Consider the following 56,937-nt stretch of genomic DNA (forward strand, 5'->3'; position numbering starts at 1 on the left):
AGGGTGTTGTCTTTTGGGCGGGAAAAGATACGTAGGTTGAGCTGAGCTTGCGAAGCCCAACATGCTAGGGCTGCGGCCGCGGCGGGCTTTGGGATGGAGCCTGGATGCTGGGCTTCGCTGCGCTCAGCCCAACCTACCCAAATGAAGACATGAAAAAGCCTGGCATTGGCCGGGCTTTTTCATGGCTGCAAGAGGCTCGGGATTACTCCCGGTCGCGCTCCAGCAGCGGCTTGAGGAAGTGACCGGTATAGGACTTCTTGTTCACCGCGACCTCTTCGGGGGTACCCGTGGCGATGATCTGGCCACCCTTGGAGCCGCCTTCCGGACCCAGGTCCACGAGCCAGTCGGCGGTCTTGATGACGTCTAGGTTGTGCTCGATCACCACCACCGTATTGCCGTGATCCCTCAAGCGATGCAAGACGTCCAGCAGTTGCTGGATATCGGCGAAGTGCAGGCCGGTAGTGGGTTCGTCGAGGATATAGAGCGTCTTGCCGGTATCCCGCTTGGACAGCTCCCGCGCCAGCTTCACGCGTTGTGCCTCGCCACCCGACAGGGTCGTGGCACTCTGGCCCAGGCGGATATAGGAGAGGCCCACATCCATCAGCGTCTGCAGCTTGCGCGCCAGCGCCGGGATCGATTCGAAGAAGGCGTGGGCCTCCTCGATGGTCATGTCCAGGACCTCGGTGATGGTCTTGCCCTTGTACTTCACCTCCAGGGTCTCGCGGTTGTAGCGTTTACCCTTGCAGACGTCACAGGCGACGTAGACGTCCGGCAGGAAGTGCATCTCCACCTTGATCACGCCATCGCCCTGGCAGGCTTCACAGCGGCCGCCCTTGACGTTGAAGGAGAAGCGCCCCGGGGTGTAGCCACGCGAACGGGATTCCGGCACGCCGGAGAACAGCTCGCGAATCGGGGTGAAGAGGCCGGTATAGGTCGCCGGGTTGGAGCGCGGCGTACGGCCGATGGGGCTTTGGTCGATGTCCACAACCTTGTCCAGATGCTGCAGGCCATCGAAGCTGTCATGGGCGGCGACCTCCAGGGTCGTCGCGCCGTTGAGCGCCGTAGCGGTCAGCGGGAACAGGGTGTTGTTGATCAGGGTCGACTTGCCCGAGCCGGACACCCCCGTCACGCAGGTCAGCAGGCCAACCGGGATTTCCAAGTTGACGTTCTGCAGGTTGTTGCCGCGCGCACCCTTCAGCTTCAGCAGCTTCTTCTTGTCCCGTGGCGTCCGCTTGGCCGGCACCACGATCTTCTTGCGACCTGACAGGTACTGGCCGGTGACCGAGTCAGGGTGCTTCATGACCTGGTCCGGGGTACCTTCCGCGATGATCTGACCACCGTGCACACCCGCGCCAGGGCCGATGTCGATGACGTAGTCGGCCAGGCGAATGGCATCCTCGTCGTGTTCGACGACGATGACGGTGTTACCCAGGTCGCGCAGATGGGTCAGGGTACCCAGCAGGCGCTCGTTGTCGCGCTGATGCAGGCCAATGGAGGGCTCGTCGAGGATGTACATGACGCCTACCAAGCCTGCACCGATCTGGCTGGCCAGGCGGATACGCTGGGCTTCACCGCCGGACAGCGTATCGGCGCTGCGGTCCAGGGTCAGGTAATCCAGGCCCACGTTGACCAGGAACTGCAGGCGCTCGCGGATTTCTTTGAGAATCTTGTCGGCGATCTGTTGCCGCTGGCCCTTGAGGGTGAGGTCCTGGAAGTACTGGGTGGCATCGCCCACCGGCAGGCGGGTGACGGCCGGCAACGTCTTGTCGCCGACCCAGACATGCCGGGCCTCACGCCGCAGGCGGGTGCCGTTGCAGTCCGGGCAGTGCTGGGTGCTCAGGTACTTGGCCAGCTCCTCGCGCACGCTCTGGGATTCGGTCTCGCGGTAGCGGCGCTCCAGATTGGGCAGGATGCCTTCGAAGGGGTGGGCACGCTTGACGATATCGCCGCGGTCATTGAGGTAGCGGAAGTTGACGCTTTCCCGTCCCGAGCCGCTGAGCACGGCCTTGCGGTGCTTGTCATCGAGGCTCTTGAAGGGTTCGTCCAGGCTGAAGCCATAGTGACTGGCCAGGGAGCCCAGCATCTGGAAGTAGTAGACGTTGCGTCTGTCCCAGCCGCGAATGGCACCCTCGCTGAGGCTGAGTTCCTCGTTGACGACCCGCCGGGCATCGAAGAACTGCTTCACGCCCAGGCCATCGCAGGTCGGGCAGGCGCCGGCCGGGTTGTTGAAGGAGAACAGCTTGGGTTCCAGCTCGCCGATGGAGAAGCCGCAGACCGGGCAGGCGAAGCGTGCGGAAAAGACGATCTCCTCGCCACTGTCACCTTCCATGGGCGCGATGATGGCGATGTCGTCGGCCAGCTTGAGGGCCGTCTCGAAGGACTCCGCCAGGCGCTGCTGGAGGTCTTCGCGCACCTTGAAGCGATCCACCACCACTTCGATGGTGTGCTTCTTTTGCTTGTCGAGCTTGGGCAGCTCATCCATCTCGTGCAGGCGACCATTGACGCGCACGCGCACGAAGCCCTGGGCGCGCAGTTCCTCGAACACCGACAGGTGCTCACCCTTGCGCTCGCGCACGATGGGGGCGAGCAGCATCAGCCGCTGGCCTTCCGGCATGGCCAGCACCTGGTCGACCATCTGGCTGACGGTCTGGGCTTCCAGGGGGACGTCGTGCTCCGGGCAACGCGGCGTGCCGACCCGCGCATAGAGCAGGCGCAGGTAGTCGTAGATCTCGGTGATGGTGCCGACCGTGGAACGCGGGTTGTGCGAGGTGGACTTCTGCTCGATGGAGATCGCCGGGGACAGGCCTTCGATGGTGTCCACATCGGGCTTTTCCATCATCGAGAGGAACTGGCGGGCATAGGCCGACAGGGATTCCACGTAGCGGCGCTGGCCTTCGGCATAGAGGGTGTCGAAGGCCAGAGAGGATTTGCCGGAGCCGGACAGCCCGGTGATGACGATGAGCTTGTCCCGGGGGAGGGTAAGGTCGATGTTCTTCAGGTTATGGGTGCGGGCCCCACGGATGAGGATTTTATCCACGTAGACTTCTGCCTCGTTTTGGCGACGCTTCGATAGGAAAGAGGTCTCGTCTCAGGCTGCGGCTATCTGCCGCGCCTGTGAGAGAGGGGTCAAGACTGGTAAAATTGCTGGCCCGATTGCGGTGATCGGGCGTTCGTGATCCTGGCGGTCGGGAATGTTCGGACGAGCGCTCGGCTATCTTCACCGCTTCCTCCCTAAATGGTCATTGTCACGACTGTTTTAAAGCTGTGTGGCGACACAAAAGCCTGTCGCCGACGAGAGGATTATCAATGCTCGACAAGCGCAGCGAAGCCATGAGCGGCGTAGAACGCCGTGCCGCCCTGGGGCTGGCTATGGTCTTCGCCTTTCGTATGCTCGGTATGTTCATGGTGCTCCCGGTCCTGGCTACCTATGGTCAGGAGCTGGCGGATGCCACTCCGGCACTCATCGGCCTCGCCATCGGTGCCTATGGTTTGACCCAGGCGGTCTTGCAAATTCCCCTGGGGACGCTGTCCGATCGCATCGGCCGGCGCCCCATCATCATAGGTGGACTGCTGGTGTTCGCCCTTGGTGCCGCCATCGCCGCCAATGCCCACTCCATCTGGGGGGTCATCGCCGGTCGCATCGTGCAAGGTGGCGGGGCCATCTCCGCGGCCATCATGGCGCTGCTGTCGGACCTGACGCGTGAGCAGCACAGAACCAAGGCGATGGCGACCATCGGCATGAGCATCGGGGTATCCTTCGCCGTGGCGATGGTCGCCGGACCGCTGCTGACCCGTGCTTATGGTCTCTCCGGACTGTTCTGGGCCACCTGCGGCCTGGCCCTGGTCGGCCTGGTCATCGTGCTGTTCCTGGTTCCGCGCCACGCCTCGCCCTTCGCCCACCGGGAGTCGAACCTGGCACGCCAGGCACTCGGAGCGACGCTGCGCAACCGCGACCTGCTACGACTGGACTTCGGCATCCTGTCGCTGCACGCCGTGCTGATGGCCAGCTTCGTCGTCCTGCCGCTGGCCCTGGCCGGCCACGCCGGTTTGCCCAAGGAAGAACACTGGTGGGTCTACCTCACAGCGCTGGTGGTCGGCTTTTTCGCCATGGTCCCCTTCATCATCTATGGTGAAAAGAAGCGCCGCATGAAGCGCGTGCTGGTAGGCGCCATCAGCGTCCTGGTGCTGTGCGAGCTGTACTTCTTTTTCTTCAGCAACAGCCTGGTGGCGCTGGTCATCGGCATCGTGGTGTTCTTCACCGCCTTCAATCTGCTGGAGGCCTCGCTGCCTTCGCTGGTGAGCAAGGTGGCGCCTGCCGGTGGCAAGGGCACGGCGATGGGGATCTACTCCACCAGTCAGTTCCTAGGTTCCGCGTTGGGCGGTATCCTCGGTGGCTGGCTGTTCCAGCACGGTGGCCTGTCCACCGTCTTCCTGGGTTGTGCTGCGCTTTGCCTGGGGTGGGCGGTGATTGCTGGTACGATGCGGGAACCACCCTATGTCACCAGTCTGCGTTTGCCGGTTGCGTCCGCGCTAGTCAACGACCAGGGATTGGTCGAACGCCTGTTGGCCCTGGCCGGAGTGACCGATGCGGTAATGGTGGCGGAAGAACAAGCCGTCTACATCAAGATCGATACTAAAATCGTCGATCGAGCGAAATTGGAGCGACTGGTAAGCCAAACGCCAGTCGCCGCTTGATCGACAGGCTCATCAGGAGATCCATATGGCCCGTGGCGTCAACAAAGTCATCCTCGTCGGCAACGCCGGCGCCGATCCCGAAACCCGTTACATGCCCAATGGCAATGCCGTGACCAACGTCACCCTCGCCACCAGCGAGAGCTGGAAGGACAAGCAGACCGGCCAGCAGCAGGATCGTACCGAGTGGCACCGCGTGGTGTTCTTCGGTCGTCTTGCCGAGATCGCCGGCGAATACATCCGCAAGGGCTCCCAAGTTTATGTCGAGGGCACCCTGCGTACCCGCAAGTGGCAGGGGCAGGACGGTCAGGATCGCTACACCACCGAAATCGTGGTCGACATCAACGGCAACATGCAGTTGCTCGGCGGCCGCGGTGGCAATGCCGGCGGTAACGACGAATACAACCAGAGCGCGCCTGCACCCCAGCAGCAACGTGCTCCCCGTCCGCAGCAGGCGGCCCCCCAGGGCGGCGGTCAGCAGTACGACCAGCGTCCTCCGCAGCAGCCGCAGTCCCGTCCGCAGCAGCAGCCTGCCCAGCAGGACTACGACAGCTTCGACGACGACATCCCGTTCTAAATCGCGGGCAAAGAAAAAGGGCAGCCAGTGGCTGCCCTTTCTTTTTGGTGGAGGCGGGGGGATTTGAACCCCCGTCCGCCAGCTCTCCGCTATCGGTTCTACATGCTTAGCCCTGTCTACTGAGTTAACCCATTGCGGCCCGACGGGCAGGGTGCTTTGGGCGAGCTGTATAAGTTTTAGCCGTTACGTCTACAGCGAACTTGGCGGCGATCCTGTTCTATCTGACAGTCGTTTCGGGTTTACAGGCATCCCCTAGCGACTGCTAGCCGCATTAAGCAGCTAGAGCGTAGTTGTCGTCGTTGGCAACTATAAGTTTGCAGCAGCGAATTTACGAGTTCTGCTACCAGCTCGGCATGCCCCTCAAGTTTCGTTACCGGCGTCGAATCCTAATCGCCCCCAAAACTTGCTGGTCGTTCACTATAGGAATTCCGGCCGCTCTACGCAAGTCATTGTCGACGAAACGTTTTTCGGCCACTTGGCTACTTGGCGTCCTTGCGGATGGCGCGCTGGATCTCGCGATCGGAGTCACGCTCACGCTCGGTGGCGCGTTTGTCGAACTCCTTCTTGCCCTTGGCCAGCGCGATCTCGCACTTGACCAGATGCTTCTTCCAGTACAAAGACAAGGCGACGCAGGCATAGCCCTTCTGCTGCACGGCGCCGAACAGCTTGCCCAGCTCGCGCTTGTTCAGCAGCAGCTTGCGGGTGCGCGTCGGGTCGGCGATGACATGGGTGCTGGCGGTCTGCAGCGGGGTAATGTGGCTACCGAGCAGCCAGGCCTCGCCGTCCTTGAGCAGCACATAGCTGTCGGTCAGCTGTGCCTTGCCGGCTCTCAGGCTCTTCACCTCCCAACCTGCCAGGGAGACACCCGCTTCGAAACGGGTGTCGACGAAGTATTCGTGTAGCGCCTTTTTGTTTTGCGCGATGCTGCCGGGGGAGACTTTCTTTTGCTTGGCCATGATTCCAGGGTACAGCGAGTCAGGGGAAATGTCGCCACGCGCTTGAGCGGGTATGAGCAAACACGGACAATACCGCGGTTCTGGACCGCGGCAGGCTGGTGCGGGAGTAAAATGCGTGCGCCGCCCTCAAATTCAAGGTCCGACACCGAATTCGCTATTCTACGAGGTTCCGATGAGCACGCACATCCAACGTTCGGCGTTGCTGCCCTATCCCGCTTCGGCGCTCTATGCGCTGGTCAATGACGTGGATCGCTATCCAGAGTTCCTGCCCTGGTGCTCGTCCGCGCAGATCCTGGAGCAGGACGAAAGCCAGATGCGCGCCGGCCTCACCGTGGCCAAGGGCGGCCTCAGCCAGCAGTTCGTGACCCGCAATACCCTGGTGCCTGACGAGTCCATCACCATGGACCTGGAGAAGGGGCCATTCAAGCAGCTGCACGGCGTCTGGTCGTTCAAGGCGCTGGGCGACAAGGCCTGCAAGATCTCGCTGGACCTGTCCTTCGAATACGACAGCGCCATCGTCCGGGCGACCCTGGGGCCGCTGTTCAACCAGGCAGCCAACACCATGGTGGACGCCTTTTGCCAGCGGGCCCGGGCGCTGTATGGCTGAGCGTCTCGCCATCGAGGTGGCTCTGGCCTTGCCGGAGCGCCAGTGGCTGTTGAGTCTGCAACTGGAGGAGGGGGCTACCGTCGAGCAGGCGGTGCTGTCTTCAGGTCTGCTCGAGCAGCTGGAGCCGAGGCAGCGTGACCACTACCGTGTCGGTATCTTCGGCAAGCTGATCGCCAAGCCAGCGGAATGCCGGCTAGGGCAGGGGGATCGCGTGGAGATCTACCGGCCGCTGCTCGCGGACCCCAAGGAGAGTCGCAAGCGGCGCGCCGAAAAGGCCAGGGCTGGCCGCTAGCAGAGGATCACTGGCCGTCGGTACGGATGCGCTCGGGCGTCGGCACGGCGGCCGGGCGGGCGCTGTCGATCTCTTTCTGGATGTTGTCTTCGGTCGAGCCGGGAACCGCCGGGGTCTCGGGGGCTGCGGCAGGCACCGACGGCTGGACAGGCGCGGTGGTGTCCACGCTATTGCCGCTGTCGCTACCCATGATCTGCTGTTCGCGACTGGTGCCGGGCATGAAATCACCGGCCAGGCCGCTCAGCTGGTTGTTGCCGTTGAAGACCAGGCTGACGCGCTCTTGCTTCCGCTGGCCACCGGCAGCCTGCAGGCTGTACAGGTAGTCCCAGCGATCAGGATGGAAGGTGTCTTGGATCAGCGGCGTACCCATGATAAACCGGACTTGTTGCCGGGTCATTCCGGGGCGCAACTGGTCTATCATATCCTGGGTGACGACGTTGCCCTGCTGGATGTCGATCTTGTAAACCCCCGGCAGAGAGCAGCCGGCGAGCATGGCTAGGCCCATCAGAGAGAGCCCGGTCAGCGTTTGCTTGAGGTTTTGCATCGGTGGGAGACTTCCACTATCTTGCTGGGCAACGAAGCACCGATCATACCCGTATTCCCGAGGGCTGCGAAAGCACTCGGCACCGAGAAAGAGCATGGTAGAGAACAACGAACTCCGCAAAGCGGGTCTGAAAGTGACCCTGCCGCGCGTCAAGATATTGCAGATGCTGGACACCACCGAGCAGCGCCACATGAGCGCCGAAGACGTCTACAAGGCGTTGATGGAAGCGGGCGAAGACGTGGGCCTGGCGACGGTCTACCGGGTCCTCACCCAATTCGAGGCGGCTGGTCTGGTGGTGCGCCACAACTTCGATGGCGGCCATGCCGTGTTCGAGCTGGCTGATACCGGACACCACGATCACATGGTGGATGTGGATACCGGCGAAGTCATCGAGTTCACCGATGCCTCGATCGAAAAGCGCCAGCGCGAGATCGTCGAAGAGCACGGTTTCGAGCTGGTCGACCACAACCTGGTGCTGTACATCCGCCAGCGCAAGTGAAGAGCCAGACATGAAAAAGGCGACCTTTGAGTCGCCTTTTTCATGTCTGGCTGTAGCCCTAAGCTAGCGGCTCACCACCAGCTTGCGGGCATGGGCGAGGGATTCGCGGGTCAGGTCGACGCCGCCCAGCATGCGCGCCACCTCTTCCACACGGCGGGCGCGGTCCAGCTTGGCCACCGCGGTGCGGGTCTCGTCGGTGCCGCGTTCCTTATGCACGAACAGATGCTGGTGGCCCTGGGCGGCGACCTGGGGCAGGTGGGTGACCGTCAGTACCTGGCCGCGTTCGCCCAATTGCCGTAGCAGCTGGCCGACCACCTCGGCGGTCGGGCCGCCGATACCGACGTCCACCTCGTCGAAGACCAGCGTCGGTGTGCGCGAGGTCTGGGCTGTGATGACCTGGATGGCTAGGCTGATGCGCGACAGCTCGCCGCCGGACGCCACCTTGGCCAGCGGGCGCAGCGGCTGGCCGGGGTTGGCGCTGACGCGGAACTCGACGCCTTCGTTGCCCAGCGGCTGGGGTTCGCCAGTGCTGCCGGGCGTAAGCGTGATACTGAAGCGACCGCCCGGCATCCCCAGGCGCTGCATTTCCGTCTCCACCGCCGCAGCGAGTTCCGGTGCCCGCTGTTCACGCAGGCGACTCAGTTCGCCGGCCTTTTCCTGATAGTGGCGCTCGAAGGCAGCCAGCTCTTCCTGTAGGCGCTCCAGGGCGACGTCGTCGGCGTCCAGCGATTGCAGTTCGGTGCGTAGCTGCTCGTGCAGCTCCAGCAGCCCTTCCGGTTGCACCCGATGTTTGCGGGCGAGGCTGTAGACGCTGTCCAGGCGCTCCTGGACGGCTTGCTGGCGCGCGGGGTCGGCTTCGAAATGGTCGACGAAGCGATTGAGTTCATTCATCGCTTCCTCGATCTGGATCTGGGCGGAAGCGAGCAGGTTGCTGGCCTCCTCGATCTGTGCCGGCGGACGATCGAAGGCGGTCAGGCGGGCCACGCTGGCGTTGAGGGCCGACAGCGCATTGCCCTGCTCGTTTTCGGTGCAGAGGTCCATGGCCTGACGGCAGGCCAGCAGGATGTGCTCGGCGCTCGCCAGGTCGCTTTGCTCCTGTTCCAGCGCCTGCAATTCGCCCTCAGCCAGGGCGAGGTTGTCGAGTTCCTCGAGCTGGTAGCTGAGCAGCTGGTGGCGGGCACGTTGCTCGTCGCCGTTGCGGGTCAGGCGTTCCAGGGTCTGGCGCACCTGGCGCCAGCGCTGGGCGGCGAGCTGGACCTGGCGGACCAGCTCGCCCGCGCCGGCATACTCGTCCAGCAGCCGGCGATGGGTATCGAGCCCCAGCAGCGACTGGTGCTCGTGCTGACTGTGGATGTCGATCAGCAGGCCACCCAGGGTCTTGAGGTCGGCCAGCGGGCAGGGCGAGCCATTGATGTAGCCGCGCGAGCGACCTTCACGGGTGATGACTCGGCGCAGCAGGCAGGGACCGTCCTGCTCGAGGTCGCGCTCGGCGAGCCACTGGCGGGCCTCGGGGATATCGGTGGTGTCGAAGCTGGCCAGGACGTCGGCCTTGTCGGCGCCAGGCCTGACCGCGTCGCTGTCGGCGCGGTCACCCAGGGTAAGGCCGAGGGCGTCGAGCATGATGGACTTGCCGGCGCCGGTTTCGCCGGTGATCACGGTCATGCCGCGCTCGAGGTCGAGGTCGAGGTGTTCGACGATGGCGTAATTGCGGACGGACAGATGCACCAGCATGCGACGATCTCCGAAAGCGGTTTCTGGTTGTTTATACAGTGCCGTTCGGGCACTGGCAATCCATACAGCTCTTGAAGCGCCGGCCGGTGGCCCCATATAGGCGCCATCGAACAAGGCGTCGTCCATTAGAGGGCACGCCCACCGGCATTATCACAGGAGGACTCCATGGCCGACGAACAGAACTCCCAGACTCCCGAGCACGAGGCCGCGGCCCAGGGCGACGTCCAGCACGAGGACCTCGCTGCCCGCGTCGCCACGCTCGAAGAGCAGCTCGCCGCTGCCCAGGATCAGTCGCTGCGCAGCGTCGCCGAACTGCAGAACGTGCGTCGCCGCGCCGAGCAGGACGTGGAGAAGGCGCACAAGTTCGCCCTGGAAAAATTCGCCGGCGATCTGCTGCCGGTGCTCGACAGCCTGGAGCGTGGCCTGGAGCTGTCCAATGCCGCGGACGAGACCCTCAAGCCCATGCGCGAAGGCATGGAGCTGACCCTGAAGATGCTGCAGGACACCCTCAAGCGCTATCAGGTCGAGGCCGTCGATCCCCACGGCGCGCCCTTCAATCCTGAACACCACCAGGCCATGGCCATGGAGGAGAGCGCCACTGCCGAGCCGGGCAGCGTGCTCAAGGTGTTTCAGAAGGGCTATCTCCTCAATGGTCGCCTGCTGCGGCCGGCGATGGTGGTAGTCAGCAAGGCCCCTGCAGCGCAGCAGCCGAGCATCGACGAAAAGGCTTGAAATTCTTTCGCTCGGCCCCATCTGGTAGGCAAGCGAACATCAAAGGCCCCCTGAGCGGGCCGCGCGGAATCTGAGATTTCTGGAGAAGACTACATGGGCAAGATTATCGGTATCGACCTGGGGACGACCAACTCCTGCGTCGCGATCCTCGAAAACGGCAACGTCAAGGTACTGGAAAACGCCGAAGGCACCCGTACCACGCCGTCCATCATCGCCTACACCAACGATGGCGAGACCCTGGTCGGCCAGCCGGCCAAGCGCCAGGCGGTGACCAATCCGCAGAACACCCTGTACGCGGTTAAGCGCCTGATCGGTCGGCGTTACGAAGAAAACGTCGTACAGAAAGACATCCAGATGGTCCCCTACAAGATCGTCAAGGCGGACAACGGTGACGCCTGGGTCGAGGCCAAGGGCCAGAAGATGGCGCCGCCGCAGGTCTCTGCCGAAGTCCTGAAGAAGATGAAGAAGACCGCCGAGGACTACCTGGGCGAAGCCGTGACCGAAGCGGTCATCACCGTCCCGGCCTACTTCAACGACAGCCAGCGCCAGGCCACCAAGGATGCCGGTCGCATCGCCGGTCTGGACGTCAAGCGCATCATCAACGAGCCCACCGCGGCTGCCCTGGCCTATGGCCTGGACAAGGCCAAGGGCGACCACACCGTGATCGTCTATGACCTGGGCGGCGGCACCTTCGACGTCTCGGTCATCGAGATCGCCGAGGTCGACGGTGAGCATCAGTTCGAGGTGCTGGCCACCAACGGCGACACCTTCCTGGGCGGCGAAGACTTCGACATCCGCCTGATCGACTACCTCGTCGAGGAATTCAAGAAAGAAAGCGGCATGAACCTCAAGGGTGACCCGTTGGCCATGCAGCGCCTGAAGGAAGCTGCGGAAAAGGCCAAGATCGAGTTGTCCTCGGCTACCCAGACCGACGTCAACCTGCCGTACATCACTGCCGATGCCAGCGGTCCCAAGCACCTGAACGTCAAGGTCTCCCGCGCCAAGCTGGAGTCGCTGGTGGAAGAGCTGGTCGAGCGCACCATCGAGCCGTGCCGTACTGCGCTGAAGGACTCCGGCCTGGACGTCTCCGACATCCACGAAGTCATCCTGGTGGGCGGTCAGACCCGCATGCCGCTGGTGCAGAAGCGCGTGGCCGACTTCTTCGGCAAGGAAGCGCGCAAGGACGTCAACCCGGACGAAGCCGTTGCCATCGGTGCCGCCATCCAGGGCGCCGTGCTGGCCGGTGACGTCAAGGACGTGCTGCTGCTGGACGTCACCCCGCTGACCCTGGGCATCGAGACCATGGGTGGCGTGATGACCGCGCTGATCGAGAAGAACACCACCATCCCGACCAAGAAGTCGCAGGTGTTCTCCACCGCCGACGACAACCAGGGCGCCGTGACTATCCACGTGCTGCAGGGCGAGCGCAAGCAGGCCGCGCAGAACAAGTCGCTGGGCAAATTCGACCTGGCCGAGATCCCGCCGGCGCCGCGTGGCGTACCGCAGATCGAGGTGACCTTCGACATCGACGCCAACGGTATCCTCAACGTGTCCGCCAAGGACAAGGCCACCGGCAAGCAGCAGTCCATCGTCATCAAAGCGTCCTCCGGTCTGTCCGAGGAAGAGATTCAGCAGATGGTGCGTGACGCCGAGGCCAATGCCGACGAGGATCGCAAGTTCGAGGAGCTGGCCGCGGCCCGCAACCAGGGTGATGCCCTGGTGCACGGTACCCGCAAGATGCTGACCGAGGCGGGCGACAAGGCCACCGCGGAAGAGAAGAGCACCATCGAGAAGGCCATTGGCGAACTGGAAACCGCCGTCCGCGGTGACGACAAGGACGCCATCGAAGCCAAGATGAATGCCCTGTCCCAGGCCTCCGCGCCGCTGGCCCAGAAGCTCTATTCCGAGCAGGGTGCTGGCGCCGGTGCCGAAGGCGCCTCGGCCAAGGCGGACGGTGATGCCAAGAAGCCCGGCGACGACGTGGTCGATGCCGAGTTCGAGGAAGTGAAGGACAACAAGTAAGCCCCGTGCTTACCGCACCTGGCGGGCTTCGGCCCGTCGGATCCGCCACGCGGGAGCCTGCTCCCGCGTTGGCGTGTCTGGAGGGTGAGAAAATTTAAGGTGCAGAAAGTCTATGGCCAAACGTGATTACTATGAGGTGCTCGGGGTCGAGCGCGGCGCCAGCGAAGCCGAGCTCAAGAAGGCCTACCGACGCCTGGCGATGAAATACCACCCGGACCGCAATCCGGGTGACGCGGCTGCCGAAGAGCAGTTCAAGGAGGCCGCCGAGGCCTACGAAGTGCTGTCCGATGCGGGCAAGCGCTCGGCCTACGACCAGTACGGCCATGCTGGCGTCGATCCGAGCATGGGCGGCGGCGGCTTCGGTGGTGCGGCGGGTGGTGCGAGCTTCTCCGACATCTTCGGCGACGTCTTCAGCGACTTCTTCGGCGGGCGCGGCGGCGCCGGTGGTCGGGGCGGTCCGCAGCGCGGTGCCGACCTGCGCTACACCCTGGATCTTGATCTGGAAGAGGCCGTGCGCGGGACCACGGTCACCATTCGCGTGCCCACCCTGGTCGAGTGCAAGGTCTGCGACGGCAATGGCGCCAAGCCGGGTACCTCGGCGTCCACCTGCCCGACCTGCGGCGGCATCGGCCAGGTGCGCATGCAGCAGGGCTTCTTCTCGGTGCAGCAGACCTGCCCGCGCTGCCACGGCAGCGGCAAGATCATTCCCGAGCCCTGCACTGCCTGTCATGGTCAGGGGCGCGTGGAAGAACAGAAGACCCTGTCGGTCAAGGTGCCGGCAGGCGTCGACACTGGCGACCGCATCCGCCTGACCGGCGAGGGCGAGGCCGGGACACTGGGTGGCCCCAGCGGCGACCTCTATGTCGTGGTCAACGTGCGCGAGCACTCGATCTTCCAGCGCGACGGCAAGCATCTCTATTGCGAGGTGCCGATCAACTTCACCGATGCCGCCCTGGGTGGCGAGCTGGAAGTGCCGACCCTGGATGGCCGGGTCAAGCTGAAGATCCCCGAGGGTACCCAGACCGGCAAGATGTTCCGCCTGCGCGGCAAGGGCGTGACGCCCGTACGCGGTGGTGGTGCCGGTGACCTGATGTGCAAGGTGGTGGTAGAGACCCCGGTCAACCTGAGTCGCCGCCAGCGCGAGCTGCTCGAGGAATTCCGCAACACCCTGCAGAGCGACAGCTCCCATTCGCCCCGGGCCAGTGGCTGGTTCGACGGCATGAAGCGCTTCTTCGACGACCTCTAACCCGGCCTGGGCGCCGTCGCGCGGCGGCGCCCGGCCAGCAGCCTGGAGCTGATGATGCGACGTATAGCTGTAATGGGCGCCGCGGGGCGCATGGGCAAGACCCTGATCGAAGCGGTCCAGCAGACCCAGGGCGCCGCCGGCCTGACCGCCGCGGTGGATCGGCCGGAGAGCAGCCTGGTCGGTGCCGATGCCGGTGAGCTCGCTGGTATCGGTCGCAATGGCGTGATGCTGTCGGGCGATCTGGCGCGCGTGCTGGATGATTTCGACGTCCTGATCGACTTCACCCATCCCAGCGTCACCCTGCAAAACCTGGCGCTCTGCCGCAAGGCCAGGAAGGCCATGGTCATCGGCACCACCGGTTTCACCGCCGAGCAGAAGCTGACCCTGCTGGAGGCGAGCAAGGAAATCCCCATCGTCTTCGCCGCCAACTTCAGCGTCGGCGTCAATCTCTGCCTCAAGCTACTGGATACCGCCGCCCGGGTGCTGGGCGACGAGGTCGACATCGAGATCATCGAGGCCCATCACAGACACAAGGTCGATGCCCCATCCGGTACCGCCCTGCGCATGGGCGAGGTCGTCGCCCAGGCACTGGGTCGCGATCTGGAAGAGGTCGCCGTCTACGGGCGCGAAGGCCAGACCGGTGCCCGTGATCGCCAGACCATCGGCTTCGCCACCGTGCGAGCGGGTGACGTGGTGGGCGACCACACCGTGCTGTTCGCCAGCGAGGGGGAGCGGGTGGAGATCACCCACAAGGCCTCCAGTCGCATGACTTTCGCCAAGGGTGCGGTCCGTGCGGCCCTGTGGCTCAAGGACAAACAGCCGGCGCTATATGACATGCAGGACGTACTGGAGTTGCGCTGATTCGCTCGCGAGGGTGCAAGCAGCGCTCAATTCGTGTACAATGCAGCTTTAGTGTATCCACTAAAAGCTAGCGCAGAATGAAATCACAACATTAAAACGGGATGACTCTTCGAGATGTCATCCCGTTTTTTTGCACCCTGCGTTTGCCCGCCAAGGCTTGATTTTCGGAGGTCTTCTTGACTAAGCCAGCCATACTCGCACTTGCCGATGGCAGCATCTTTCGCGGTGAATCCATCGGTGCCGACGGCCACACGGTCGGCGAAGTGGTGTTCAACACCGCCATGACCGGCTACCAGGAAATCCTGACCGATCCTTCCTATGCGAAGCAGATCGTCACCCTGACCTATCCGCACATCGGCAACACCGGCACCACGCCGCAGGATGGCGAGGCCGCCCAGGTGTGGGCCGCCGGACTGATCATCCGTGACCTGCCGCTGCTGGCCAGCAACTGGCGCAACAAGCAGTCGCTGCCCGAGTACCTCGAGGAAAACGGCACCATCGCCATCGCCGGTATCGACACCCGTCGCCTGACCCGCATCCTCCGCGAGAAGGGCGCCCAGGATGGCTGCATCCTCACCGGTGCGGATGCCACCGAGGAGCGCGCCCTGGAACTGGCGCGCGCCTTCCCCGGCCTGAAGGGCATGGACCTGGCCAAGGAAGTCAGCGTCAAGGAGCGCTACGAGTGGCGTTCCAGCGTCTGGTCGCTGGAGACCGACAGCCACGCCGAGATCCCGGCCGAGCAGCTGCCCTACCACGTGGTGGCCTTCGACTACGGCGTCAAGCTGAACATCCTGCGCATGCTGGTGGCCCGTGGCTGCCGCATCACCGTGCTGCCGGCCCAGACCCCGGCCAGCGAAGCCCTGGCGCTGCAACCCGACGGCATCTTCCTGGCCAACGGCCCGGGCGATCCCGAGCCGTGCGACTACGCCATCAAGGCGATCCAGGACGTCCTGGAAACCGAGATTCCGGTGTTCGGCATCTGCCTGGGCCACCAGTTGCTGGCCCTGGCTTCCGGCGCCAAGACGGTGAAGATGCCCAACGGTCACCACGGCGCCAACCATCCGGTGCAGGATCTCGACAGCGGCGTGGTGATGATCACCAGCCAGAACCACGGTTTCGCCGTGGACGAAGCCAGTCTGCCGGCCAATGTGCGGGCCACCCACAAGTCGCTGTTCGACGGCACCCTGCAGGGCATCGAGCGCACCGACAAGGTCGCCTTCAGCTTCCAGGGTCACCCCGAGGCGAGCCCCGGTCCGCACGACGTGGCGCCGCTGTTCGACAAGTTCATCCAGGCCATGGCGGCGCGCCGCTAAGACGGGAGGAGGGTAAGGCTCATGCTGGCGAATCTGGGTGTCATCGACTTCTGGACCTATGTGGTCGGGACCCTGTTCGTCATCCTGCTGCCCGGTCCCAACTCCTTCTTCGTGCTCGCCACCAGTGCCCAGCGCGGCATCCGCAGCGGCTACCAGGCGGCCTCGGCCGTGTTCCTCGGTGATGCTGTGCTGATGCTGCTTTCGGCCCTGGGAGTGGCGTCGCTGCTCAAGGCGGAGCCGCTGTTCTTCCAGATCCTCAAGTATCTGGGCGCGGCCTACCTGTTCTACCTCGGCTGGAGCATGCTGCGTGGCGGACTCAAGTCCTGGCGCAGCCCGGCTCAGGGCCAGGCCGAGGCGACCCTGCGCGAAGACGTCCACCAGCCGTTCCGCAAGGCGCTGCTGCTGAGCCTGTCGAACCCGAAGGCGATCCTGTTCTTCGTCTCCTTCTTCATCCAGTTCGTGGACCCCGGTTATGCCCATCCGGCGCTGTCCTTCCTGGTGTTGGGCGCGGTACTGGAAGCGATCAGCTTCTGCTACCTGTCGTTCCTGATTTTCTGTGGTGTGCGCCTGGCGGCCTGGTTCCGCCAGCGGCGACGCCTCAGCGCAAGCGCCACCGGTGGCGTCGGCGCCCTGTTCGTGGGGTTCGGTGTGAAGTTGGCCACCGCGACCCTGACCTGATTACCTGCATTCGAGAAGCCCATGCCTAAGCGTACAGACATCAAGAGCATCCTGATCCTCGGGGCCGGCCCCATCGTCATCGGCCAAGCCTGCGAGTTCGACTATTCCGGCGCCCAGGCCTGCAAGGCCCTGCGCGAGGAAGGCTTCCGCGTCATCCTGGTGAACTCCAACCCGGCCACCATCATGACCGACCCGGCCATGGCCGACGCCACCTACATCGAGCCGATCAAGTGGGCCACCGTGGCCAAGATCATCGAGAAGGAGCGGCCCGACGCCCTGCTGCCGACCATGGGCGGCCAGACCGCGCTGAACTGCGCCCTGGATCTGGAGCGTCACGGTGTGCTGGAGAAATTCGGCGTCGAGATGATCGGTGCCAATGCCGATACCATCGACAAGGCCGAGGACCGCTCGCGCTTCGACAAGGCCATGAAGGACATCGGCCTGGCCTGCCCGGTCTCGGGTATCGCCCACACCATGGAAGAAGCCTACGGCGTGCTGGAGAAGGTCGGCTTCCCCTGCATCATCCGTCCGTCCTTCACCATGGGCGGCACCGGTGGCGGCATCGCCTACAACCGCGAAGAGTTCGAGGAAATCTGCACCCGCGGTCTGGACCTGTCGCCGACCAACGAGCTGCTGATCGACGAATCCCTGATCGGCTGGAAGGAATACGAGATGGAGGTGGTCCGCGACAAGAAGGACAACTGCATCATCGTCTGCTCCATCGAGAACTTCGACCCCATGGGCGTGCACACCGGTGACTCCATCACCGTGGCCCCGGCCCAGACGCTGACCGACAAGGAATACCAGATCATGCGCAACGCCTCCCTGGCGGTGCTGCGCGAGATCGGCGTCGAGACCGGCGGCTCCAACGTCCAGTTCGGCATCTGCCCGAACACCGGACGCATGGTGGTGATCGAGATGAACCCGCGGGTATCGCGTTCGTCGGCCCTGGCCTCCAAGGCCACCGGCTTCCCCATCGCCAAGATCGCCGCCAAGCTGGCCGTCGGCTACACCCTGGACGAGCTGCAGAACGACATCACCGGCGGTCGTACCCCGGCGTCCTTCGAGCCGGCCATCGACTACGTGGTCACCAAGATCCCGCGCTTCGCCTTCGAGAAATTCCCCAAGGCCGACGCCCGCCTGACCACCCAGATGAAGTCCGTGGGCGAGGTCATGTCCATCGGCCGGACCTTCCAGGAATCTCTGCAGAAAGCCCTGCGCGGCCTGGAAGTCGGCGTGGTCGGCTTCGATCCCAAGCTGGATCCGGCCGATCCGGAAGCCGATGGCACCCTCAAGCGCGAGCTGACCGTACCGGGCGCCGATCGCATCTGGTACATCGGCGACGCCTTCCGCCAGGGCTACAGCCTGGACAAGGTCTTCGAGCTGACCCGCATCGATCCCTGGTTCCTGGTGCAGATCGAGGACCTGATCAAGGACGAGGAGCGCATCAAGACCCTGGGTCTGGCCGACCTCGACTATGACCTGATGCGCAAGCTCAAGCGCAAGGGCTTCTCTGATGCGCGCCTGGCCAAGCTGCTCGGCGTCACTGAGAAGAACCTGCGTGCCCATCGCCACAAGCTCAAGGTGCTGCCGGTGTACAAGCGAGTGGACACCTGCGCCGCCGAATTCGCCACCGACACCGCCTACCTCTATTCCACCTACGAGGAAGAGTGCGAGGCCAAGCCCAGCGGTCGCGACAAGATCATGATCCTCGGCGGCGGTCCCAACCGCATCGGCCAGGGTATCGAGTTCGACTACTGCTGCGTGCACGCGGCCCTGGCCATGCGTGAAGACGGCTACGAGACCATCATGGTTAACTGCAACCCGGAAACCGTCTCCACCGACTACGACACCTCCGATCGCCTGTTCTTCGAGCCGGTGACCCTGGAAGACGTACTGGAAATCGTCCGCGTCGAGCAGCCCAAGGGCGTCATCGTCCAGTACGGCGGCCAGACCCCGCTCAAGCTCTGCCGCGCCCTGGAAGAGGCCGGTGTGCCCATCATCGGCACCAGCCCCGACGCCATCGACCGCGCCGAAGACCGCGAGCGCTTCCAGCAGATGGTGCAGCGCCTCAACCTGCGCCAGCCGGCCAACGCCACCGCGCGCAGCGAAGACGAAGCCCTGGCCCTGTCGAAGAACATCGGCTATCCGATGGTGGTCCGTCCCTCCTACGTGCTGGGCGGCCGGGCGATGGAGATCGTCTACCAGGAAGAAGAACTCAAGCGCTACATGCGCGAAGCGGTCAAGGTGTCCAACGACAGCCCGGTGCTGCTCGACCACTTCCTCAACTGCGCCATCGAGGTGGACGTGGATGCGGTGTGCGACGGCCAGACCGTGGTGATCGGCGCCATCATGCAGCACATCGAACAGGCCGGCGTGCACTCCGGTGACTCCGCCTGCTCGCTGCCGCCCTATTCGCTGCCCAAGCACATCCAGGACGAGATCCGCGAGCAGGTCAAGAAGATGGCCCTGGAGCTCGGCGTGGTCGGCCTGATGAACGTGCAGATGGCCGTGCAGGGCGAGGACATCTACGTCATCGAAGTCAACCCGCGCGCCTCCCGGACCGTGCCCTTCGTCTCCAAGTGCATCGGCGAGTCGCTGGCCAAGGTGGCCGCCCGCGTCATGGCCGGCAAGACCCTGGCCGAAGTGGGTTTCACCCAGGAAATCATCCCGCCGTTCTTCAGCGTCAAGGAAGCGGTGTTCCCCTTCAACAAGTTCCCCGGCGTCGACCCCATCCTCGGCCCGGAGATGAAGTCCACCGGTGAGGTGATGGGGGTCGGCGACAGCTTCGGCGAAGCCTTCGCCAAGGCTCAGCTGGGTGCCAACGAGATCCTGCCGAACTCCGGGTGCGCCTTCATCAGCGTGCGTGACGACGACAAGCCCGAAGCCGTACAGGTCGCCCGCGATCTGGTCGGCCTGGGCTTCGAGGTGGTCGCCACTGCCGGTACCGCCCGGGTGATCGAGGCCGCCGGTCTGCCGGTGCGGCGCGTGAACAAGGTGACCGAAGGCCGTCCCCATGTGGTCGACATGATCAAGAACGACGAAGTCACCCTGATCATCAACACCACCGAAGGCCGGCAGTCCATCGCCGATTCCTATTCGATCCGCCGTAATGCCCTGCAGCACAAGCTCTGCTGCACCACCACCATTGCCGGCGGCCAGGCCATTTGCGAAGCTTTGAAATTCGGCGCCGAGAAGACCGTGCGCCGGCTGCAAGATCTGCATGCAGGAGTTGAGGCATGACCAAGTACCCCATGACCGTCCAGGGCGCTCGCGCCCTGGAAGACGAACTCAAGCACCTCAAGACCGAGCTGCGCCCGCAGATCACCCAGGCCATCGCCGAAGCGCGTGAACTGGGTGACCTCAAGGAAAACGCCGAATACCATGCCGCCCGCGAACAGCAGGGCATGGTCGAGGCGCGTATCCGCGATATCGAGGGGCGTCTGCAGAATGCCCAGGTGATCGACGTGACCGCCTTGCCGCATACCGGCAAGGTGATCTTCGGCACCACCGTGGAAATCGCCAACACCGAGACCGATGAGGCCGTGACCTACCAGATCGTCGGTGACGACGAGGCGGACATCAAGCAGGGCAAGCTGTCGGTGGGTTCGCCCATCGCCCGCGCCCTGATCGGCAAGGAAGAGGGGGACGTGGTGCTGGTGAAGACCCCGGGTGGCAATGTCGAATACGAAATTGTCGCTGTCCGCCACGTCTGAGCGCCGCCCCTCGGGCTGGCTCGCCAGGCTGCTCGCCGCCGCCTGGCAACTGGCCCAGGTGTTCTGGGTCGGCCCCTTGGTCGCCCTGCACCTGTGCATCCCGGTGGCCCTCGCCCAGGCGGGCTGGGCGCCGCTGCTGATCCAGTCCGGGCGTGAGGAATTGCTGCGCATGATGCTCAGCGCCGCAGCCGGTGGCGTCTTCACCCAGGTCGTGGTGCTGGTGTGGTGGGCAGGGGTCACCGCCCTGTGGCGTGACCTGCGCGGCCAGCTGCTGCTGGCCAGTGCGCTGGCCGTGGTGCTGCAGAACGAGCTGGCGCGCTTCTGGACCGGGCCGACCGCCCTGGCCGGCTACCTGGTCCTGTTGCTGTGCGGTCTGATCCTGGTACTGCAGCCCGTCCCCGGGCGGGTACCGGGAAATCAGGCGGTATAGCGCACCACGTTGGACAGGTTGCGATTCTGCTCGCGCGCCTTGCGGTAGATCAAAGCCATCTTGCCGATCATCTGGACCAGCTCGGCCTTGCTCGAGGCGCACAGCTCATCGATCAGGGCGCGACGATCTTCACGTTCGGTGACGGCCAGCTTGATCTTGATCAGTTCGTGATCGTTCAGCGCGCGGTCGAGCTCGCCCAGTACGCCTTCGCTGAGGCCGTTCTCACTGATGGTGACCACCGGCTTGAGTTGATGACCGATCGCCTTGAACCGCTTTTTAAGCTCGTTATTGAGCGCCATAATTCACCCCGGATAAAAGCCGTACAGTTTATCCCAGCTGCCCGGTGTCGCCCAGCGATACGCGAAAACTTAGCGTCGTGCCCGGCGAGGGCTGTCGTCCCTGCTCAAGGAATACCTTGGAGTGGGCGAGGTCAAGGCGCCCTGGAAGGACGGCGAGATCCCGACGGCAATTTGCTGCCGCAATCCAGTAGGGCGGGTTACCGTAACGGTCCGCCTCGGCAATACACGGGTCGGCTGTAAAGGGCCTTGTTATTTCCCACTTGGCCCCCATATGAGCGAGCTGAGTACGCTGGAGTGATCCGGGGCGCTGCGGGGTGCAGGCGTTGCCATCTGCCTGCAGGTGGTATGCGTCCCGCGTGCGGGGCTCTGGCGCCGCTGTCCGCGTCGCGGGACCAGATCGCGCCAGCAATCTCTATTGGGTCGCGGTTTTAGGGGCAATTGAGAGAATTGATAGCCGCAACGTCTGCCTTGCCCTAGAGTCAAAGGCAGAAGACTCATATAGCGTTACAGACGATGTCTGCCGTGGGCCAGGCTTTGTGTAGTAACTTACCGGTCACTGCCGGTTTCGCTTCGAACGGTTTACCCACGAAACCGGCGCAGAGGGTAGTCAATTGAACGACATGGCAAAGAATCTGATCCTGTGGCTGATCATCGCCGCGGTGCTCGTCACCGTGATGAACAACTTCTCCAGCCCCAACGAACCCCAAACGCTCAACTACTCCGACTTCATCCAGCAGGTGAAGGACGGGCAGATCGAGAGCGTGACCGTGGATGGCTATGTCATCACCGGCAAGCATCGGGATGGCGATCCCTTCAAGACCATCCGGCCGGCGATCCAGGACAATGGCCTGATCGGCGACCTGGTCAACAACAGCGTCACCATCACCGGCAAGCAGCCCGAGCAGCAGAGCATCTGGACTCAGCTGCTGGTGGCCAGCTTCCCAATCCTGGTGATCATCGCGGTCTTCATGTTCTTCATGCGCCAGATGCAGGGTGGTGCCGGCGGTCGCGGCGGACCCATGAGCTTCGGCAAGAGCAAGGCGCGGCTGCTGTCGGAAGACCAGGTCAAGACCACCTTCGCCGACGTCGCCGGTTGCGACGAGGCCAAGGAAGAGGTCACCGAGCTGGTCGAGTTCCTCCGTGATCCAGGCAAGTTCCAGCGCCTGGGCGGCCGCATTCCCCGTGGCGTGCTGATGGTCGGCTCGCCCGGTACCGGTAAGACCCTGCTGGCCAAGGCCGTGGCGGGCGAGGCCAAGGTGCCGTTCTTCACCATCTCCGGTTCCGACTTCGTCGAGATGTTCGTCGGCGTGGGTGCCAGCCGCGTTCGCGACATGTTCGACCAGGCCAAGAAACACGCACCCTGCATCATCTTCATCGACGAGATCGATGCAGTCGGCCGCCATCGTGGCAATGGCATGGGCGGTGGTCACGACGAGCGTGAGCAGACCCTGAACCAGTTGCTGGTCGAGATGGACGGCTTCGAGATGAACGATGGCATCATCGTCATCGCCGCCACCAACCGGCCCGATGTCCTCGACCCTGCGCTGCTGCGCCCCGGTCGTTTCGACCGTCAGGTCGTGGTCGGCCTGCCGGACATCCGGGGCCGCGAGCAGATCCTCAAGGTGCACATGCGCAAGGTTCCCGTCGGCGAGCGTGTCGATGCCGGCGTCATCGCGAGGGGTACTCCGGGCTTCTCGGGTGCCGACCTGGCCAACCTGGTCAACGAGGCTTCGCTGTTCGCCGCCCGAGCCAACAAGCGCATTGTCGACATGCGCGAGTTCGAGCTGGCCAAGGACAAGATCATGATGGGCGCCGAGCGCAAGACCATGGTCATGTCCGAGAAGGAGAAGCGCAACACCGCCTACCACGAGGCAGGTCATGCCATCGTCGGTCGCCTGGTGCCCGAGCACGACCCGGTCTACAAGGTTTCCATCATTCCCCGTGGCCGCGCCCTGGGCGTGACCATGTTCCTCCCCGAGGAGGATCGCTACAGCCTGTCCAAGCGTGCCCTGGAAAGCCAGATCTGCTCGCTGTTCGGCGGCCGTATCGCCGAGGAGATGACGCTGGGCTTCGAGGGCGTGACCACCGGCGCTTCCAACGACATCATGCGCGCGACCTCCCTGGCCCGGAACATGGTCACCAAGTGGGGCCTGTCCGAGAAGCTCGGTCCGCTGCTCTATGGCGAGGAAGAGAACGAAGGCTACCTGGGTCGTTCCGGTGGTGGTGGCGCCGGCAACATGTCGGGCGAGACGGCCAAGCTGATCGATCTGGAAATCCGCCGGATCATCGATGACTGCTACAACACCGCCAAGCGACTGCTCGACGAGAATCGCGACAAGCTCGAACTCATGGCCGATGCGCTGATGAAGTACGAGACCATCGATTCCGACCAGATCGATGACATCATGGCGGGCAAGGTCCCGCGCGAACCGCGTGACTGGCATGATCGTGGCGGCCCGACCGGCGACGCCCCGGCGTCCCCGCAGAGCGGCAGCGATCGTCCGGAAACGCCCATCGGTGGTCCGGCTGGAGAACACTGAAACACCCATGTTCAATCCGTTTCCTTCGACCCGATTGCCCTGCGGCAATCGGGTTCTTGTTTTTGACACGCCCAAAGTCATGGGCATCCTCAACGTCACCCCCGATTCCTTCTCCGACGGCGGCCGCTACACGGCGGTTGAAAGCGCCTTGCGCCATGCGGAAGGCATGGTGGCGGCCGGTGCGGCCATCATCGATGTCGGCGGGGAATCCACCCGGCCAGGGGCGCCAGCGGTAGCCGAAGCGGAAGAGCTCGATCGCGTCGTGCCAGTGATCGAGGCGATCGCCCGGGAGCTGGATGTCGTCATCTCCATGGACACCTCCACGCCCGCGGTCATGCGCGAAGGCGCCCTGGCGGGCGCCGGCCTGATCAACGACGTCCGTTCCTTGCGCCGACCTGGCGCCCTGGAAGCCGCCGCCGCGACCGACCTGGCGGTGTGCCTGATGCACATGCGCGGCGAGCCGAGCACCATGCAGCAGGCACCCGTCTACACCGATGTCGCAGGCGAGGTCGGGGCCTTCCTCGCCGAACAGATCGCGCGCTGCGAGGCGGCCGGTATCTCCCGCGAGCGGCTGGTGCTGGATCCGGGCTACGGCTTCGCCAAGACCCTGGAGCACAACCTCGAGCTGTTCAAACGACAAACCGAGTTGCTCGCCTTTGGGCTACCCTTGCTGGTGGGTGTCTCGCGCAAGAGCATGATCGGCGCGGTCACCGGGCGGCCCGTCGAGGGGCGCCTGGCCGGTGGTCTGGCCCTGGCGGCCCTGGCACTGGCCAAGGGTGCCCAGATCCTCAGGGTTCATGACGTGGCGGAAACGGTGGACGTGGTGAAGATGATCACCGCGGTCGAGGGCTTCAGGCAGGAACACAACTGATGGCAAGAAAGTATTTCGGAACCGATGGCATTCGCGGCAAGGTCGGGACCTATCCCATTACGCCGGACTTCATGCTCAAGCTGGGCTGGGCGGCGGGTATCGCCTTCCGCAGCCGTGGCGGTTGCCGGGTGCTGGTTGGCAAGGACACCCGCAATTCGGGGTACATGTTCGAATCCGCGCTGGAGGCCGGGCTGTCCGCGGCCGGTGCGGACGTCATGCTGCTCGGGCCCATGCCCACGCCGGGGATCGCCTATCTGACGCGGACCTTCCAGGCCAGCGCGGGCATCGTGATCAGTGCCTCGCACAATCCCTACTACGACAATGGCATCAAGTTCTTTTCCGGCGCCGGTACCAAGCTGCCCGATGAGCTGGAAACCATGATCGAAGAACTGCTCGATACGCCCATGACCGTGGTCGATTCGGCGCGCATCGGCAAGGTCTCGCGCATCAACGATGCCGCCGGCCGCTACATCGAGTTCTGCAAGAGCAGCGTGCCCACCGGCACCAGCTTCGCCGGGATGAAGATCGTGCTGGATTGCGCCAATGGTGCCACCTACAAGATCGCCCCCAGTGTCTTCCGGGAGCTGGGCGCGGATGTCAGTGTACTGGGTGTGCAGCCCGACGGGCTCAACATCAACAAGAATTGCGGTTCCACACACCTGGAGGGGCTGCAGCAGGCGGTGCTGGATCAGCACGCCGACATCGGTATCGCCTTCGATGGCGACGGCGACCGGGTACTGATGGTGGATCACACCGGGGCGGCGGTGGACGGCGACGAGCTGCTCTACCTGATCGCCCGCGACCTCAAGCGCCGCGGCCGCCTCGAAGGCGGGGTGGTGGGTACCCTGATGAGCAATCTCGGTCTCGAGCTGGGTCTGGCCGAGCTGGATATTCCCTTCGTGCGAGCCAAGGTCGGCGATCGCTATGTGATGGCCGAACTGCTGGAGCGCAACTGGGTGCTGGGTGGCGAGAATTCCGGGCACGTGGTCTGCTGCCAGTACACCACCACCGGTGATGCGACCATCGCGGCGCTGCAGGTGCTCATCGCCCTGCGCAATGCCGGTCAGACCCTGGCCCAGGCGCGCATGGCGCTGCGCAAGTGCCCGCAGGTGCTGATCAACGTAAGATTCGGTGGCGGCCAGGATCCCCTGGAGAATCCACGGGTCAAGCAGGCCAGCGCCGAGGTCACCGAGAAGATGGCCGGCAAGGGGCGGGTGCTGCTGCGCAAGTCCGGTACCGAGCCGCTGCTGCGGGTCATGGTCGAGGGCGAGAACGAGCGCGAGGTGCGCGCTCACGCCGAAGCCCTCGCTCAACTGATAACCGAGGTATGTGCTTGATTTGCTTGCATGCCTGTTTTCGATTGAGTAACATCTGCGCCCACTTCGCTCCCTGAGGTAAAACGCATGCGTCGTTCCCTGGTTGCCGGTAACTGGAAAATGCATGGCTCGCTGCAGAGCGTGTCGGCGCTGGTCGCAGGCTTGAAAGGGTTGGACGGTGTGGCGGGCGTCGATGTCGTGGTGATTCCGACATTGGTGCATCTGCCTGGGGTGGCTGAAGGTCTGGCGGCAACGTCGCTGGCGGTGGGAGCGCAGACCTGTGCTTCCGTCGCGGGCGAGAAGGCCCTGACGGGTGAGGTATCCTCGACCCAGTTGGCGGAGTTCGGTTGTCGCTACGTACTGGTGGGGCACTCCGAGCGACGTGCCTTGCTGGGCGAGGATGACGCGGTGGTGGCGAAGAAATTCGCGGCCATCCAGGAGGGCGGGATGATTCCCGTACTCTGCGTCGGCGAGACCCGCGAGGAGCGGGAGGCCGAGCGCACGCTGGACGTCGTGGGTGGCCAGCTGAAGGCGGTCATCGAGGCGGTTGGCGTAGCGGCTTTCGCCAACGCCGTGGTGGCCTACGAGCCGGTCTGGGCGATAGGCACCGGGCTCACGGCGACGCCGGAGCAGGCGCAAGAGGTTCATGCGGCGATTCGCGCCCTGGTGCGCGAAGCCGATGCTGGAATCGCTGAAGGCCTCCAGCTGTTGTATGGCGGCAGTGTCAAGGCCGCCAATGCTGCCGAGTTGTTCGGCATGCCGGATATCGATGGGGGGCTGGTGGGTGGAGCCTCCCTGAATGCTGAAGAGTTCAGTGCGATTTGCCGCGCTGCAGGACGTGGATAATGTTGGAAACTGCAGTTGTCGTGGTCCACTTGCTGATGGCGCTTGGCCTGATCGCGTTGGTATTGATGCAGCAGGGCAAGGGTGCCGAGGCCGGTGCGTCCTTTGGTGCGGGCGCCTCGGGTACCGTGTTCGGTAGTCAAGGTTCTGCTACCTTTCTGAGTCGTTTTACTGCTATACTAGCCGCGGTTTTTTTCGCGACTAGCCTGGGTCTGGGGTATTTCGCCAAAGACCGTGCGCTGGGTCTGCGTGAGGGGGGTCTCCCCACTCAGCCGGTCCAGCAGGCTCCTCAGCCGAAGCAGGATGGTAACGATGTTCCTCTGACGCAGCCGCGTGCTGCCCAGGGCGGTACTTCCGGGGACGTGCCCCAGGAGTCCAAGTAAGTTTCAAAGGTTTCATGCCGAAGTGGTGGAATTGGTAGACACGCTATCTTGAGGGGGTAGTGGCCACAGGCTGTATGGGTTCGAGTCCCATCTTCGGCACCAATTTGCAAATAGCAAAGACGTCCAGCAGGACGCGGCGAGAGAGTAGGTTGACTCCTAGAGTTCAGTTGAATATAATCTCGCTCCAGCTTTGACGCGGGGTGGAGCAGTCTGGTAGCTCGTCGGGCTCATAACCCGAAGGTCGTTGGTTCAAATCCAGCCCCCGCAACCAGTTTTTTAAAGCCCCTTTATAGGGGCTTTTTGTTGGCTGGACAGTTCGGGTCGCGCTTTCTTGCGCAGACCTCTTAGGGATGGGCGTAATGCCCATTTTTTATTCTCAAAAAACGCGAGGCAACCAGGTGTCGAGCAAGCTAGAACAGTTGCAGGCCTTGCTGGCCCCCGTCGTCGAGGCGCTTGGCTATGTCTGCTGGGGTGTCGAGTACATCTCCCAAGGGCGGCATTCGCTACTGCGTGTCTACATCGATCATCCCAATGGCATCCTCGTGGAAGACTGCGAGAAGGTCAGCCGCCAAGTCAGCGGCGTACTCGATGTGGAAGATCCCATCACCAATGAATACACCCTCGAGGTGTCTTCCCCCGGTATGGATAGACCGCTGTTCACGCTGGAGCAATTCGCTGCCCATGCCGGTGAACAGGTCAAGGTCAAACTTCGGTCGCCCTTCGAAGGGCGACGTAATTTCCAGGGTTTGCTGCGCGGTGTGGAAGACCAGGACGTCGTGGTGCAGGTGGACGAGCATGAGTATCTGCTGCCCATCGAGATGATCGACAAGGCCAACGTCGTTCCCCGTTTCGAGTGATTTGAGCGCGAGACCGCGGATCCCAAGGATTGCGAATACGAGGCGTAAGATGAGCAAAGAAGTTCTGCTGGTAGTGGAATCTGTTTCGAACGAGAAGGGTGTTCCACCCGGCGTCATCTTCGAGGCACTGGAGTTGGCTCTCGCCACGGCTACCAAGAAACGCTATGAAGAAGATGTGGATCTGCGGGTGTCGATCAACAGACACAACGGCAGCTACGAAACCTTCCGCCGCTGGACCGTGGTGGAAGACCAGGACTATCAGTTGCCCGATTCGCATCTGACGGTGGAAGACGCCCAGGAAGAGCATCCTGGCGTCAAGGCCGGTGAGGTGATCGAGGAGAAGATCGAGTCCATCGAGTTCGGTCGGATCGCTGCTCAGACCGCCAAGCAGGTGATCGTGCAGAAGGTGCGCGAGGCCGAGCGGGCCCAGGTGGTGGATGCCTACCGCGAAAAGGTCGGCGAGATCATCTCGGGTACCGTCAAGAAGGTCACCCGTGACAGCGTCATCGTCGACCTGGGCAACAATGCCGAGGCCCTGTTGCCGCGTGAGCACATCATTCCCCGCGAGACCTTCCGCATGGGCGTGCGTCTGCGCGCCCTGCTCAAGGAGATCCGCACGGAGAACCGCGGTCCGCAGCTGATGCTGTCGCGGACCGATCCGCAGATGCTGATCGAGCTGTTCCGCATCGAGGTGCCGGAGATCTCCGAGCAGCTGATTGATGTCATGGCCGCTGCCCGCGATCCGGGTTCCCGCGCCAAGATCGCGGTCCGCTCCAAGGACAAGCGCATCGATCCCCAGGGTGCCTGCATCGGCATGCGCGGTTCGCGCGTCCAGGCGGTATCCGGTGAGCTGGGTGGCGAGCGCGTCGACATCGTCCTCTGGGACGACAACCCGGCGCAGTTCGTCATCAACGCCATGGCCCCGGCTGAAGTCGCCTCGATCATTGTCGACGAAGACAGCCACACCATGGACATCGCGGTCGCCGAGGACAACCTGGCCCAGGCCATCGGCCGCGGCGGCCAGAACGTGCGCCTGGCCAGCCAGTTGACCGGTTGGACGCTGAACGTGATGACCGAAGCGGACATCAACGCCAAGCAGCAGGCCGAGACCGGCGACATCATCCAGCGCTTCATCGACGAGCTGGATGTCGACGAGGAACTGGCGCAGGTGCTGGTGGAAGAAGGTTTCACCTCCCTTGAGGAAGTGGCCTACGTCCCCATGGAAGAGATGCTCAACATCGATGGCTTCGACGAAGACATCGTCAACGAGCTGCGAACCCGGGCCAAGGATCGCCTGCTGACCCGGGCCATCGCGACCGAAGAACAGAAGAGCCCCAGCGAAGATCTGCTGACCCTCGACGGCATGGACCCCCAGCTCGCCAGCGCGCTGGCCCAGCGTGGCGTGGTGAATCGCGAAGAGCTCGCCGAGCAGTCGATCGACGACCTGCTCGACATCAACGGCATGACCGAAGAGCGTGCCGGCAAGCTGATCATGGCTGCCCGTGCCCATTGGTTCGAGTAAGCGGCGCAGTCTGAGGAGAGAAGTGCATGACGCAAGTCACGGTGAAAGAACTGGCCCAAACGGTCAATACGCCGGTGGAACGTCTGCTACAGCAGATGCGCGAGGCGGGCCTGACGCATAACAGCGCCGAGCAGCTGGTGAGCGATGCGGAAAAGCAGGCGCTGCTGACGCACCTGAAGGGGACTGCGCAGCTCGACGAGCCGAGCAAGATCACCCTGCAGCGCAAGACCCAGACCACGCTGAAAGTGGCGGGTAGCAAGACGGTGAGTGTGGAAGTGCGCAAGAAGAAGACCTTCGTCAAGCGCAGCACCGCCGAGCTCGAGGCCGAACAGCGCCGCGAGCAGGAAGCCCTGCGCGCGGCCGAAGAAGCCGCTGCCCAGGCACGGGCCGAGGAAGAAGCCCAGCGCGCCGCCGAAGCGGCTGCGCAGCAGCAGGCCGAAGCCGCCGCCCAGGCCGCGCAGCAGGCGGTCGCCGCCGAAGCTGCCGCGCCGGTCGCGGCGGAAGCCCCGGCGGTGGTGGCCGAGCAGCAGCCCGCTGCCGAGCCGGTCGCCGAGGTCAAGAAAGCCGACCCCGCTGCCGAGCGCAAGCGCGAAGAGCCGCGCCGTCCCGTGCACCCTGCACCGAGCAGCAAGCGCGACGAAGACGAGCGCCGTGAGCGCAAGAACGCCCAGCATCGCCCGTCGATCAAGGACAAGGTCGCCGCTCCCCGTACCGTGCGCAGTGGCGACGACGAGGAAGAAGGCTTTGGCCGGCGTGGCGGTCGCGGTGGCAAGTCGCGACTCAAGAAGCGAAACCAACACGGGTTCCAGAGCCCGACAGGACCTGTAGTGCGCGAAGTCAATCTAGGCGAGACCATCACCGTCTCTGAGCTTGCTCAGCAGATGTCGGTGAAGGCCGCCGAAGTCATCAAGTTCATGTTCAAGATGGGGTCTCCCGCCACCATCAACCAGGTGCTCGACCGCGAGACGGCGCAGCTGGTGGCCGAAGAGCTGGGCCACAAGGTCAAGCTGGTCAACGAGAACGCCCTGGAAGATCAACTGGCGGAATCCCTCAAGTTCGAGGGCGGCAAGGCCATGCACCGCGCGCCGGTGGTGACCGTCATGGGTCACGTCGACCACGGCAAGACCTCGCTGCTGGACTATATCCGCCGCGCCAAGGTCGCCTCGGGCGAAGCCGGTGGCATCACCCAGCACATCGGTGCCTACCACGTGGAAACCGAGCGTGGCATGGTGACCTTCCTGGATACCCCCGGCCACGCCGCGTTCACCGCGATGCGTGCCCGGGGTGCCCAGGCCACCGACATCGTCATCCTGGTGGTGGCGGCCGATGACGGCGTCATGCCGCAGACCGAGGAAGCCATCCAGCACGCCAAGGCGGCCGGTGTACCCATCGTCGTCGCAGTCAACAAGATCGACAAGCCCGATGCCGATCCGGATCGCGTCAAGCACGATCTGGCCGGTCGTCAGGTCATCCCGGAAGAGTGGGGCGGCGATACCCAGTTCGTGCACGTCTCGGCGAAGGCCGGTACCGGCGTCGACGAGCTGCTCGAAGCCATCCTGCTGCAGGCCGAGGTGCTCGAACTGACCGCCACGCCGGAAGCACCCGGTCGCGGTGTGGTCATCGAATCGCGCCTGGACAAGGGTCGTGGTCCGGTCGCCACCGTGCTGGTGCAGAACGGTACCCTGCGTCAGGGCGACATGGCGCTGGTCGGCGTCAACTTCGGCCGTATCCGCGCCATGCTCGACGAGAACGGCAAGCCGATCAAGGAAGCCGGCCCGTCCATCCCGGTTGAGATCCTCGGCCTGGACGGCACCCCGGACGCCGGTGACGAACTCACCGTGCTGACCGACGAGAAGAAGGCCCGTGAAGTGGCCCTGTTCCGTCAGGGCAAGTTCCGCGAGATCAAGCTGGCCCGCGCTCACGCCGGCAAGCTCGAGAACATCTTCGAGAACATGGGCCAGGACGAGAAGAAGACCCTCAACATCGTGCTCAAGTCCGATGTCCGTGGCTCCCTCGAGGCGCTGCAGGGTTCGCTGTCCGGTCTAGGCAACGACGAAGTCCAGGTCCGGGTGGTCGGTGGTGGCGTCGGTGGCATCACCGAGAGCGATGCCAACCTGGCGCTGGCGTCCAATGCCGTGCTGTTCGGCTTCAACGTCCGGGCCGATGCCGGGGCGCGGAAGATCGTCGAGCAGGAAGGCCTCGACATGCGCTACTACAACGTCATCTACGACATCATCGAAGACGTGAAGAAGGCGCTGACCGGCATGCTGGGCAGTGACGTCCGGGAGAACATCCTGGGTATCGCCGAAGTCCGCGATGTCTTCCGTTCGCCCAAGTTCGGCGCCGTCGCCGGCTGCATGGTCACCGAGGGCATGGTGCACCGCAACCGTCCGATCCGTGTGCTGCGCGAAGACGTGGTCATCTTCGAAGGCGAGCTGGAATCCCTGCGTCGCTTCAAGGATGACGTCGCCGAAGTCCGTGCCGGCATGGAATGCGGTATCGGCGTGAAGAGCTACAACGACGTGCGCGTCGGCGACAAGATCGAAGTGTTCGAGAAGGTGCAGGTCGCCCGTTCGCTGTAACGACGACCCCGCACCCGGACGGCAGGTCACGGACCTGGCAGACCCCTGCCAGGTGCGGACTTGCCGTTCGCGTTTCCAAGGTTCATGGCTGGCAGGCCGAGCGTCTGCGGCCTTTCGTACGAGAGTTTCGACATGGCCAAAGAATTCAGCCGTACCCAGCGCATCGGTGATCAGATGCAGCGTGAACTGGCACTGCTGATCCAGCGCGAGATCAAGGATCCGCGGCTGGGCATGGTGACCATCACCGGTGTGGACGTCGCCCGCGACCTGTCCCATGCCAAGGTGCATATCACGGTCCTCGGCAAGGACGACGACGCCGACGCCATCAAGCAGAACATCGGCATCCTCAAGGACGCCGCCGGCTTCCTGCGCCAGCAACTGGGCCGGGCGATGAAGCTGCGTACCGTTCCGCAACTGAGCTTCCAGTACGACGAGAGCATCCGTCGGGGGGCCCAGCTGTCGGCCCTGATCGAGCGGGCGGTCGCCGAAGACCGTCGCCACGAAGGGGAGGAGTAGGGGTGGCGCAGGTCAAGCGTATTCGCCGTCAGGTGCACGGCGTGCTGGTACTGGACAAGCCCCGCGGCTTCTCCTCCAATGCCGCGTTGCAGAAGGTCCGCTGGTTGCTCAACGCCGAGAAGGCGGGGCACACCGGCAGCCTGGATCCCCTGGCCACCGGCGTGCTGCCGCTGTGCTTCGGCGAGGCGACCAAGTTTTCCCAGTACCTGCTGGATGCCGACAAGGGCTACAGCACCGTGGCCCAGCTGGGCATCACCACCACCACCGGCGACGCCGAGGGTGAAGTACTGGAGCGACGGGCGGTCGCTGTCGACGAGGCTGCCATCCAGGCGGCGCTGCCGGCCTTCCGGGGCCAGATAGAGCAGATCCCGCCGATGTATTCGGCGCTGAAACGCGACGGCCAGCCGCTCTACAAGCTGGCGCGTGCCGGCGAAGTAGTGGAGCGCGAGGCGCGTTCTGTTACTATTGCTCGTCTGGAACTGCTGGCGTTGCAGGAAGATCGCGCGACGCTGGAAGTGGCCTGCAGCAAGGGGACCTATGTGCGCACCCTGGTCGAAGACCTCGGCGCCCGTCTCGGTTGCGGCGCCCATGTGGCCGAGTTGCGTCGTACCCAGGCTGGTCCCTTCGGATTGGCCCAGGCGATCAGCCTCGAAGAACTGGAGGCGGCTCACGCCGAAGGCGGTTCCGCGGCGCTGGATCGCTTCCTGCTGCCGGTCGACAGTGGCCTGGAACACTGGCCGCTGGTGCAGTTGACGCAGCACAGCGCCTACTACTGGTTGCACGGTCAGCCCGTTCGGGCGGCCAATGCACCGAAATTCGGCTTGATGCGGGTGCAGGACGACCAGGGTCGTTTCATCGGCATCGGCGAGATTGATGACGAGGGGCAGGTTGCTCCCCGTAGACTGATTCGGTCCTAGACCGATACCGAGGGTGGCTGTCAGCAGGCACGGTCACACCTCTTTCCTTAAGCACGGGATCCATCCCGGCCTGTTCCTCAGAGGAGCCCTATCATGGCACTGAGCGTTGAAGACAAAGCCCAGATCGTAAACGAGTTCAAGCAGAGCGAAGGCGACACCGGTTCCCCGGAAGTGCAGGTTGCACTGCTGTCCGCCAACATCGACAAGCTGCAAGGTCACTTCAAGGCCAACGGCAAAGATCACCACAGCCGTCGTGGTCTGATCCGCATGGTCAACCAGCGTCGTAAGCTGCTGGACTACCTGAAGTCCAAGGACACCTCTCGTTACAGCGCCCTGATCGCTCGCCTGGGCCTGCGTCGTTAATACGATGCAGACCTGCTGCAAGCAGTCTGAAGCTGGAGGTCGGCTCGCGCCGGCCTCCGGCTTTTTTGCTTGAGAGGCCGACAGAATCGGCCTGCGTCACCCGGAGATCAGCGAGGGTCCGAATCCCTCTGGTCGCCCCCGTTTCCCCCAAGGCAATAAAGAGAAGGAAAGACTGTGAATCCAGTAATCAAGCAATTCAAGTTCGGTGAGCAGAACTTCACCCTGGAAACCGGCCGCATCGCGCGCCAGGCGACCGGTGCCGTGCTGGTCTCCACCGATGACGTCAGCGTGCTGGTCACCGTGGTCGGTGCCAAGCAGCCCGCCGTCGGCAAGGACTTCTTCCCGCTGTCCGTGCACTACCAGGAGAAGACCTACGCCGCTGGCCGTATCCCCGGTGGCTACTTCAAGCGTGAAGGCCGTCCTTCCGAGAAGGAAACCCTGACCTCGCGTCTGATCGATCGCCCGATCCGTCCGCTGTTCCCCGAGGGCTTCCTCAACGAAGTCCAGGTGGTCTGCACCGTGGTCAGCACCAACAAGAAGTCCGATCCGGACATCGCCGCCATGATCGGCACCTCCGCCGCCCTGGCCATCTCTGGCATCCCCTTCGCCGGCCCCATCGGTGCTGCGCGCGTGGGCTACCACAGCGAACTGGGCTACCTGCTGAACCCCAGCTACGAGCAGCTGCAGAGCTCCAGCCTGGACATGGTCGTGGCCGGTACCCGTGACGCCGTGCTGATGGTGGAATCCGAAGCCGACGAGCTGACCGAAGACCAGATGCTGGGTGGCGTGCTGTTCGCCCACGAAGAATTCCAGGTGGCCATCGAGGCCATCAGCCAGTTCGCCGCCGAAGCCGGCAAGCCGAGCTGGAACTGGCAGGCACCCGCCGAGAACACCGCCCTGATCGAGGCCGTCAAGGCCGAAGTTGGCGAGGCCGTGTCCCGCGCCTACACCATCACCATCAAGCAGGATCGCTACGCGGCCCTGGGTGCCCTGCGCGACCAGGCCATCGCCAAGCTGACCGGTGAGAACGGCCAGTACAGCGAAGCCGAGGTCAAGGAGACCTTCGGTCTGCTGGAATACCGCACCGTGCGCCAGAACATCGTCGACGGCAAGCCGCGTATCGACGGCCGCGACACCCGCACCGTACGTCCGCTGCAGATCGAAGTCGGTCCGCTGAAGAAGACCCACGGTTCGGCGCTGTTCACCCGTGGCGAGACCCAGGCCCTGGTCACCGCGACCCTGGGTACCGCCCGTGATGCCCAGCTGCTGGACACCCTGGAAGGCGAGCGCCGCGACAGCTTCATGCTGCACTACAACTTCCCGCCCTTCTCGGTCGGCGAATGCGGCCGCATGGGCAGCCCGGGCCGTCGCGAGATCGGTCACGGCCGTCTGGCCCGCCGTGGCATCCAGGCCATGCTGCCGACCCAGGAAGCCTTCCCCTACAGCATCCGCGTGGTCTCCGAGATCACCGAGTCCAACGGCTCCAGCTCCATGGCGTCGGTGTGCGGTGCCTCCCTGGCGCTGATGGACGCTGGTGTACCGGTCAAGGCGCCGGTTGCCGGTATCGCCATGGGCCTGGTCAAGGAAGGCGAGAAGTTCGCCGTCCTGACCGACATCCTGGGTGACGAAGACCACCTGGGCGACATGGACTTCAAGGTGGCCGGTACCGCCAAGGGCGTCACCGCCCTGCAGATGGACATCAAGATCAACGGCATCACCGAAGAGATCATGGAAATCGCCCTGGAGCAGGCGCTGGAAGCGCGTCTGAACATCCTCGGCCAGATGAACCAGGTGATCTCCGAGTCGCGTGCCGAGCTGTCGGAAAACGCCCCGACCATGCTGGCGATGAAGATCGACCAGGACAAGATCCGCGACGTGATCGGCAAGGGTGGCGCCACCATCCGCGGTATCTGCGAAGAGACCAAGGCCTCGATCGACATCGAGGACGACGGCACCATCAAGATCTACGGCGAGACCCGCGAAGCGGCTGAAGCGGCCAAGCAGCGCGTCCTGGGCATCACCGCCGAGGCCGAGATCGGCAAGATCTACGTCGGCAAGGTGGAGCGCATCGTCGACTTCGGCGCCTTCGTCAACATCCTGCCCGGCAAGGATGGCCTGGTGCACATCTCGCAGATCAGCGATCAGCGCATCGAGAAGGTCACCGACGTGCTGAAGGAAGGTCAGGAAGTGAAGGTACTGGTACTGGACGTGGACAACCGCGGCCGTATCAAGCTGTCGATCAAGGACGTGGCGGCGGCGGAAGCCTCCGGCGTCTGAGTCGACCTCGTGTAAGAAGAAACCCGGCCTCGGCCGGGTTTTTTCGTTTTGGGTGGCGGTGCCGGAGACCTTGTATGGCTGTCATGCCCGTGCGCCGTAGCGACCGCTTCTCCTGGGGTGATGCAACTGTCTTATCGCTATAGGAGTACATCCGTAGTGTGGAAAACGGCGCAGCCTTTTCCACTTCAGACGTCGTAGCAAGGGCGCGCCCTCACCCCAACCCTCTCCCGAAGGGAGAGGGGGCTATCCGAGCCGGCATTAGCCCCGGCAAGATCGCGATAAACCGGCGTGCCTCCCGCTGTAGGAGCGACCCATGGCCGCGACTGGCCAAAGCCTTACGTCTTCTCGCGAATCCATTCGATGAAGCTGCGCACCTTGGGCACCTCGGCCATCTGTTCCGGATAGGCCAGCCAATAGGCATGGGGGCTGGCCAACCGGTGCGGCCAGGCGAGCACCAGGCGGCCAGAGGCCAATTCCTCGGCGACCAGAAATTCCGGCAGCAGCGCCACGCCGCAGCCTTCCTGGGCAGCGCGGGCGCAGAGGGTAAAGGTGTCGAAGCGCGGCCCGTGATGGCTGTGCACCTCCTCGCGCCCCTGGCTGGCGTACCAGTCGTGCCAGGATTCGGGGCGGGTGGTGTTCTGCAGCAGGACGAAGTCCACCAGTTGCTCCGGCCCGGCGATACCCTCGGCGGGCAGCAGGTCCGGCGCGCAGACCGCGACCATGTGCTCGTGCAGCAGCAGCTCGCACTCGGCACCCGGCCAGCTGCCATGGCCATAGAACAGCGCCACGTCATGGCGGGGATCGCGGAAGTCCACCGGTTCCAGGGCGCTGGAAACATCCAGGTGGATATTGGGATGTTTCCAGCGCCAGCCTTTCAGGCGGGGTACCAGCCAGCGTTCACCGAAGGTCGGTGGGGTGGCCACGCGCAGCACCTCGGTCTCGCCGCCGTAGGACCTCAGGTAGCGCGCCGACATCTCCAGCTGGTTGAGGATCTTGTCCACCTCGGCCAGGTAGAGGGCGCCCGCCGGGGTCAGTTGCAGGCGGCGGCGGACCCGGCGGAACAGGCTGTGCTGCAGCAGATCCTCGAGCTGGGCGACCTGCTTGCTGACCGCGCTCTGGGTCAGCGCCAGTTCATCGGCCGCACGGGTAAAGCTCAGGTGGCGCGCGACCGCCTCGAAGCATTGCATGGCGGTGATGGACGGCAGGTGGCGACGTTGCATGAGCGCGCTCGCGGCATGAAAAAAGGGAATGATATGCCGAGCAAAGGTCGGTTGTCCGGCGTCGCGGCCCTGACCATACTCAGGGACGATTCCCAGACTGCGGAGACCTCAGCATGAGCAAGGCCCTGTTGGAACGCCTCGGCGTACCTGCCCAGCACTACACCCAAGGCGAGCACCGGGTGCATTCCCCCATCGACGGTAGCCAACTGGGCAGCGTCGCCCTGGAAAGCGCCGCCGAGGTGGAGCAGAAGATCTCCCGCGCCGAGCGGGCCTTCCAGGACTGGCGCGCGGTGCCGGCGCCGCGTCGCGGGGAGCTGGTACGGCTGCTGGGCGAGGAGCTGCGGGCGCACAAGGCCGATCTCGGCGAGCTGGTGTCCTGGGAAGCCGGCAAGATCACCCAGGAGGGCCTGGGCGAAGTCCAGGAGATGATCGACATCTGCGATTTCGCCGTGGGCCTGTCGCGGCAGCTCTATGGCCTGACCATTGCCTCCGAGCGTCCCGGCCACCATATGCGCGAGAGCTGGCAGCCGCTGGGCGTGGTGGGCATCATCAGTGCCTTCAACTTCCCGGTGGCGGTCTGGTCCTGGAACGCCGCCCTGGCCCTGGTCTGCGGCAATCCGGTGATCTGGAAGCCCTCGGAAAAGACCCCGCTGACCGCCCTGGCCTGCCAGGCGCTGTTCGAGAAGGCCCTGGCACGCTTTGGTGATGCACCGGTCGATCTGAGCCAGGTGATCGTCGGCGATCGCGCGGCGGGTGAAGCCCTGGTGGACGATCCGCGGGTGGCACTGGTGAGCGCCACGGGTAGCACCCGCATGGGCCGCGAGGTAGGACCGCGGGTTGCGGCGCGCTTCGGGCGCAGCATCCTCGAACTGGGCGGCAACAATGCCATGATCCTCGCGCCGAGCGCCGATCTGGACATGGCGGTGCGTGCCATCCTGTTCAGCGCCGTGGGTACCGCCGGCCAGCGCTGCACCACCCTGCGCCGCCTGATCGCCCATCGTTCGGTCAAGGACGAGATCGTCGCCCGACTCAAGACCGCCTATGCCAAAGTCCGCATCGGTCATCCGCTGGAGGGCAATCTGATCGGTCCGCTGATCGACGCGGCCAGTTTCCAGGCCATGCAGGGCGCGCTGGAGCAGGCGCGGGGCGAGGGTGGGGTGGTCCATGGCGGTGAGCGCCAGTTGGCCGACCAGTATCCGGACGCCTACTACGTGGCGCCGGCCATCGTCGAGATGCCCGAGCAGAGCGAGGCGGTGCGCCACGAGACCTTCGCGCCCATCCTCTATGTGCTGACCTATGACGATTTCGACGAGGCGGTAGCGCTGAACAACGCCGTGCCCCAGGGCCTGTCGTCCTGCATCTTCACCACCGACGTACGCGAGGCCGAGGCCTTCATGTCGGCCACCGGCAGCGACTGCGGCATCGCCAACGTCAATATCGGTCCGAGTGGCGCCGAGATCGGCGGGGCCTTCGGCGGCGAGAAGGAAACCGGTGGCGGTCGCGAATCCGGCTCGGATGCCTGGAAGGCCTACATGCGCCGCCAGACCAACACCGTCAACTACTCGCGCGAACTGCCGCTGGCCCAGGGCATCGTCTTCGACTGAGTCGCCCACCAAGGAGCGCAGGGAACATGCAGTTGCGTCAGGAGTGCCTGTGGGAGCGGCTGTATCCGGCGGTGCCAGGGGCGCCGCTGCAGGGTGAGTTGGATACCGAGGTCTGCGTCATCGGCGCCGGCTTCACCGGGCTCTCCACCGGCCTGCACCTGGCGCAGGCGGGGCGGCGGGTGGTGGTGCTGGAGGCCCATGGCGTCGGCCATGGCGGCTCCGGGCGCAATGTCGGCCTGGTCAATGCCGGCATGTGGATCCCGCCGGACGAGGCGGTCGCCACCCTGGGACCGGAGGTCGGCGAACGTCTGCTGGGGGTGATGGGCGATGCGCCGAGTCAGGTGTTCGCCCTGATCGAACGCTATGGCATCGACTGCCAGGCGCGCCGCGCCGGTACCCTGCACATGGCCCACAGCGCCAAAGGCCTGGCCGATCTCGGTCAGCGTGCCGAGCAGTGGCAGCGACGCGGCGCGCGGGTCGAGCTGCTGGAAGGCGAGGCCTGCTACAGCGCCTGCGGGACGCGCGACATCAGTGGCGCGCTGCTCGATCATCGTGCCGGCACCCTGGTGCCCATGGGCTACGCCCAGGGCCTGGCCAAGGCGCTGCGCCAGGAAGGCGGCGAGCTGTTCGAGCAGACCGCGGTGCGGCGCCTGCAGCGGGTCGGCGAGCGCTGGCTGGTGGAAACCCCCCAGGGGCGGGTCACCGCCGATCAGGTGGTGATCGCCTCCAATGCCTACACCGAGGGCGAATGGACCAGCCTGCGCAAGCAGTTCTTCCCCGGCTACTACTACCAGGTGGCCTCGCGGCCCCTGGGCGCGGAAGCGGACTTCATCCTGCCGCAGGGACGTGGTTCCTGGGACACCCGAACGGTGCTCAGCAGCATCCGGCGGGACGCCGACGGCCGGCTGCTGCTGGGTAGCCTCGGCAACATGGCGGGGCGGCCGGCGGGCTTCATCCGGGCCTGGGCCGATCGGATCCAGCGGCACTACTTCCCCGCCCTCGGTCGCGTGGAGTGGGAATGCACCTGGACGGGGCAGATCGCCTTCACCCCCGATCACCTGATGCGGCTGTTCGAGCCGGCACCGGGGCTGCTCGCGGTGACGGGTTACAACGGTCGCGGCGTCACCACCGGCACGGTCGTGGGGCAGGCCTTCGCCCGCTATCTGTGCAGTGGCGATCGCCAGGACCTGCCCATGCCGCTGGCCTCCTTGGATGCCAACCCGGTCGGGCAGTGGCGCAGCCTGATGTACGAGGCCGGCTTTACCCTCTATCACGCCGGGCAATGCCTGCGCGTCGTCCTCTAGCGACGCTCCCACACCAGGCGGCAACCGGGCCTCGCCCTTGGTTGCGGCCCTCTCAAGCGGCCGATTTGCGCATCCCAGGGAGGGCAAATCGGCCGCTTTTTCCTGCTCTCTCGCCGCTCGGCAGGACCGGCCGACAGGTGCCTGCCCGAGTCGTCGGCCCCCATGCCCGCCATGGTTACTTTGGTGGCACAGTGTGCGCACGATGTTACGTTTTGGTGCGAAACAGGTGCAACCGGGTTGCTACCTGGTAACAAACCGCTGCGTTTTCTGCCGGCCATTGCTACGCCGCGCCACCTTTAGCCAGAGGTATGATCTGACCTAGACCAAGGTCCAAGCCGCCGCCGGGTCCACTGGTGGCGGCCCTTGCACTGGCTGCCGGCGGGTTTTCGCTTCTCGCGGCAGCGGCAAATGGCCTTTGCACCAGGAACACAGCTGGGTGATGGCACAGGCTTTGCTCAAGCCGAAGAGCCAACCACCCTCTGGAGCAAACCTCCCATGTCGAAGATTTACAGAAAAGGCATTCTGGCTCTCGCTATCGGTTCTGCGTTCACCCTCTCGTCCCTGGCGCATGCCGACATCGTGATCGGGATCGCGGGTCCCTTCACCGGTGCCAGCGCAGCCTATGGCGAGCAGTTCTGGAAGGGGGCGAGCCAGGCCGCGGAAGACATCAACGCCGCCGGCGGCATCAATGGCGAGAAGATCAAGCTGGTCCAGGGCGACGACGCCTGCGAGCCCAAGCAGGCCGTGGCCGTGGCCAACCGCCTGGTGGACTCCGAGAAGGTCAAGGCCGTGATCGGCCACTTCTGCTCCTCCAACACCATGCCCGCCTCGGAGATCTACGACGAAGCCGGCATCATCTCCATCACCCCGGCCTCCACCAACCCGAAGATCACCGAGCGTGGCCTGGCGGGCGTGTTCCGCATGTGCGGCCGTGACGACCAGCAGGGCATCGTCGCCGGCGACTACATCGTCGACGTGCTCAAGGCCAAGAAGGTCGCCATCATCCACGACAAGGACACCTACGGTCAGGGCCTGGCCGACGCCACCAAGGCGCAGCTCAACAAGCGCGGCGTGAAAGAGGTGCTCTACGAGGGCCTGACCCGCGGCGAGAAGGACTTCAACTCCCTGGTCACCAAGATCCGTGCCTCGGGCGCCGACGTGGTCTACTTCGGCGGCCTGCACCCCGAAGCCGGTCCGCTGGTCCGCCAGATGCGCGAGCAGGGCGTGACCGCCAAGTTCGTCTCCGGCGACGGCATCGTCTCCGCCGACCTGGTCACCACCGCCGGTGGCGCCCAGTACACCAAGGGCGTGCTGATGACCTTCGGCGCCGATCCGCTGCAGAACCCGGCCGGCAAGACCGTGGTGGAAACCCTGCGCAAGTCCGGCTACGAGCCCGAGGGCTACACCCTCTACTCCTACGCCTCGCTGCAGGCCGTGGCCGCTGCCTTCAACGGCATCAAGGGCACCGACGGCGCCAAGGCCGCCGAGTGGCTGAAGTCCCACAGCGTCAACACCGTGCTGGGCGAGAAGAGCTGGGACAGCAAGGGCGACCTCAAGGTCTCCGACTACGTGATGTACGAATGGGACGACAAGGGCAAGTACCACCAGCTGCCCTGATCCTCGCGTGAATCCGCCGGCCGCCACCTCGTCTCCGCCCCAGGACGAGGCGGCGGCTGGCGGCCCTCGTCATCCTTCCAGCGCGAGACTGCAAACGTGGACGGTATCTTCCTGCAACAACTGGTCAACGGCCTGACCCTGGGCTCGGTCTACGGACTCATCGCCATCGGCTACACCATGGTCTACGGCATCATCGGCATGATCAACTTCGCCCATGGCGACGTGTACATGGTCTCGGCCTATCTCGCCGCCATCGGTATCGCCGTGCTGAGCGTGTTCGGCCTGCATTCCTTTCCCGTGCTGATCCTCGGCACCCTGATCTTCACCGTGGTGGTCACCTCCGTGTACGGCTGGGCCATCGAACGCATCGCCTACAAGCCGCTGCGCAATTCCACGCGCCTCGCGCCGCTGATCTCCGCCATCGGCATGTCGCTGATCCTGCAGAACTACGTGCAGCTCGCCCAGGGCGCGCGCCAGCAGGGGGTGCCGACGCTGCTCGACGGCGCACTGCGCCTGCATATCGGCGAAGGCTTCGTGATCATCACCTACACCAAGATCTTCATCATCCTGGCCTCCATCATCGGCATGGGCCTGCTGACCTACGTCATCCAGAAGACCACCCTCGGCCGCATGTGCCGGGCCACCCAACAGGATCGCAAGATGGCGCAGATCCTCGGCATCAATACCGACCGGGTGATCTCCTACGTCTTCATCATCGGCGCGGCCATGGCGGCGCTGGCGGGGGTACTCATCACCCTCAACTACGGCACCTTCGACTTTTACGCCGGCTTCATCATCGGCATCAAGGCCTTCACCGCGGCGGTACTCGGCGGCATCGGCTCGCTACCCGGCGCCATGCTTGGCGGCATCATCCTCGGCATCTCCGAAGCCCAGTTCGCCAGCCTGGTGAACTCGGACTACAAGGACGTCTTCAGCTTCTCGCTGCTGGTGGCGATCCTGATCTTTAGGCCCCAGGGTCTGCTCGGCAAACCCCAGGTCACGAAGGTGTAATCCATGAGTCAGACGTCTTCCTCCTTCGACCTCAAGGTCGTGCTGCGCGACACCCTCATGGTCGGCCTGGTCTCGCTGATCCTGTTCGGCCCCATCGTCGGCATCGTGCTCGACGGCTATGGCTACAACCTCCAGCCCGGTCGCGTCGGCATCATGGTCGCCGTGGTCATGGCCGGCCGCTTCCTGCTCAGCCTGTTCGGCCAGACCGCCAAGGGGCGCAACTGGATCGAATCCTTCAAGCGCAACGACGGCGGCGTCCATGTGCTGCCGCCGGGGCACAAGTCCAACCTCAGGTTCATCCTGCCCATCGTCATCCTGGTGGCCATCGCCTTTCCCTTCCTGGCCACCAAGTACTGGCTGACGGTGATCATCCTCTGCCTGATCTATGTGCTGCTGGGCCTCGGCCTGAACATCGTGGTCGGCCTGGCCGGCCTGCTCGACCTCGGCTACGTCGGCTTCTATGCCATCGGCGCCTACGGTCTGGCGCTGGGTTACCAGTACCTCGGGCTGGGCTTCTGGACCATGCTGCCGCTCGCGGCGGTCATGGCGGCGGTGGCGGGAGCGATACTGGGCTTCCCGGTCTTGCGCATGCACGGGGACTACCTGGCCATCGTTACCCTCGGCTTCGGCGAGATCATCCGCCTGGTGCTGAACAACTGGCTGGAAGTGACCAAGGGTCCCAACGGCATCGCCGCGCCTTCGCCGACCTTCTTCGGCATCGAATTCGGCCGCCGGGCGAAGGAGGGCGGGGTGCCCATCCATGAGCTGCTGGGCATCAGCTACAACCCCAACGCGACCATGATCTTCATCTACACCGTGCTGTTCTTGGTGGTGCTGCTGGTGCTCTACATCAAGCACCGCCTGACCCGCATGCCGGTCGGTCGCGCCTGGGAAGCCCTGCGCGAAGACGAGATCGCCTGCCGCGCCATGGGCCTGAACCACGTGCTGGTCAAGCTCTCGGCCTTCATGATCGGTGCCTCCACCGCGGGCCTGGCCGGGGTGTTCTTCGCCACCTACCAGGGCTTCATCAACCCGGCCTCGTTCAACTTCTTCGAGTCGGTGCTGGTGCTGGCCATCGTCGTCCTGGGCGGCCTGGGCTCCACCGTCGGGGTGGTGGTCTCGGCCTTCGTCATGACCCTGCTGTTCGAGCTGCTGCGCGAATTCGGCGACATCCGCATGCTGGTGTTCGGCGTGCTGATGGTGGTGATGATGATGTGGCGGCCGCGTGGCCTGATCCGTATCGCCCGCAGTGGCTTCGCGATTCGCAAGGGAGTGGCGCCGTGAGCGACAACATTCTGACCGTCAGCGGTCTGGGCATGAGATTCGGTGGCATCAAGGCCCTCTCGGACGTGTCCTTCGATATCAAGCGGCATTCCATCACCGCACTGATCGGCCCCAACGGCGCCGGCAAGACCACGGTGTTCAACTGCCTGACCGGCTTCTACAAGGCCACCGATGGCGAGATTCGCCTGAACACCGCCGATGGTCGTTCGACCCGCGTCGGCAAGATCATGGGTGAGCGCTTCCAGGCCACCGACTTCGTCAACCCGGTGCAGTTCGGCAGCCGGCTCTGGTACAAGATGTTCGGCGGTACCCACCTGGTGAACCGCGCAGGGCTCGCCCGCACCTTCCAGAACATCCGCCTGTTCAAGGAGATGTCGGTAGTGGAGAACCTGCTGGTGGCGCAGCACATGCAGTGCAACCGCAACCTCATCACCGGCATCCTCAACACCCCCGGCTATCGCCGCGCCGAGGAAAAGGCGCTGGACACGGCCTTCTACTGGCTGGAGGTGGTGGACCTGGTGGATCACGCCAACCGCCTGGCCGGCGAACTCTCCTATGGCCAGCAGCGTCGCCTGGAAATCGCCCGCGCCATGTGCACCCGCCCGGAGATCGTCTGCCTGGACGAACCCGCCGCCGGCCTCAACCCGGCCGAGACCGAGGCCCTGGCCGGGATGATCCGGCTGCTGCGTGACCAGCACCGCATCACCGTGGTGCTGATCGAGCACGACATGGGCATGGTGATGAACATCTCCGACCACATCGTGGTGCTGGACCATGGCCAGGTCATCGCCCGCGGCCTGCCGGCCGATATCCGCAACGATCCCAAGGTCATCGCCGCCTACCTCGGCGCCGAAGAAGAGGAGGTGGCATGACCACGCCGATCCTGGAGTTTCGCAACGTCGACGTCTTCTACGGGCCGATCCAGGCGCTGAAGAGCGTCTCCCTGACCATCAACGAAGGCGAGACGGTGAGCCTGATCGGCTCCAACGGCGCCGGCAAGTCCACCCTGCTGATGTCCATCTTCAGCCAGCCCCAGGCGCGCAACGGGCAGATCCTCTACCGCGGGGAGGACATCACCCGCAAGAACGCCCACTACGTGGCGTCCAACGGCATCGCCCAGTCGCCGGAGGGGCGCCACGTGTTCCCCGACATGACGGTCGAGGAAAACCTGCTGATGGGTACCATCCCCATCGGTACCCGCTGGGTGGACGAGGACATGCAGCGCATGTTCGAACTCTTCCCGCGGCTGAAGGAGCGCCGCAACCAGCGCGCCATGACCATGTCCGGCGGCGAACAGCAGATGCTGGCCATCGCCCGGGCGCTGATGAGCCGACCCAAGCTGCTGTTGCTCGACGAGCCCAGCCTGGGCCTGGCGCCCATCGTGGTGAAGCAGATCTTCCAGATCCTGCGCGAGCTGGCCAAGAGCGGCATGACCATCTTCCTGGTGGAGCAGAACGCCAACCATGCGCTGCGCCTGTCCGATCGCGCCTACGTGATGGTCACCGGCGAGATCCGCATGACCGGCAGCGGCCAGGAATTGCTGGCCAATCCCCAGGTGCGCGAAGCCTACCTCGGCGGCCATTAGCGATGGACCCGGTCCGCGGTCGCCCTCTGGTCGCGGGCCATGCCCAGGGCCGCCTGGCCTGGGCGCCCATTGGGCTGAGCTTCTGGGGTGGCGTCGATCCGGTCAGTGGCCGGGTGATCGACCGCCACCATCCGCTGCATGGCCTGGAACTGGCCGGACGCGTCTTGGCCATTCCCAGTGGTCGTGGCTCCTGTACCGGCAGCGCCGTGCTGCTGGAGCTGTTGCTCGCCGGGCGCGGACCGGCGGCACTGCTGCTGGCCGAACCGGACGAGATCCTCAGCCTGGGTGCCATCGTCGCCGAGGAATTGTTCGGCCTGTCCCTGCCGGTGGTCAGCCTCGGTGCCGAGGCCTTCGCCGCCCTGGCCGAGATCGACGAAATCCGGGTGAGCGATGGTTGGATCGGCTCGCCGGGCGGCCACTTTCCCGCCGCTGCGCCAGAGGACACCGCCGAGCTGCGGCTCAGCGCGACCGACCAGGCTATCCTCGATGGTGCCCAGGGCCGCGCTGCCCAGGCGGCCATGAAGATCCTGGTACGCATGGCGCGCCTGCAGGGTGCTGGCGAGCTGCTCGATATCAGCCAGGCCCATATCGATGGCTGCATCTACACCGGTCCGGCCAGCCTGGCCTTCGCCCAGCGGCTGGTGGAGTGGGGCGGCAAGGTACGGGTGCCCACCAGTCTCAATGCGGTCTCCGTGGACCAGCGTCGCTGGCGCGAACAGGGGGTGGCCGCGGCGCTTGGCGAGCCGGCCAGTGCCCTGGCCGAGGCCTATGTGGCGCTGGGCTGCAGCCCCACCTTCACCTGCGCCCCCTATCTGCTGGACAGTGCTCCGGCACTGGGCGAGCAGGTGGTCTGGGCCGAATCCAATGCCGTGGTCTTCGCCAACAGCGTGCTGGGCGCGCGGACCCAGAAATACGCCGACTTCCTCGACATCTGCACCGCCCTGATCGGTCGGGCGCCCCTGGCCGGCTGCCATCTGGACAGCGGCAGGCAGGCGGCCAAGGTCTTCCGGGTCACCATACCCGAGGGCCATGACGACGCCTTCTATCCGTTGCTCGGCTATTGGATCGGCCTGCGCTCGCCTACCCGGATTCCGGCGGTGCTGGGGCTGGAAAACAGCCAGCCCAGTCGCGACGACCTCAAGGCCTTCGGCGCCGCCTTCGCCACCACCTCGGCGGCGCCGCTGTTCCATCTGGTCGGGGTGACGCCCGAGGCGCCGACCCTGGCCGCGGTGGCCGCGCCGGCGCTGGAGATCGAGGACATCGGCCTGGCCGACCTGCGCCAGGCCTGGGCCGAGCTGGACAGCGCCACCGCGCGCGAGGTGCAACTGGTAGCCCTGGGCAATCCGCATTTCTCCGCCGAGGAATGCCAGCGCCTGGCCGAGCTGTGCCAGGGCCGGCGCAAGCATCCTGCGGTGGCCCTGGTGATCACCCTGGGACGGGCCGTGCGGATGGCTGCGGAACGCAGCGGCGCCCTGGCCGAGCTGGAGGCCTTCGGCGCCCAGCTGGTGGGCGATACCTGCTGGTGCATGCTGGGCGAGCCGCTGATCCCGCCCAACGCCCGAACCCTGCTGACCAATTCCGGCAAGTTCGCCCACTACGGCCCTGGGCTCACGGGACGCGAGCTGCGCTTCGCCGGGCTGGCCGCCTGCGTCGAGGCGGCGTGCACCGGCCTGGCGCCGGCCGGACTTCCTGCCTGGCTCACCGCGGCGGACTTATCCACCGGATGACGGGTCCGAGTTCTGTACAGGAATTCCGTGGATCGTCCTGTGGATAAGCTTGGCATAGCCAGGCGTGAGGCCCAGGGCGCCTGGCCTGGCAGAAGGTGTTCAGAAAATAGCCAGCGGGCGGAAAACCGTGCAATACCAAGGCGTTATAACTGATCCGCTGGATTCCCGGCGATCTGGGTATTCGCCTGACGAATGCCCCTGAGCTATCGTGGGCCTCGGCCAAACTCCCTCGCAGAAGGAATCTTTCATGTCTTCGATCTTCATCACCGGCGCCACCTCCGGTTTCGGCGCCGCCACTGCTCGCCGCTTCGCCAAGGACGGCTGGTCGATCGTCATCACCGGCCGCCGCGAGGACCGCCTGCACGCCCTGGCGGAAGAACTGTCCGGCCAGGCCAAGGTGCTGCCGCTGGTGCTGGATGTCCAGGATCGCGCGGCCGTGGAAGCTGCGGTCGCCGGCCTGCCGGAAGAATTCAACCAGCTGCGCGCCCTGGTCAACAATGCCGGCCTGGCGCTGGGCAACACCCCGGCGCAGAGCTGCGACCTGGACGATTGGGACACCATGGTCGATACCAACATCAAGGGCATGCTCTATTGCACCCGCCTGCTGTTGCCGCGCCTGATCGCCCATGGCGCCGGGGCCGGCATCGTCAACCTGGGCTCGGTGGCGGGTGACTATCCCTATCCGGGCAGCCACGTCTACGGCGCCACCAAGGCCTTCCTCAAGCAATTCAGCTTGAGCCTGAGATCCGACCTGCTGGGTACCGGAGTGCGGGTGACCAACATCGAGCCGGGCCTGTCGGAAAGCGAGTTCTCGGTGGTGCGCTTCGGTGGCGACCAGGCCAAGGCCGACGCCGTCTATGCCGGTACCGAACCCCTGACCCCGGACGACATCGCCGAATCCATCCATTGGGCGCTGAACCAGCCCAAGCACGTCAACATCAACCGCATCCAGCTGATGGCGACCTGCCAGGCGTTCAGCAACTTCAATATCCACCGCAAGAGCTAAGGGCGCTTGCCTAGAGCACCTTCACCGCCCGGCCGATGAACTGGATCGGCCCGGTGGGTCGGCCGGTCGGCGAGCCGCCCTGGTTTTCCAGGGTGAGCTCGAACAGCTGGTTGGCTTCCAGCGGCGGCAGTTGGTCCAGCGGTACCTGCAGGGTCCGTCCAGGTTCGACCAGGCCTAGCGAGACCGGACCCTGCCAGGCATCGGCCTTGGTCCAGAACTGCAACGCCTTGCCGCTCGGCACGGCGTCGCGGCCCAGGGGGATCAGCTGCAGGTCGTGGGTGTTGGCGGTCTGGACCACCCAGCCCGGGGTGCGGTCACCCGGTGCGGCCAGGACCACGAGATAGGTCGGGGTGGGCACCGGGCGCAGGAACAGCAATACCGCGAGCACCAGGCTGGCCGCCAGGCCCACCGCGCTCAGGCCACGCCAGACGGCCAGGCGTTGCCAGGGGCGTGGTCGTTGCGGCAGGGTAGCGGCCGCGGCGTCCTGCAGGCTGCGCTCGATGCGCGGCCACAGGTTCGCCCCCGGTTCGACCGGCGTGACCCGCTCGGCCAGCGGCTGCAGCCGCGCCTCCCAACGCGCCACCGCAGCGCGCAGCGGGGCATCGGTCAGCAGCCGGCGTTCCACCTGGCGGCGTTCGGCGGCTTCCAGGGTGCCCAGTACATATTCGCCAGCCAGGCGCTCGGTTTCGTCATCCGCGGGCAGGGTGCCGTCGCTCGTCATGTCATGCACTCCCTCAGCGCCTTGAGGCCGCGGGTGATCCAGCTCTTCACCGTGCCCAGCGGCGCCTGCAGGCGCTGGGCGATCTCGCCATGGGAGCAGCCATCCAGGTAGGCGGCCAGGATGGCCTCCCGCCGCGGCGCTTCCAGGTTCTGCAGACAGCCCTCCAGCCGACGGCCGTCGGCCTCTCGCGCCGGATCGGCCGACTCGGCCAGGGGTTCCCACCCGTCCGCCAGGGGCACCAGGCGCTGGCGATCGCGCAGGGCGTTGAGCGCCAGGTGGCGCGCCACGCTGCACATCCAGCCGCGCGGCGAACCGCGCTCCGGGGCGAACCCGGCGGCGCCGCGCCAGATCCGCAGGAAGGCATCGTGGAGGATGTCCTCGGCCAGGCCGCGATCCCGGACCAGGCGCAGGACGATACCCAGCAACAGCGGCGCCTCGGCCTGGTAGAGCCGCTGCAAGGCGGCGCGCTCGCCCCGGGCACAGGCGGCGAGCAGCGCGGCAGGATCGTAGGAGCGGTCGGTCACGGGGTCGCGCCAGGCTGGGGACGCCAGGGTGGCGACCGGATCAGCCGAGCCTAGCCGATCCGCTCCTGGCTGTCCCCTGGACCTCAGCCCTTCTTCCAGAACAGGTAGTCGGCCTGGTAGGTCACCGTCTCCCGCTCGCCCTTGTTGGCGCTGGTGCAGGCCTTGGCCGGCGCGACGCCACCCTTGAGCGCGGTACGCTGGATGTAGCGGGTGCCCTGGAAGGCGCCCTGGCCTTCGACGGGCGCGGCCTCCACCAGTTGATAGGGCAGGTTGCCAGCGCCGGCGGGGGCGACCGCCAGTTGCTTGCCGACCACCTTGGAGCCGTCCTTGGCCTGCCAGGTGGCGGGCGGTCCGTAGTAGGTGCCGACCAGCTTGCCCTGGCGATCGTGGAGTTCGGCCTTGGGGCCGACGAAGAACCATTCGGTCTGGCCGGGCATGTCCTGCTTGTCGCGGCATTCGTAGACGATGGTGCCCTTGCCCACGGTTTCCAGCATCAGGCTGTTGCCGGCGGGGACGCGGACGGCTTCGGGCAGCTCGCCTTGCGCCAGCAGCGGGGTGCTCAGGCAGGCGGTCAGGACCAGGATGCTGCAACGGCTAGAGGAGTTGTTCATGCGCTTGCTCCGGAATGAAAGAGGCACAGTCGGCTGGACTGTGCGGGCTATACCCGGCAGCAGGGTTTCTGGATGCAGCTGTAATAAAAACTTTTTGCTTTTTCGGCATAGTCGCGGCCGCCGCGCTGAGGAACCGCTCTGCCATGGGGCTTCTGTCAGCTTGCCGTCAGCCTGATTTCAGCGATTCCTAAGGTTGTTCGGCGATAGTGGCGCCGGGTCTCGAGCCCGTCCCCCAGCCTGCCGGAGTCCCGCCGCGTGTCGTCCATCCCGAGTCCGGCGCGCCTGCGCCTCGAAAGTCTGGCGCTGTGCCTGCTGGCCGTGCCGCTGTTCACCCTCGGCCTGTGGGAACAGCCCTTCATCGGCTTCGACGGCCGCTTCGCACTGTTCGCCCAGGAGATGCTCCGCCATGGCGCCAGCGCCTTCCCGACCAGCTATGGCCAGCCCTATCCGGACTATCCCGCCACCTCGACGCTGCTGATCAACGTCTTCGCCCAGGCCTTCGGCGAGGTCAATCGCCTGGCCACCGTCATCCCCACCGCCCTGGCCTCGGCGGCCATCATCGGTCTGCTCTATCGGTTGCTGGCCGGTCAGTCGCGCACCTGGGGACTGCTGGCGGTGCTGGTGCTGCTGCTCACCAACGGCTTCCTGGCCAAGGCCCGCTCGATCTGCCTGGACCAGTTCGTCACCCTGGCCGCGCTGGGCTGTTTCTATCTGCTGTGGAGCGCCGACCAGCGCGGGCTGCCGCGCCGCCGCCTGCTGGTGTTCCTCGGCATGGCCGCCGGCTTCGCCGTGCGCGGTCCGCTGGGGCTGATCGAGCCCTGCGGGGTGGTCTGTGTCTATTGGCTGCTGCAGGGCGACTGGAGACGCAGCTTCGGCTACGGGCTGGTCGGCGCCGGGGTGCTGGGGCTGTGCTGCGCCGTGCTGTTCGGCCTGGCCTGGCGCACCGGCGGCCAGCCCTTCGTCGAGGACGTGCTGCGCATGCAGGTTTCCGGGCGCCTGGACGACACCGACGGCGCCGGCTATCCCTGGTGGTACTTCCTGCAACTGGGGCTCTATCGCTACGCGCCGGCCTTTCCCCTGGCGCTGCTGGCCCTGCCGACGCTAAGGCGTCACTGGCGCCTGCGCCTTGACCAGGCGGACAGTCGCCTGCTGATCCAGCTCGCTGGCTTCGCCACGCTGATCCTGGTGGCGCTGTCCATCCCCACCTTCAAGAAGCCCTACTACATCCTGCCGGCGATCCCCGCCTGCGCCGCCCTGGGCGCCTGGGTGCTGCTGCAGGGCCAGGGTGCCCTGGTCTGGGTACGCCGCCTGTTCCTGCCGTTGCTGGTGGTCTTCCCACTGGTGCTCGGGGTCCTGGTCAAGCTGCAGCAGCCCAAGCTGCAGGCCGCCGGCTGGTGGCCGCCGCTGGATCTGCGCCTGTTGCTGGGCGCCTTCGGCATCCTCGCGCTGTTCGCCCTGGTGGCGGCCTGGCGCGAACGCGGCGCCTTTCGCCTGGGCATGCCGCTGGCGGCGGCGGCCCTGGCGCAATGGCTGCTGGTGGTGCTGGCACTGGACCCCATGCAGGCGCTGCGCTACGACACCCGCGCCTTCGTCACCCGGCTGGAGAGCCTGCGCCAGGGTGAGCCGGGGCAACTGGTGTTCTTCGGCCTGGGCCAGGACACCAAGGCCTTCCGCTACCTGATGAATCTCGACTACGACGTGCCCCTGCCGACCTTCATCGACGCTGGCCAGCCCGCACAGCTCGCCCAGGTCGCGCGGCCTGCCTATGTCCTGCTCGATGCCGACAGCCAGGCGGCCCTGGCCGGCACCCCGCTGGCCAGCCGCCAGCCGGTGCTGGAGGGTCGCTTCAACGACAATCGCTGGCAGGCCTACTACCTGCCCTGAGGCCCGCGCCATGACCGATTCGCCTGATCTCCATCGCCGCCGACTGTGCCTGGCGCTGGCCGCACTGCCGCTGCTGGCCGCCTGCAAGCCGACCCAGCGCTATGGCTTGCCGGAACACCGCGCCAGCTGGTTCGAGCGCCATGCCTTCACCCCGCTGACGCCACTGCCGTCGCGTACCAGCTTCGTGCTCGGTGCCCTGCCGGATACCCAGTACTACAGCGAGAACAACCACGAGATGCTGCCCAACGGCCGGCGGGTGGAGCGTTATGGCCACCTTGGCTATCCACCGGCACTGGCCTTCCATGCCCAGACCCACTGGCTAGCGAACAATGCCGCGGCCCTGAACATGCCCTTCGTGGTGCACCTGGGCGACCTGGTGGAAAACGCCGAGCAGCGCGGCGAATGGGCCCTGGCCAGCCATGCCATGGCGCGCCTGGAGCGGGCCGGGGTGCCCTATAGCGTCATGACCGGCGACCATGACGTCGTCGAGCTCTACACCGAGGATCGCTTGCGCGATGGCCGTGAGCTCTTCACCCAGTACTTCGGCCGCGAGCGCGCCGCGCGGCAGGCGACCTTCGTCGAGCGCGATGCCACCGGACTCAACGAGGCCCATCGTTTCTCGGCGCTCGGCCAGGGCTTTTTGCTGCTGACCCTGGACTGGTGCCCCTCCGACCAGAGCCTGGACTGGGCCCAGGGGCTGCTGGATCGTTATCCGCACCTGCCGACCATCCTCGCCTCGCACAATATCGTCGACCTGGTGAATGGCCAGGCGGTGCTGTCGAATCGCCGCAACGACACCGGGGTACGGCTGTGGAATCGGCTGATCCGCCGCAACGACCAGATCTTCCTCACCCTCAATGGCCACAACCACGGCAGCGGTCATCTGCGCCTGGCCAACGACTTCGGCCATCCGGTGGATCTCTTGCTGATCAACTATCAGACCGAATATGCCGGCGGCAACGGCCTGTTGCGGCTAATGGAGCTGGATCTGGCGCGTGGGCGGCTGGAAGCCTTCACCTATTCGCCCTGGGTCGCCTATCGCCAGCAGAGCGGCGACCTGCCGGTGCGGCTGGGCAGCGATCCGCGCGACACCTATTCCGCCGAGGTGCTGGCGCCCCTGGCCTCCGCGCAATTCGACAACAGGTTCGTGCTCGACGTGGACTTCGCCAGCCGCTTCGCCAGCTTCGGTGGCTACACCGCGCAGGTGCCGGCGGTGGCGGAGGAGGGCGTGCTGGCGAGAATGCGCCAGCAGCTGGGGATCGCCTGAGAGCCTGCTCAAAGGCTGCTACGCGTCGGCCAAACGGCGTTGAAAATGGCTTCGGAATGCTCATTTACTATTTGTAAACCCGAGCGCGGGTCCGATCCGCTTCCTCAGCCATTTTCGTGGGGCCGCCTAGGCCTTGTTTGTCTCTAGCTCGCGAGCCTTTGAGCAGACTCTGAAAGGTCAGGCGGCGAGCAGCCAGCCGCCGGCCACGGCGGTCGCCATACCGGCCAGGCGTACCAGCGGTGTGGCGGCCTGGGGCAGGTAGCGCACCACGGCATAGCCCAGGCCATGCAGGGTGGCGGTGGCGGCGACGAAGCCGAGGGCATAGGCCCAGGGATTGCCCATCTCCGGCAATTCCAGACCGTGGGCCACGCCGTGGAACAGGGCGAAGGCGGCGGTCAGGCCCACGGCAGCCGCCACTGGCGGACGAGCGGCCAGGGCCACCAGCAGCCCAAGGGCCAGCACCGAGGCGGCGATGCCGGTCTCCAGGAACGGCAATTCCAGCCCGGTGAAGCCCAGCAGGCCGCCGAGCAGCATGGTGCCGACGAAGGTGCAGGGCAGCACCAGGCGCGCCTTGCCCTGCTGCTGGGCCGCCCAGAGGCCCACGGCCACCATGGCCAGCAGGTGGTCGAGACCGGTCAGGGGGTGCAGCACCCCGGCGGCCAGGCCGTTCTCGGCATGACCCGGGTGGGCGAAGGCCAGCGCTGGGGCGAGCAGCAGGGCGGCGGTGGCGAGGATCTTGGTGTGTTTCATGGGGGCTCCTTGAGGGTGAAATCCTGGGGTCAGAACCTGTTCACGACCTGCTGCGCGTCGGCCAAACGGCGTTGAAAAGTCCCTGGAGGCCAGCTCCGTCGGAATGCTCATTTACCACTCGTAAACTCCGCTTCCTCAGGTGTTTTCGTGGGGTCGCCCAGGCCTTGTTTGTCTCTAGCTCGCGAGATCGTGAACAGGTTCTTAGGCGGCGGTCAGCAGGCCCTGCTTCTCGATGAAGGCGATGATCTCGTCCAGGCCCTTGCCGGTTTTCTGGTTGCTGAAGACGAAGGGCTTGTCGCCACGCATCTTGCGGGTGTCGCGATCCATCACCTCCAGGGAGGCGCCGACCATTTCGGCCAGGTCGACCTTGTTGATCACCAGCAGGTCCGACTTGCAGATGCCGGGGCCGCCCTTGCGCGGCAGCTTGTCGCCAGCCGAGACGTCGATGACATAGAGGGTCAGGTCGGAGAGCTCCGGGCTGAAGGTGGCGGAGAGGTTGTCGCCACCGGACTCCACCAGGATCAGGTCCAGGCCGGGGAAGCGCCGGTTGAGCTGGTCGACTGCCTCCAGGTTGATGGAGGCATCTTCGCGGATGGCGGTGTGCGGGCAGCCGCCGGTCTCCACGCCGAGGATGCGCTCGGGCGCCAGGGCCTCGTTGCGCACCAGGAAGTCGGCGTCCTCGCGGGTATAGATGTCGTTGGTCACCACCGCCAGGTTGTAGCGCTCGCGCAGGGCGCGGCAGAGGGCCAGGGTGAGGGCGGTCTTGCCGGAGCCGACCGGTCCGCCGATACCGACGCGCAGGGGTTGGGTATTCATCATGGGATCTCCTAGGAACGGAACAGGCGGCTGTACTGCCGCTCGTGGGCCATGCTGGTGAGGGCGAGGCCGAAGGGGGCGCCGCCCCAGGCCGCTTCGGGCAGGTCTGCGGCCTGCTCGGCGACGGCGGCCAGGGTCGGCAGCAGGATGGAAGTGAGGCGCTGGGCGGCTTGCTGGCCCAGCGGCAGGGCTTTCATCAGCACCGCCAGCTGGTTCTCCAGCCAGGTCCACAGCCAGGCATCCAGCGCGGCGCGTGGCGCTATGTGCCAGGCGCGGGCGGCCAGCGCCCAGCCCAGGGCGAAGGTCGGGGCCAGGTCGGCCAGCAGGCTGCGACTCTCGTCGTCCAGCTCCGGCAGGCCGAGCAGCAGCTGCGCCAGGGAGTAGCCGGTCTGGCGGCTTTCCAGCTGGAATTCCGCGGTCTCGCGGCTGGCCCTGTGGCGGTCGGCCAGTTCGCTCAGGCGCAGCCAGTCGCCTGCCGCGGCCGCGGCGCAATGGGCCAGCAGCAAGGGCGCCTCGAACCGTGCCAGATTGAGTTCGAGGTTGTCGCGCAGCCAGACCTCGGCGTCCGCCGCGGTGCGGATCAGGCCGCTGTCGATGGCCAGCTCCAGGCCCTGGGAATAGCTGTAGCCACCGATGGGCAACTGGGGGCTCGCCAGGCGCAGCAGGGCGAAGGGCGGACTCACGGGCGGACGCCGAACTGGTGCAGCTTGGGTGCGTAGTTGAAGCCTTCCTCGCCGTGGTGCGAGTGGTGATGGCCGCCGCCGTAGGCGCCATGCTCGGGCTGGAAGCCGGCCTCGATCTCGCTGACCTGGGCGCCCAGCTGTTCCAGCATGGCCTTGAGCACATAGTCGTCCAGCAGTCGCAGCCAGCCGTCGCCGATCTGCAGCGCCACATGGCGATTGCCCAGGTGGTAGGCGGCGCGGGTCAGCTCGAAGGCGCTGGCGCAGGTGATGTGCAGCAGTTTTTCCGGGCGGGCGACGACCCGCACGATACGGCCGTCCCGCGCCTCGAGACAGTCGCCATCGGCCAGCGGCGGTTGCCCGCGTTCGAGGAACAGGCCGACGTCTTCGCCGGCACTGGTGGTGGCTCTCAGGCGACTCTTGCTACGGGCGTCATAGGTGAGGTGGAGTTCGGCGTCCCAGGTATCCCGGGGCGCGCAGCGGCTTTGGACGACCAGCATGGCAGGACTCTTGGCAGTTTTGCCCAGCATCCCAGCAAGGGGCCTGCCAAGCCAGGCAATTCGCCTGCTTCTGGGGCAGCGATTCCTGACCAGGCGTTCAGGTTGCTCTTATTTGGTGCGCCATTGCCGTCGCCAGCAGCTCCATGCGCTCTTTTGGGGCGTCGGTCCGCTCGTTGCGCCGCCAGTGCTTGCTGCCGATCAGGATCAGCTTGAGCTGCTGCACCATCTTCGCCGCTGGCCAGAGGTGCCGCGGCGTCGCGGCCGGTGGTGGATCGATCAGCTCCGGGAGCGTGGCGAACACCGTCTTCACCACCAGGTCGGCGAGGACATCGATCTGCGGCGCCGTCAGCTGCGGCAGCCGACCCAGGGTGAGCAGGTCGCGCGCCAGGTCCTGGGTGATGCGCTGGCGCAGGTCGGCGATGGCCTGGCGCACGGCCAGGGAGCCGCCATACTGCTCGCGGGCGAGAAAGAGGAACTGATCGCGGTTGTCGGCCACGGCGCCGAGAAAGATCTCCACCGAGGCTTCGATCATGCCGCGCTGCTGCAGCTCGTGGTGCCGCACCTGGCGCAGGGCGTCGCGGAAGGTGTCGCCCACCTCCGCCACCAGCGCCAGCCCGAAGCTTTCCATGTCCGCGAAGTGGCGA

At 65.1% G+C, this 56,937-nt stretch carries 51 protein-coding genes, 2 tRNA genes and 1 other RNA gene (1 of these 54 only partly in view); 39 read left to right on the forward strand and 15 right to left on the reverse strand.

The annotated features are described in order from the left end of the window. Positions 1-202: 202 nt before the first annotated feature. Complete coding sequence (gene uvrA, locus ACYJP6_RS23785; protein ID WP_459478458.1) at positions 203-3,037, reverse strand: excinuclease ABC subunit UvrA; 2,835 nt, start codon at positions 3,035-3,037, stop codon at positions 203-205. A gap of 269 nt (positions 3,038-3,306) precedes the next feature. On the opposite strand from uvrA, the gene ACYJP6_RS23790 reads away from it, so the two are divergent. Further along, positions 3,307-4,695 (forward strand): MFS transporter, encoded by a 1,389-nt coding sequence (locus tag ACYJP6_RS23790; RefSeq protein ID WP_459478460.1) that lies wholly within the window; start codon positions 3,307-3,309, stop codon positions 4,693-4,695. Between the two features lie 25 nt (positions 4,696-4,720). After that, on the forward strand, positions 4,721-5,269 hold the full coding sequence (gene ssb / locus ACYJP6_RS23795; RefSeq protein ID WP_310127884.1) for a single-stranded DNA-binding protein: 549 nt from the start codon (positions 4,721-4,723) through the stop codon (positions 5,267-5,269). 45 nt (positions 5,270-5,314) lie between these two features. On the opposite strand, the gene ssrA is transcribed toward ssb, so the two are convergent. Both ssrA and smpB read right to left on the reverse strand, forming a co-directional pair. Beyond that, positions 5,315-5,667, reverse strand: a transfer-messenger RNA (tmRNA) gene (ssrA, locus tag ACYJP6_RS23800). An 81-nt stretch (positions 5,668-5,748) separates the two neighbouring features. Then, a complete protein-coding gene (gene smpB / locus ACYJP6_RS23805; protein ID WP_007162671.1) occupies positions 5,749-6,225 on the reverse strand; it encodes an SsrA-binding protein SmpB in 477 nt (158 codons plus the stop codon). 172 nt (positions 6,226-6,397) lie between these two features. Here smpB and ACYJP6_RS23810 point away from each other — a divergent pair, with 172 nt between their 5' ends. Both ACYJP6_RS23810 and ACYJP6_RS23815 read left to right on the forward strand, forming a co-directional pair. After that, positions 6,398-6,832 carry a type II toxin-antitoxin system RatA family toxin gene (locus tag ACYJP6_RS23810; RefSeq protein ID WP_145012241.1) on the forward strand — a complete coding sequence of 145 codons (435 nt, stop codon included), beginning with the start codon at positions 6,398-6,400 and terminating at the stop codon, positions 6,830-6,832. Next, entirely contained in the window at positions 6,825-7,124 is a 300-nt protein-coding gene (locus tag ACYJP6_RS23815; protein ID WP_459478463.1) for an RnfH family protein, read from the forward strand. The genes ACYJP6_RS23810 and ACYJP6_RS23815 overlap by 8 nt, the downstream gene beginning before the upstream one ends. A 7-nt stretch (positions 7,125-7,131) precedes the next feature. Here the strand turns inward: ACYJP6_RS23815 and ACYJP6_RS23820 are convergent, their stop codons facing one another. Beyond that, entirely contained in the window at positions 7,132-7,668 is a 537-nt protein-coding gene (locus ACYJP6_RS23820; protein WP_459478465.1) for an outer membrane protein assembly factor BamE, read from the reverse strand. Positions 7,669-7,762: 94 nt separating this feature from the next. Between ACYJP6_RS23820 and fur the strand changes: the two genes are divergently transcribed. Then, complete coding sequence (gene fur / locus ACYJP6_RS23825; RefSeq protein ID WP_007162667.1) at positions 7,763-8,167, forward strand: ferric iron uptake transcriptional regulator; 405 nt, start codon at positions 7,763-7,765, stop codon at positions 8,165-8,167. A 63-nt stretch (positions 8,168-8,230) separates the two neighbouring features. Here the strand turns inward: fur and recN are convergent, their stop codons facing one another. Then, a complete protein-coding gene (recN, locus tag ACYJP6_RS23830) occupies positions 8,231-9,898 on the reverse strand; it encodes a DNA repair protein RecN (protein WP_459478467.1) in 1,668 nt (555 codons plus the stop codon). A 165-nt stretch (positions 9,899-10,063) separates the two neighbouring features. Here recN and grpE point away from each other — a divergent pair, with 165 nt between their 5' ends. The 9 genes from grpE (at position 10,064) to ACYJP6_RS23875 (ending at position 20,896) form a co-directional block, all read left to right on the forward strand. After that, a complete protein-coding gene (grpE, locus tag ACYJP6_RS23835; protein ID WP_309757299.1) occupies positions 10,064-10,630 on the forward strand; it encodes a nucleotide exchange factor GrpE in 567 nt (188 codons plus the stop codon). 93 nt (positions 10,631-10,723) lie between these two features. Then, a complete protein-coding gene (gene dnaK, locus ACYJP6_RS23840; protein WP_007162664.1) occupies positions 10,724-12,652 on the forward strand; it encodes a molecular chaperone DnaK in 1,929 nt (642 codons plus the stop codon). A gap of 112 nt (positions 12,653-12,764) precedes the next feature. Next, positions 12,765-13,898, forward strand: a complete 1,134-nt coding sequence (gene dnaJ / locus ACYJP6_RS23845; protein WP_459478470.1) for a molecular chaperone DnaJ — start codon at positions 12,765-12,767, stop codon at positions 13,896-13,898. A gap of 54 nt (positions 13,899-13,952) precedes the next feature. After that, the gene (gene dapB, locus ACYJP6_RS23850) at positions 13,953-14,759 is read left to right on the forward strand and encodes a 4-hydroxy-tetrahydrodipicolinate reductase (RefSeq protein WP_058764346.1); all 807 of its coding nucleotides are present in this window, start codon (positions 13,953-13,955) and stop codon (positions 14,757-14,759) included. A 176-nt stretch (positions 14,760-14,935) separates the two neighbouring features. Further along, positions 14,936-16,072: a glutamine-hydrolyzing carbamoyl-phosphate synthase small subunit gene (gene carA / locus ACYJP6_RS23855; protein WP_459478472.1), complete on the forward strand. Its 1,137-nt coding sequence runs from the start codon at positions 14,936-14,938 to the stop codon at positions 16,070-16,072. A 21-nt stretch (positions 16,073-16,093) separates the two neighbouring features. Continuing rightward, a complete protein-coding gene (gene leuE / locus ACYJP6_RS23860) occupies positions 16,094-16,750 on the forward strand; it encodes a leucine efflux protein LeuE (protein ID WP_058764341.1) in 657 nt (218 codons plus the stop codon). Positions 16,751-16,771: 21 nt separating this feature from the next. Further along, on the forward strand, positions 16,772-19,993 hold the full coding sequence (gene carB, locus ACYJP6_RS23865) for a carbamoyl-phosphate synthase large subunit (RefSeq protein WP_459478475.1): 3,222 nt from the start codon (positions 16,772-16,774) through the stop codon (positions 19,991-19,993). After that, on the forward strand, positions 19,990-20,466 hold the full coding sequence (greA, locus tag ACYJP6_RS23870; RefSeq protein WP_459478477.1) for a transcription elongation factor GreA: 477 nt from the start codon (positions 19,990-19,992) through the stop codon (positions 20,464-20,466). The genes carB and greA overlap by 4 nt, the downstream gene beginning before the upstream one ends. Continuing rightward, positions 20,429-20,896 carry a hypothetical protein gene (locus tag ACYJP6_RS23875; protein WP_459478479.1) on the forward strand — a complete coding sequence of 156 codons (468 nt, stop codon included), beginning with the start codon at positions 20,429-20,431 and terminating at the stop codon, positions 20,894-20,896. The genes greA and ACYJP6_RS23875 overlap by 38 nt, the downstream gene beginning before the upstream one ends. Here ACYJP6_RS23875 and ACYJP6_RS23880 read toward each other — a convergent pair. Then, a complete protein-coding gene (locus tag ACYJP6_RS23880; protein ID WP_459478481.1) occupies positions 20,884-21,195 on the reverse strand; it encodes a YhbY family RNA-binding protein in 312 nt (103 codons plus the stop codon). The two genes, ACYJP6_RS23875 and ACYJP6_RS23880, sit on opposite strands and share 13 nt — an antisense overlap. Positions 21,196-21,815: 620 nt before the next feature. Here ACYJP6_RS23880 and ftsH point away from each other — a divergent pair. From ftsH to pnp, 14 genes are all read left to right on the forward strand, one after another. Beyond that, positions 21,816-23,735: an ATP-dependent zinc metalloprotease FtsH gene (ftsH, locus tag ACYJP6_RS23885; protein WP_145012205.1), complete on the forward strand. Its 1,920-nt coding sequence runs from the start codon at positions 21,816-21,818 to the stop codon at positions 23,733-23,735. Positions 23,736-23,742: 7 nt separating this feature from the next. Further along, positions 23,743-24,606, forward strand: coding sequence for a dihydropteroate synthase (folP, locus tag ACYJP6_RS23890; protein ID WP_459478483.1), 864 nt, complete (start codon positions 23,743-23,745; stop codon positions 24,604-24,606). Then, on the forward strand, positions 24,606-25,943 hold the full coding sequence (gene glmM, locus ACYJP6_RS23895) for a phosphoglucosamine mutase (RefSeq protein ID WP_459478485.1): 1,338 nt from the start codon (positions 24,606-24,608) through the stop codon (positions 25,941-25,943). Before folP ends, glmM begins: the two co-directional genes overlap by 1 nt. 66 nt (positions 25,944-26,009) lie before the next feature. Beyond that, on the forward strand, positions 26,010-26,768 hold the full coding sequence (gene tpiA / locus ACYJP6_RS23900) for a triose-phosphate isomerase (RefSeq protein WP_459478487.1): 759 nt from the start codon (positions 26,010-26,012) through the stop codon (positions 26,766-26,768). Further along, positions 26,768-27,148: a preprotein translocase subunit SecG gene (gene secG, locus ACYJP6_RS23905; RefSeq protein ID WP_459478489.1), complete on the forward strand. Its 381-nt coding sequence runs from the start codon at positions 26,768-26,770 to the stop codon at positions 27,146-27,148. The genes tpiA and secG overlap by 1 nt, the downstream gene beginning before the upstream one ends. A gap of 16 nt (positions 27,149-27,164) precedes the next feature. Continuing rightward, positions 27,165-27,250: transfer RNA gene (locus ACYJP6_RS23910), tRNA-Leu, on the forward strand. 92 nt (positions 27,251-27,342) lie between these two features. After that, positions 27,343-27,419: transfer RNA gene (locus tag ACYJP6_RS23915), tRNA-Met, on the forward strand. 127 nt (positions 27,420-27,546) lie between these two features. Beyond that, positions 27,547-28,005 (forward strand): ribosome maturation factor RimP, encoded by a 459-nt coding sequence (rimP, locus tag ACYJP6_RS23920; protein WP_059231836.1) that lies wholly within the window; start codon positions 27,547-27,549, stop codon positions 28,003-28,005. Positions 28,006-28,054: 49 nt separating this feature from the next. After that, positions 28,055-29,527, forward strand: coding sequence for a transcription termination factor NusA (nusA, locus tag ACYJP6_RS23925; RefSeq protein WP_145012190.1), 1,473 nt, complete (start codon positions 28,055-28,057; stop codon positions 29,525-29,527). A gap of 26 nt (positions 29,528-29,553) precedes the next feature. Further along, positions 29,554-32,109 (forward strand): translation initiation factor IF-2, encoded by a 2,556-nt coding sequence (gene infB, locus ACYJP6_RS23930; protein ID WP_459478492.1) that lies wholly within the window; start codon positions 29,554-29,556, stop codon positions 32,107-32,109. Between the two features lie 132 nt (positions 32,110-32,241). Then, positions 32,242-32,625 carry a 30S ribosome-binding factor RbfA gene (gene rbfA / locus ACYJP6_RS23935; RefSeq protein WP_007162647.1) on the forward strand — a complete coding sequence of 128 codons (384 nt, stop codon included), beginning with the start codon at positions 32,242-32,244 and terminating at the stop codon, positions 32,623-32,625. A gap of 2 nt (positions 32,626-32,627) precedes the next feature. Continuing rightward, positions 32,628-33,542 carry a tRNA pseudouridine(55) synthase TruB gene (gene truB, locus ACYJP6_RS23940; RefSeq protein ID WP_459478494.1) on the forward strand — a complete coding sequence of 305 codons (915 nt, stop codon included), beginning with the start codon at positions 32,628-32,630 and terminating at the stop codon, positions 33,540-33,542. Positions 33,543-33,635: 93 nt separating this feature from the next. Then, positions 33,636-33,905: a 30S ribosomal protein S15 gene (gene rpsO / locus ACYJP6_RS23945; protein ID WP_007162645.1), complete on the forward strand. Its 270-nt coding sequence runs from the start codon at positions 33,636-33,638 to the stop codon at positions 33,903-33,905. Between the two features lie 174 nt (positions 33,906-34,079). Beyond that, the gene (gene pnp, locus ACYJP6_RS23950; protein WP_459478496.1) at positions 34,080-36,182 is read left to right on the forward strand and encodes a polyribonucleotide nucleotidyltransferase; all 2,103 of its coding nucleotides are present in this window, start codon (positions 34,080-34,082) and stop codon (positions 36,180-36,182) included. Between the two features lie 335 nt (positions 36,183-36,517). On the opposite strand, the gene ACYJP6_RS23955 is transcribed toward pnp, so the two are convergent. After that, positions 36,518-37,402, reverse strand: a complete 885-nt coding sequence (locus ACYJP6_RS23955) for a LysR substrate-binding domain-containing protein (protein WP_459478498.1) — start codon at positions 37,400-37,402, stop codon at positions 36,518-36,520. 113 nt (positions 37,403-37,515) lie between these two features. Here ACYJP6_RS23955 and amaB point away from each other — a divergent pair, with 113 nt between their 5' ends. The 9 genes from amaB to ACYJP6_RS24000 all read left to right on the forward strand — a co-directional run bounded on the left by amaB (position 37,516) and on the right by ACYJP6_RS24000 (position 48,540). Next, on the forward strand, positions 37,516-39,006 hold the full coding sequence (gene amaB / locus ACYJP6_RS23960) for an L-piperidine-6-carboxylate dehydrogenase (protein ID WP_459478500.1): 1,491 nt from the start codon (positions 37,516-37,518) through the stop codon (positions 39,004-39,006). A gap of 26 nt (positions 39,007-39,032) precedes the next feature. Beyond that, complete coding sequence (gene amaA, locus ACYJP6_RS23965; RefSeq protein ID WP_459478502.1) at positions 39,033-40,310, forward strand: L-pipecolate oxidase; 1,278 nt, start codon at positions 39,033-39,035, stop codon at positions 40,308-40,310. Positions 40,311-40,805: 495 nt separating this feature from the next. Further along, a complete protein-coding gene (locus tag ACYJP6_RS23970; protein ID WP_459478504.1) occupies positions 40,806-41,927 on the forward strand; it encodes a branched-chain amino acid ABC transporter substrate-binding protein in 1,122 nt (373 codons plus the stop codon). Positions 41,928-42,023: 96 nt separating this feature from the next. Beyond that, on the forward strand, positions 42,024-42,938 hold the full coding sequence (locus ACYJP6_RS23975) for an ABC transporter permease subunit (protein ID WP_459478506.1): 915 nt from the start codon (positions 42,024-42,026) through the stop codon (positions 42,936-42,938). Positions 42,939-42,941: 3 nt separating this feature from the next. Beyond that, positions 42,942-44,222, forward strand: a complete 1,281-nt coding sequence (livM, locus tag ACYJP6_RS23980) for a high-affinity branched-chain amino acid ABC transporter permease LivM (protein WP_459478508.1) — start codon at positions 42,942-42,944, stop codon at positions 44,220-44,222. Then, positions 44,219-45,094, forward strand: coding sequence for an ABC transporter ATP-binding protein (locus ACYJP6_RS23985; RefSeq protein WP_459478510.1), 876 nt, complete (start codon positions 44,219-44,221; stop codon positions 45,092-45,094). The genes livM and ACYJP6_RS23985 overlap by 4 nt, the downstream gene beginning before the upstream one ends. Next, entirely contained in the window at positions 45,091-45,807 is a 717-nt protein-coding gene (locus ACYJP6_RS23990) for an ABC transporter ATP-binding protein (protein ID WP_145012163.1), read from the forward strand. The genes ACYJP6_RS23985 and ACYJP6_RS23990 overlap by 4 nt, the downstream gene beginning before the upstream one ends. Positions 45,808-45,809: 2 nt before the next feature. Next, on the forward strand, positions 45,810-47,534 hold the full coding sequence (lhpI, locus tag ACYJP6_RS23995; RefSeq protein ID WP_459478512.1) for a cis-3-hydroxy-L-proline dehydratase: 1,725 nt from the start codon (positions 45,810-45,812) through the stop codon (positions 47,532-47,534). 247 nt (positions 47,535-47,781) lie between these two features. Further along, positions 47,782-48,540, forward strand: a complete 759-nt coding sequence (locus ACYJP6_RS24000; RefSeq protein ID WP_459478514.1) for an SDR family oxidoreductase — start codon at positions 47,782-47,784, stop codon at positions 48,538-48,540. 10 nt (positions 48,541-48,550) lie between these two features. On the opposite strand, the gene ACYJP6_RS24005 is transcribed toward ACYJP6_RS24000, so the two are convergent. The 3 genes from ACYJP6_RS24005 to ACYJP6_RS24015 all read right to left on the reverse strand — a co-directional run bounded on the left by ACYJP6_RS24005 (position 48,551) and on the right by ACYJP6_RS24015 (position 50,396). Beyond that, the gene (locus tag ACYJP6_RS24005; protein WP_459478516.1) at positions 48,551-49,261 is read right to left on the reverse strand and encodes an anti-sigma factor; all 711 of its coding nucleotides are present in this window, start codon (positions 49,259-49,261) and stop codon (positions 48,551-48,553) included. Next, a complete protein-coding gene (locus ACYJP6_RS24010; RefSeq protein WP_459478518.1) occupies positions 49,258-49,785 on the reverse strand; it encodes a sigma-70 family RNA polymerase sigma factor in 528 nt (175 codons plus the stop codon). The genes ACYJP6_RS24005 and ACYJP6_RS24010 overlap by 4 nt, the downstream gene beginning before the upstream one ends. Positions 49,786-49,868: 83 nt before the next feature. Further along, positions 49,869-50,396 (reverse strand): DUF3455 domain-containing protein, encoded by a 528-nt coding sequence (locus ACYJP6_RS24015; RefSeq protein ID WP_459478520.1) that lies wholly within the window; start codon positions 50,394-50,396, stop codon positions 49,869-49,871. 255 nt (positions 50,397-50,651) lie between these two features. Here ACYJP6_RS24015 and ACYJP6_RS24020 point away from each other — a divergent pair, with 255 nt between their 5' ends. Together ACYJP6_RS24020 and ACYJP6_RS24025 are read left to right on the forward strand one after the other, a co-directional pair. After that, positions 50,652-52,280, forward strand: a complete 1,629-nt coding sequence (locus ACYJP6_RS24020; RefSeq protein ID WP_459478522.1) for an ArnT family glycosyltransferase — start codon at positions 50,652-50,654, stop codon at positions 52,278-52,280. 10 nt (positions 52,281-52,290) lie between these two features. Further along, on the forward strand, positions 52,291-53,547 hold the full coding sequence (locus ACYJP6_RS24025; protein WP_459478524.1) for a metallophosphoesterase family protein: 1,257 nt from the start codon (positions 52,291-52,293) through the stop codon (positions 53,545-53,547). 177 nt (positions 53,548-53,724) lie between these two features. Here ACYJP6_RS24025 and ACYJP6_RS24030 read toward each other — a convergent pair whose 3' ends face one another. The 5 genes from ACYJP6_RS24030 to ACYJP6_RS24050 form a co-directional block, all read right to left on the reverse strand. After that, positions 53,725-54,297: a HupE/UreJ family protein gene (locus tag ACYJP6_RS24030; RefSeq protein ID WP_459478525.1), complete on the reverse strand. Its 573-nt coding sequence runs from the start codon at positions 54,295-54,297 to the stop codon at positions 53,725-53,727. A 201-nt stretch (positions 54,298-54,498) separates the two neighbouring features. Next, the gene (ureG, locus tag ACYJP6_RS24035; RefSeq protein WP_459478547.1) at positions 54,499-55,113 is read right to left on the reverse strand and encodes an urease accessory protein UreG; all 615 of its coding nucleotides are present in this window, start codon (positions 55,111-55,113) and stop codon (positions 54,499-54,501) included. Between the two features lie 11 nt (positions 55,114-55,124). Then, positions 55,125-55,796 (reverse strand): urease accessory protein UreF, encoded by a 672-nt coding sequence (locus ACYJP6_RS24040; protein WP_459478527.1) that lies wholly within the window; start codon positions 55,794-55,796, stop codon positions 55,125-55,127. Next, on the reverse strand, positions 55,793-56,293 hold the full coding sequence (gene ureE, locus ACYJP6_RS24045; protein WP_459478529.1) for an urease accessory protein UreE: 501 nt from the start codon (positions 56,291-56,293) through the stop codon (positions 55,793-55,795). Before ureE ends, ACYJP6_RS24040 begins: the two co-directional genes overlap by 4 nt. A gap of 97 nt (positions 56,294-56,390) precedes the next feature. Beyond that, positions 56,391-56,937, reverse strand: partial view of a TetR family transcriptional regulator gene (locus tag ACYJP6_RS24050; RefSeq protein WP_459478530.1) — the 3' portion only. The gene runs 146 nt beyond the window's last position; the window shows 547 of its 693 coding nt (coding positions 147-693); its start codon lies beyond the right edge, outside the window — the gene reads right to left on this strand; it ends in the stop codon at positions 56,391-56,393.

This window comes from Pseudomonas sp. No.117 (assembly GCF_054558395.1).

Bases quoted from the DNA above. Each gene is read 5' to 3' on its own strand.
- ACYJP6_RS24025 (WP_459478524.1), top strand. From the start codon at position 52,291: ATGACCGATTCGCCTGATCTCCATCGCCGCCGACTGTGCCTGGCGCTG.
- lhpI (WP_459478512.1), top strand. From the start codon at position 45,810: ATGGACCCGGTCCGCGGTCGCCCTCTGGTCGCGGGCCATGCCCAGGGC.
- ACYJP6_RS23790 (WP_459478460.1), top strand. From the start codon at position 3,307: ATGCTCGACAAGCGCAGCGAAGCCATGAGCGGCGTAGAACGCCGTGCC.
- ACYJP6_RS23990 (WP_145012163.1), top strand. From the start codon at position 45,091: ATGACCACGCCGATCCTGGAGTTTCGCAACGTCGACGTCTTCTACGGG.
- ACYJP6_RS23815 (WP_459478463.1), top strand. From the start codon at position 6,825: ATGGCTGAGCGTCTCGCCATCGAGGTGGCTCTGGCCTTGCCGGAGCGC.
- folP (WP_459478483.1), top strand. From the start codon at position 23,743: ATGTTCAATCCGTTTCCTTCGACCCGATTGCCCTGCGGCAATCGGGTT.
- ACYJP6_RS23875 (WP_459478479.1), top strand. From the start codon at position 20,429: ATGTCGAATACGAAATTGTCGCTGTCCGCCACGTCTGAGCGCCGCCCC.
- ACYJP6_RS23880 (WP_459478481.1), bottom strand. From the start codon at position 21,195: ATGGCGCTCAATAACGAGCTTAAAAAGCGGTTCAAGGCGATCGGTCAT.
- ACYJP6_RS23810 (WP_145012241.1), top strand. From the start codon at position 6,398: ATGAGCACGCACATCCAACGTTCGGCGTTGCTGCCCTATCCCGCTTCG.
- ACYJP6_RS24030 (WP_459478525.1), bottom strand. From the start codon at position 54,297: ATGAAACACACCAAGATCCTCGCCACCGCCGCCCTGCTGCTCGCCCCA.
- grpE (WP_309757299.1), top strand. From the start codon at position 10,064: ATGGCCGACGAACAGAACTCCCAGACTCCCGAGCACGAGGCCGCGGCC.
- dnaK (WP_007162664.1), top strand. From the start codon at position 10,724: ATGGGCAAGATTATCGGTATCGACCTGGGGACGACCAACTCCTGCGTC.
- nusA (WP_145012190.1), top strand. From the start codon at position 28,055: ATGAGCAAAGAAGTTCTGCTGGTAGTGGAATCTGTTTCGAACGAGAAG.
- ACYJP6_RS23955 (WP_459478498.1), bottom strand. From the start codon at position 37,402: ATGCAACGTCGCCACCTGCCGTCCATCACCGCCATGCAATGCTTCGAG.
- ACYJP6_RS23820 (WP_459478465.1), bottom strand. From the start codon at position 7,668: ATGCAAAACCTCAAGCAAACGCTGACCGGGCTCTCTCTGATGGGCCTA.
- infB (WP_459478492.1), top strand. From the start codon at position 29,554: ATGACGCAAGTCACGGTGAAAGAACTGGCCCAAACGGTCAATACGCCG.
- dnaJ (WP_459478470.1), top strand. From the start codon at position 12,765: ATGGCCAAACGTGATTACTATGAGGTGCTCGGGGTCGAGCGCGGCGCC.
- rpsO (WP_007162645.1), top strand. From the start codon at position 33,636: ATGGCACTGAGCGTTGAAGACAAAGCCCAGATCGTAAACGAGTTCAAG.
- secG (WP_459478489.1), top strand. From the start codon at position 26,768: ATGTTGGAAACTGCAGTTGTCGTGGTCCACTTGCTGATGGCGCTTGGC.
- glmM (WP_459478485.1), top strand. From the start codon at position 24,606: ATGGCAAGAAAGTATTTCGGAACCGATGGCATTCGCGGCAAGGTCGGG.
- amaB (WP_459478500.1), top strand. From the start codon at position 37,516: ATGAGCAAGGCCCTGTTGGAACGCCTCGGCGTACCTGCCCAGCACTAC.
- carB (WP_459478475.1), top strand. From the start codon at position 16,772: ATGCCTAAGCGTACAGACATCAAGAGCATCCTGATCCTCGGGGCCGGC.
- smpB (WP_007162671.1), bottom strand. From the start codon at position 6,225: ATGGCCAAGCAAAAGAAAGTCTCCCCCGGCAGCATCGCGCAAAACAAA.
- amaA (WP_459478502.1), top strand. From the start codon at position 39,033: ATGCAGTTGCGTCAGGAGTGCCTGTGGGAGCGGCTGTATCCGGCGGTG.
- fur (WP_007162667.1), top strand. From the start codon at position 7,763: ATGGTAGAGAACAACGAACTCCGCAAAGCGGGTCTGAAAGTGACCCTG.
- dapB (WP_058764346.1), top strand. From the start codon at position 13,953: ATGCGACGTATAGCTGTAATGGGCGCCGCGGGGCGCATGGGCAAGACC.
- greA (WP_459478477.1), top strand. From the start codon at position 19,990: ATGACCAAGTACCCCATGACCGTCCAGGGCGCTCGCGCCCTGGAAGAC.
- ACYJP6_RS23970 (WP_459478504.1), top strand. From the start codon at position 40,806: ATGTCGAAGATTTACAGAAAAGGCATTCTGGCTCTCGCTATCGGTTCT.
- recN (WP_459478467.1), bottom strand. From the start codon at position 9,898: ATGCTGGTGCATCTGTCCGTCCGCAATTACGCCATCGTCGAACACCTC.
- ftsH (WP_145012205.1), top strand. From the start codon at position 21,816: ATGGCAAAGAATCTGATCCTGTGGCTGATCATCGCCGCGGTGCTCGTC.
- ureG (WP_459478547.1), bottom strand. From the start codon at position 55,113: ATGAATACCCAACCCCTGCGCGTCGGTATCGGCGGACCGGTCGGCTCC.
- ACYJP6_RS24005 (WP_459478516.1), bottom strand. From the start codon at position 49,261: ATGACGAGCGACGGCACCCTGCCCGCGGATGACGAAACCGAGCGCCTG.
- livM (WP_459478508.1), top strand. From the start codon at position 42,942: ATGAGTCAGACGTCTTCCTCCTTCGACCTCAAGGTCGTGCTGCGCGAC.
- rbfA (WP_007162647.1), top strand. From the start codon at position 32,242: ATGGCCAAAGAATTCAGCCGTACCCAGCGCATCGGTGATCAGATGCAG.
- tpiA (WP_459478487.1), top strand. From the start codon at position 26,010: ATGCGTCGTTCCCTGGTTGCCGGTAACTGGAAAATGCATGGCTCGCTG.
- leuE (WP_058764341.1), top strand. From the start codon at position 16,094: ATGCTGGCGAATCTGGGTGTCATCGACTTCTGGACCTATGTGGTCGGG.
- ssb (WP_310127884.1), top strand. From the start codon at position 4,721: ATGGCCCGTGGCGTCAACAAAGTCATCCTCGTCGGCAACGCCGGCGCC.
- ACYJP6_RS24015 (WP_459478520.1), bottom strand. From the start codon at position 50,396: ATGAACAACTCCTCTAGCCGTTGCAGCATCCTGGTCCTGACCGCCTGC.
- ureE (WP_459478529.1), bottom strand. From the start codon at position 56,293: ATGCTGGTCGTCCAAAGCCGCTGCGCGCCCCGGGATACCTGGGACGCC.
- ACYJP6_RS24000 (WP_459478514.1), top strand. From the start codon at position 47,782: ATGTCTTCGATCTTCATCACCGGCGCCACCTCCGGTTTCGGCGCCGCC.